The following is a 55,366-nucleotide window of genomic DNA, read 5'->3' as shown; positions in this document are numbered from 1 at the left end:
GTCCGGCAGCGTCTCGACGACGTGGTCGTCCCAAATCTTGTCGTACAGGGTGCGGGGAGCGGTCATGGCTCTGTCGGTCGAAGGAATGGCGATGGTCGGGGCCTGGAGGAGCCTGGCTCGTGGTGGCCGGTCGCGGCGCGCGAGTTAGGATCGTTCCAGATCCTTCTAGTAGTGCTCCGAGCGGCGTTTCGAAAGGGCCCAACCGGCAAGGGCGGTGCTGCCTTGCATTGCCGGAAGTGTGAAGCCTGCTCGCTGGACCGTAACCCAGCCGGGCAGTAAGTCGGCGAGGCAAGCAGGAGAGACCCCGGCCAGTGCCCGATATCGCGACTACCGATGTCCTCGTTCTCCGGCAAATGCAGCCCGAGGTCATGGAGGCGCTGGACGGTCGCTTCCGGGTTCATCGTCTTTACGAGGCCAGCGACCGGGATGCCTTCTTCGCCGAGGTCGGCCCTCACATCCTTGGCCTGGCCGTGGGCGCGCAGACGCCGGTCGATGCTGCCCTCTACGACCGCCTGCCGCGGCTCGAGATCGTCTCGAATTTCGGTGTCGGCTACGACACGATCGATGCGGAGGAGGCAGGAAGGCGCGGTATCGTCGTCACCAACACGCCCGATGTTCTGACCGATGAGGTCGCCGACCTCGCCCTTGGCCTGCTGCTCTCCACGGTGCGCCAGATCCCGCAGGCCGATCGATACCTGCGCGCGGGTAAGTGGCCCACGAAGCCCTACCCGCTCACCACGACGTTGCGCGAGCGCCGGGTCGGTATCCTAGGTCTCGGCCGGATCGGGCATGCCATCGCCCGGCGGCTCGAAGGCTTCGACGTGGCGATCCACTATCACGGCCGCTCGCGCCAGACGGAGGTCGCCTACACCTACCATGCGACGCTCCTGGAGATGGCCCAGGCCGTCGACGTGTTGATGGTCGTGGCGCCGGGCGGCCCCTCGACGGTCGGCATCGTCGACGCCGCGGTGCTCTCCGCTCTCGGGCCGGACGGGATCGTGATCAACGTCGCCCGCGGCACGGTCATCGACGAGGCCGCACTGATCGAGGCCCTGCAGTCGGGCACGATCCGGAGCGCAGGGCTCGACGTCTTCGCAAAGGAGCCGCTGGTACCGCAGGCGCTGATCGAGATCGATCACGCGGTGCTGCTGCCGCATGTCGGCTCGGCGTCGGTCCATACGCGCCGGGCGATGGGCCGGCTCGTCGTCGACAACCTGATCTCATGGTTCGACGGCCATGGACCGCTGACGCCCGTGGCAGAGACGCCCTGGAGTCCGCGGTGATCCTGCGCGGGGCGTTCGCCGCCTCCGCACTGCTCATCACGGCCGCAATGCCTCTTCAGGCGCAGGATGCCGGCGTGAGAGCGGAGGAGATGCCCGTCATTGTGGAGCAGCCGGCTGCGCCAACGCCGCCTCCCGTCATCAAGACGTTGCCGGAGACGCTGGGCGACGCTGTCGGTACCTGGGACATGTCGCTGGACGGCAGCAACCGGCGCTGCGAGCTATCGCTGTCCGGCGAAAGCGGGCCGGATGGCCGGCTGCTGCGCTTCCCCGCTGGCTGCCGCCGCGCTCTGCCGGTCCTCGCCGAGGCTGCCGGGTGGCTGTTCGCCGAGAAGGGTATCCGCATCGTCGATAAGAACGTTCGCCCATTGGTCTCGTTCGTGCCACGCGCGGACCAGCAGAGCCTTGTCGGGAAGGATGAGAAGGGTGGCAGCTACAGTCTCGTCCCGCTGCAAACGATGGCGACGCTGCCTCCACCGCCTCCGCCGATCGCAGACGACACTTCAGCCGCCGGTATCACCGACGTCGCCCCTGTTCAGGGCATTCCGGGCTCGCAGCCGGTGCTGCCATCGGGCGTGCTGACCAGGGCGCAGCAGGCGATGCACACGGATCAGGCGGCTGCCGTTCGGTCGTTCCCAGCGGACGGCTCACCCGCCGGCATCTACGCTCTCGACCGTTTCAGCGAGAAGGACGTGTGTCGGATCGCCCTGGAGTCACGACCGATCGCCGCGAAGGTCGAGCGAGAGCCGCTCAAGGAGCTCTCGCCGGCGCGTCTGCTGCCCGGCTGCCGTGACAGTGGCATCACGACCTTCGACCCGATCTCGTGGCGCTACGCCAGTGGCCATCTCACCCTGAAGGCGCGCCGCGGCCACGCGATCAACCTCGTTCGCACCACGGACGGGGCTTGGCGTCGCGATCCTGATACCGGCACGACGCTGATCTTGCGGAAGGTGGAGAACTGACGGCGAACGCTGCATCGTTACCCACCCATAATCGCATGCACGCTGTGGATGGGTGTGTGGCTCAGCGATCGCGCAGCAACAGGTATAGAGCGTGGAACGAGCCCGGCAGATAAAACAGGAGGCAGAGCAGCACGTTCAGTAGGAAGTGAAGCCCGAAGCCATTCGTCATCAAGACGGAGATCGGCGGCAGAAAGAATGCGATCAGAATCTGTATGATGGTCGACACGGCGGCTCCGTCGATTTGAACGTGCCTAGAACGCAAGCGTGAGCATTCGAGTTCCGGCGGCGATGGTTTGTAAAGGTCTGGCGATCAAGATCCGCTGAGGTTTGCCGGGTGCCGCTGCTCGATGATGGTTTCCCTCGCTCAGGATGTCGAGCACGCTGTTACCAACGGCGATCCTGCGGCACGGCGCTTGATGCTTCATCGAATGACGGAGCTGTTCGTCGACAGCGCGGAGCGGCTCGGCGACGGTCAGGTCTCGGTCTTCGAGACCGTGATCCTGAAGTTGGCCCAGAGCGTCGAGACCGCGGCCCGCGCGTCTCTGTCCGAATCCGTCGCCGATATCTCGAATGCTCCGCGCTCCGTGGTACGGGATCTCGCCTACGATGCGGATATCACAGTCGCGGGGCCGGTCCTGTCGCGGTCCGCACAGGTCGCCGAGGGCGATCTGATCCGGATCGCTGAGGAGCGAGGCCAGGACCATCTTCAGGCAATCTCGCGGCGCCGCTCCCTCTCGGAGCGGGTCACGAACGTGCTCGTATCGCGCGGTGAAGGCGAAGTTCTGCGCTCGGTCGCGCGCAATGAAGGCGCACAGTTCTCGTCTCAGGGCTTCGACACGTTGTCGACTCAGGGCTCCGCCGATCCTCTGCTGAAGGATATCCTCCTGATGCGTCGGGACATTCCAGCGATCCATAGGGATCACCTTGTCGAGACGGCGAAGACGCGGGTCTCGCGCAAGCTCGCAGAGGAGTTCGGAGGTGACGCCGCCACGCTGGCGGTGTCGCGCGCCGCCCGCGCTGTGGCTGGGGAATCAATCTCGCTTCAAGAAGCCGCCATCGCCGTCGACGGCTGGCTCGCCGGCAAAGGCGCGAAACAGCCCGAGGAAACGGATCTGGTCACCTGGCTGGCGCAGGGCCGGGTGATGGAGGCGATCGTGGGCTTGGCCCGGGCGGCGGGGATGCCGGCCGAGATGGTGCTTGGGGCCTACCAGGGCGCCCATTCGGATCCCCTGCTCTTTCTGATCCGCTCGCTGCGGTTCGGTTGGGGGACCTTCAAGGCCTTTCTGATTTCGAAGACCGGCAAAGAGCCACCGCCCGAAGAGACCCGCGGTCATTTCGAGGCCTTCCAGGCGCTCTCGGTGGCGACCGCGCAGCGCGTGGTGCGCTTCACGGCCGCCCGCGAGCAGCTACAGAAGGCCGGCTGAGCCGGCCCTAGGCTCAGGCCGCCTTCTTCAGCGCGTCGTAGAAACGGCCGCCGTTCTCGGCCATCGCGATGAGGTTGTCGGGCGGGGCGAAGCGGGGGCCGTGCTTGGCCTCAAGCGCACGTGCCAACTCGACGAAGCGGCTCGCACCCATGAAGTCGATGTAGGACAGCGCGCCGCCCGTGAAGGGGGCGAAGCCGAAGCCGAGGATCGAGCCGACATCGGCCTCGCGCGGATCGGTGATGACGCCCTCCTGCACCGTGCGGGCAGCCTCGAGCGCCTGCACGACGAGGAAACGCTGCTTCAGCTCGGCGGCGTCGATCTCGTCTGCCGCCAGTGGTTCGGCCTGCATCTCTCGCAAGGCCGGCCAAAGACGCTTCTGGCCGTTCTCCGGGTAGTCGTAGAAGCCCTTGCGGTTCTTGCGGCCGAGACGGCCCTGGTTCTCGACGAGCTCGGTGAGCAGCGCCTTCTGGATCGGGTCGACCGCCTCGGGGCCAAGCTGCGCCTCGGTCGCCTTCAGGATCTTGAGGCCGAGATCGATGCCGACCTCATCGTTGAGCGAGAGCGGGCCGACCGGCATGCCGGCCATCTTGCCGGCATTCTCGATCATGGCCGGCGGCACGCCCTCGGCGAGCATGCGGTGGCCCTCTTCGAGATAGGCGATGACGCAGCGGTTGGCGAAGAAGCCGCGCGAGTCGTTGACGAGGATCGGCGTCTTCCTGATGGCGCGCACGTAGTCGAGCGCGGTGGCGATCGCTTTGTCGCCAGTCTGCTCACCCTTGATGATTTCGACGAGCAGCATCTTCTCGACCGGCGAGAAGAAGTGGATGCCGACGAAGTCGGCTGGACGCGACGAGGCCTTGGCGAGGCCGGAGATCGGCAGGGTCGAGGTGTTCGAGGCGAAGATCGCGCCCTCTCCGATCACGGCCTCGACCTTGGCGATGACCTCGGCCTTCACCCGCGGATCCTCGAACACTGCCTCAATGACGAGGTCGCAGCCAACGAGGTCGGCATAATCGCCGCTGGCATGGATGCGCCCAAGCAGGGCGTCACGGTCGGCCGACTTGGCGCGGCCCTTGTTGACGCGATCGGTGATGAGCTTCTGGCAGTGGGCCTTGCCCTTCTCCGCCGCTTCGAGGCTCTGGTCGACGAGGACGACATCCATGCCGGCCTCGGCCGTGACATAGGCGACGCCTGCGCCCATGAAGCCGGCACCAACGATGCCCACCTTCTTGAACTGGCTCGGCGGCACGTCCTTGGGACGGCGCGCACCCTTGTTGATCTCACCCATGGAGATGAACAGGGTGCGGATCATTGCCTGCGCTTCCTTGGTGCGCAGGATGTTGGTGAAGTAGCGGCTCTCGACCTTGAGGGCGAGATCCATCGGCAACTGCAAGCCCTCGTAGACCGAGTGCAGGATTGCTTTAGCGGCCGGGTAGTTGTCGTGGGTCTCACGCCGGTAGATCGCGTTGGCCGGCGGCCAGATCATCATGCCGGCCGGCGAGTAGACCTTGCCCGAGGGGGCCTTGTATTTCGGCACATCCCAGGGTGCGACGGCCGAGCCGCCTTCCCTGATCCAGGCCTTGGCCTTCTCGACGATCTCGGCGCGGGGCGCCACGGCGTGAACGAGGCCCATGCCTTTGGCCATCGGCGCACGAATCTGCTCGCCCTTGAACAGCATCTGCAGGGCATCGCCCGTCTGCATCAGGCGCGGCACGCGCTGTGTGCCGCCACCCCCGGGGAAGAGGCCGACCTTGATCTCGGGCAGCCCGACGCGGGTCTTGTCGTCGTCGGACAGGATCCTGTGATGACAGGACAGCGCCAACTCGAATGCGCCGCCGAGGCAGAGGCCGTGGATCGCGGCGGCGAAGGGCTTGCCGCAGGTCTCGAGCCCCCGGAAGACGAGGTTCAGCCGACGCGCGCCTTCGAAGAAGTGGCGCATCGCCTCCTCTTCGCCGGTCGTCGCCTTGAGACGCTCGTACTCGGCGCCGAGGCCCTGCAGCATGGTCAGGTCGGCGCCGCCGGAGAACTGTTCCTTGCCGCTGGTGATGACGCAGCCCTTGATGGCGGCATCGCCCGCGACCGCCTGCACGATCCGCTCCAGCTCGTCCATCACCTCCATGGTGATGACGTTCATCGAGCGGCCCGGCATATCCCAGGTCGCCAGGGCGATGCCATCTGCGTCGGTCTCGAAGCGGAAATTCGTGTAGGCGCTCATCGCGGATCCTCGGGGATGGGTCGACGGCTGACGCCGGCGCTGTCGTGCGGCGGGCGCTGCACGGCCGCAGCGCCCGCGAGCGTTGTCTGCGGCCTGCTTACTTGGCCGGCATCTGCATCTGCTTCTCGTAGTTCGGCACGGCAGGCTTCTGATCGCCGGCAGCGGCCAGGGTCAGCATGTTCAGGATCTTCGTCACGGCAGCCTGCGAGATTACGTTGATCTCAGACTTCGGATCCGCGTTCATCGCCTGATACTTCTGGTAGATCGGGTCATCGTAGATGCCCTGAAGGTGCTTGAGGTCGGCGAGGCTGAACTTCTCGGCATATTGCTTCGAGATGCCCTCGAGCAGGTTCTGACGCTGCGTGTCGAACTCAGTGCGCGCCTCCTTACGAACCTTCTCGGCCTTCTCCTCAGGCATCTGGCCGACGGTCTTCTCGAGGGCGCCAGCGAAGCCCGTATCGAGGGTCTTCAGGATCGTCTTGTCGACGAGCGCCTTCGCCACGGCGACCTTGTCGGCCGTGTCGTCCGCATGTGCGGCGACCGGCATGGCGAGCGCGAGCGCGAGGCCGGCAGTTGCGAACAGTCTCATCATCTTGGTGTTTCTCCCATTTCGACGGCTGCGCCGCGGAGCGGGCGCCGGCGGGGCGCCTTTACCAGCCTTTGCCGGTCGGCCGCCACACCTGGCCCAGAGCCGCGCCGTCACACCCGCTCGATGATGGTTGCGGTGCCCATGCCGGCGCCGATGCAGAGCGTGACGAGCGCGCGCTCCTTGCCGGTGCGCTCCAACTCGTCGAGCACCGTGCCGAGGATCATCGCGCCGGTGGCGCCGAGCGGATGGCCCATGGCGATGGCGCCGCCGTTCACGTTCACGCGGGACGAGTCGAGGTCGAAGGCCTGTTGGAAGCGCAGCACCACCGAGGCGAAGGCCTCGTTGATCTCGAACAGGTCGATGTCGTCGAGGCTCATGCCGGCCCGCGCGAGCACCTTCTTGGTCACGTCCACCGGACCAGTCAGCATCAGGGCCGGATCGGAGCCGATATTGGCAAAGGCCCGGATTCTCGCGCGTGGCCTCAGCCCGGCGGCATCGCCTGCCTCTTTCGAGCCGATCAGCACCGCGGCAGCGCCGTCGACGATGCCCGACGAGTTGCCGGCATGGTGCACGTGATCGACCGTCTCGACCTCGGGATGCGCGTCGATCGCCACCGCGTCGAAGCCGCCCATCTGGCCCATCTGCACGAAGGAGGCCTTGAGGCTTGCCAGCGACTGCATGTCGGTACCGGGCCGCATGTGCTCGTCCTTCGCGAGCAGCGTGATGCCGTTGATGTCCTTCACCGGCACCACGGACTTGTCGAAGTAGCCGGCATCCCAGGACTTGCCGGAACGCTGCTGCGACTGCACGGCGTAGGCGTCGCACGCGTCGCGGGTGAATCCGTATTTGGTGGCGATCAGGTCGGCCGAGACGCCCTGCGGCATGAAGTAGGACTTCACCGCGATGGCCGGATCGACAGGCCAAGCGCCGCCCGAGGCGCCGAGACCGACGCGGCTCATCGATTCGACGCCGCCGCCGACCGTGAGGTCGTGCTGGCCGGCCATGACCTGGGCTGCCGCGAAATTGATCGCATCGAGGCCCGAGGCGCAGAACCGATTGATCTGCACACCCGGAACATGATCGCCGTAATCAGCCACGAGAGCTGCAGCGCGGGCGATGTCGCCGCCGGCCTCGCCGACCGGATCGACGCAGCCGAGCACCACGTCATCGACCTGGCGGGTGTCGAGATTGTTGCGGTCCTTGATCGCGCGCAGCGCCGTCTCGGCGAGGCGTAGGGCCGTGACCTCGTGGAGCGAGCCGTCCGGCTTGCCGCGTCCACGCGGCGTGCGGACGTGATCGTAGATATAGGCCTCGGGCATATCCGCTTCCTCGGTTCCCATCGTTCGAGCGGGCATTCCCTCTCCCCTCTGCGACAGAGGGTGGCCCTCGCATCAGCGAGGGTCGAGAGAGGGGAGCGCCGGTTCCGGAGAGGTTTTTTCCCTCTCCCGCCTCGCATCCGCGAGCCACCCTCTCCCACCCATCTCGGGCTTGCCCGAGATCGGCAAGCAGATGCCGAAATCGGGCAGGCCCGGCTCTGGGCGGGAGAAGATCATGCGCGGCTGATTGCTTAGAACGCCTCGGCCGCCAAGGCCATGGTCGTGTCCGATCCGGACTTGATTCGGGCGAGCCGCAGGGAGGTCTCCGGCAGCATCCGCTCCATGAAGAACCGGCCCGTGACGAGCTTGGCGTCCATCCGCTCGGCGTCGCCGCCCTCAGCCTTGTTCGCGACCGCCGCCTTGGCGACGCGGCCCCACATGTAGCCCAGGGCGACGAGGCCGAGGAGGTGCATGTAGTCGGTGGCGCCGGCGCCGGCGTTGTCGGGCTTGGCCATGGCGTTCTGCATCAGCCACATCGTCGCGCCCTGAAGATCGTTCAGCGCGGCCTGGAGCGGAGCGGTGAAGGTCTTGAGCTGCTCGTCCTCGTCGTAATCCTTCACGAAGGTCTGGACCTCGCTGAGGAAGCCCATCATGGCGCGGCCGCCATCCTTGGGCAGTTTGCGGCCGATCAGGTCCATGGCCTGAACGCCATTGGCGCCCTCGTAGATCATGGCGATGCGGGCATCGCGCACGAACTGCGACATGCCCCATTCCTCGATGTAGCCATGGCCGCCGAACATCTGCTGGGCTTCGACCGCGTTGGCGAAGCCCCTGTCGGTGAGGACGGCCTTCACCACAGGGGTCAGCAGCCCGAGCAGATCGTCGGCGGCCTGGCGCTCCTTGGCGTCCTGCGAGCGGTGCGCGATGTCGGATTGCAGGGCCGTCCAGAGCACCAGCGCGCGGGCGGCCTCGTTGAAGGCCCGGATGCCCATGAGCGTGCGGCGCACGTCCGGATGCACGATGATCGGGTCGGCGGATTTGCCGGGTTCCCGGGCGCCGGTCAGCGCCCGGCCCTGCAGGCGGTCCTTCGCGTAGGCGACCGCGTTCTGATAGGCCACCTCGGACTGGCTGAGACCCTGGACGCCGACAGCGAGGCGGGCCTCGTTCATCATCACGAACATGGCCGCGAGACCCTTGTTCTCGACGCCGACAAGCCAGCCTTTGGCGCCGTCGTAGTTCATGACGCAGGTGGCGTTCCCGTGAATGCCCATCTTGTGCTCGATGGAGCCGCAGGAGACGGCGTTGCGCTCGCCCAACGAGCCGTCCTCGTTCACCAGGAACTTCGGCACCACGAAGAGGGAGATGCCCTTGGTGCCGGCCGGCGCGCCCTCGATGCGGGCAATGACGAGGTGGATGATGTTGTCCGAGAGGTCGTGCTCGCCAGCCGAGATGAAGATCTTGGTGCCGGTGAGGGAGTAGGAGCCGTCGCCGTTCGGCACGGCCTTGGTCTTGAGGAGCCCGAGGTCGGTGCCGCAATGGGGCTCGGTCAGATTCATCGTGCCGGTCCAGGCACCCTCGACCATCTTCGGGATGTAGGTCTGCTTCTGTTCGTCGCTGCCGTGGGCGAGCAGCGCCGCGATCGCGCCCTGCGTCAGGCCCGGATACATGGCGAGCGCCAGGTTGCCGCTCGAGACGAACTCCGAGATCGCCGTATTGAGGACATGGGGCAGGCCTTGGCCGCCATATTCCTCCGGCACCGAGATGCCGTTCCAGCCGCCCTCGGCATGTGTATCGTAGGCCTTCTTGAAGCCCTTCGGCACCGTCACGCTGCCGTCGTCGTGGCGGGTGCAGCCTTCCTGATCGCCGGAGAGGTTCACTGGTGCGAACACGCTGCCCGCGAGCCGGCCGCCTTCGTTGAGCAGGGCTTCGATGACGTCATCCGAGGCCTCGGAGAAGCCCGGCAGGTTGTCGTAGCGGCGGATGCCGAGGACGTCGTTCAGGAGGAACGTGACGTCCTCGACCGGTGCCCGGTAGCTCGGCATTTCCTGTTCTCCCCGTGCGCGCATCAACGACGCGCTTCGATGGTTCATATGTAAACTATCCGGCCCGGCCGGGGAAGACCCTTCCGCGATCGACACGCGCAAAAACCGGAATTCCGGGTCCGCTCAAGGGGAGCGCGGCCGGAATTAACCAGGGGTTTACCAAGATTGTTAAAGGTCGCCTGGACCGTTCAGGTTTTTGCCCGCTTTGCGCGTTGCGCCTCTGGGTGAAGATCCGCCGAACGACGCCTCCGACCCTGGGTCAGACGATGAGACGTACTGCGACGCTCAGCCTCGAAGGCTTCGATCCCGACGTGATCGAGGCTGCGCGCGAGGTCGCCCAGCGCGCCGGCGTCCCCCTTGAAACCTGGATCGCATCCGTCGTCGCGCCCGAAAAAGCCGAGGCGAAACCTGCAACAACCCGGCAGCGAAACCGTGCCGCCAGAAGTGAGACCGTGGCGGCGCCTGAGGCGCAGGCTGCAAAGCGGGCAGCCGAGCCTGCGCCCGCTCCCGAGGCGAGCGCGGCTTCTGCTCCAGCGCCGGCAGCCAGTCCGTCGCCGAAACCGAAGGCTGTAAAGGCATCTGCGACCGCACGGGCCGCCACTCCCGCGGCTGCGGAGCCGGCCGCGGCCTCGATCGGCGAGATGATGCGCCGCCTCGACGCCCTCGACCGCACCCTCAAGGAGGACCGCGGCGTCCAGCGCGCGGAGGCGCCCACTGAAGCCAAGGTCGACCATATCGCCGAGCGGCTCGCCGAGATCGAGCGTCGCATGGGCGAGATGTCCGCCCAATCCGGTGGCGCTCGCCCCCTCGGGCGCCGCGGTCGTCCCATCGCCGCCGAGATGCGCGTGGCCGTGGACGAGGTCCGCCGTCGTCAGCGCGAGCTCGATGCCGACGGAGCGATGGCGCAGCCGGCCGCTACGGTCGCCGCCCCCTCACCGGTCATCGCCGAGCTTCAGGCCGAGACCGCGCGCCTGCGTGAGTCCCTGGGCAACCTCGCCACCGGCCGCGACGTCAGCGCCCTCGAACAGGCGATGCGCTCGCTCTCCGAAGACGTGCATCGCTCGCGCGATCCGGCCGAGTTCGCTGCCCCGATCGAGGCGATGCGCCGGCAGGCCGAAGCACTGGCTGAGGAATTTGCCGACAACGTCCAGGCTCGTCTCGCCGGTGAAGTCGAGCGGCTGGCACGCCGCGCTGACGGCGCTGCCTCGAGCCATGCCGACCAGAATGCGCTCGACGGCGTCCACCGCGAGCTCGACGAGATCCGCCAGATGATCGCCGGCCTTGCCGGTCCCGAGCGCATCCAGAGCCTCGCCCAAGGCCTGCAGTCGATGAGCGCTCAGATCGCCGACTTGCAGAGCCGTGTCGACGTCAACCCGGTGCGCGACCTGATCGGCCGCCTGGAGACGATCGGCGAGACCCTTCACCGCCCGGCGGCGCCGGAATCCGAGATCGCCTCGATGCACGCGCTCCTGCGCGGCATCGCCGAGAAGGTCGACCGCGTCGACTCCGGCAGCGGCAACCTCGACTCCCTGGAGAATCACGTCGTCAGCCTGGCCCAGCGCCTCGATACCCGCGCTGTCGACCCGGCCCTGGCCGGCCTCGAACGGACGATGGGCGAGCTGCTGACCCAGATCTCCGCCCTGCGCGACGATACCGCCGTCGAGGCCGCCGTCGAGCGTGCCACGCGCCGTGCCCTTTCCGAGACGATCGGCTCCGAGGGCATCGGTGCGGCTCCGGCCAAGCTCGATGCCTTCCGCGCCGACCTCGACGAGCTGCGTGCTCGCCAGATCAGTGCCGACCAGCGCATGCAGGCGACGATGGACGGCCTGAACTCGGTGCTGACCCGGCTCGCCGATCGGCTCGGCATGCCGGACACCGGCCCCATCATCCGTCAGCCGGCAAAGGACGAGAACGCCTCGCTCGGGGAGCAGCTTCGCGCTTCGACCACGCTCGGCGCCCCCAAGATCGAGACCATCCCGGTCTCTGCCCCGCGCAGCCGCGCCGCGCGCCGTGCAGAGCCGGCCTCGGAGCCGACGAGCCTCGGCGACGAGCTCCTGGAGCCCGGCGCCGGCCGGCCGATTCCCCCCCGCAGCGCTGCGTCCGAAACGTCGGCCGCCCCGGCCAGCGACATCAAGACCAGCTTCATCGCTGCCGCGCGCCGTGCCGCTCAGGCCGCCCAGGCCGATATCGCCGCGGAAGCATCGGCTGCTCCCGAGCGCCGCGAGTCCCCTCGCGCCGCGCGCATCAGCCCCTCCGCTCCGGCCGCGACGGGCATCGTCGGGCGCCTGCTCGGCGGTCTCGAAAAGCGCCGCCGTCCCCTGATCCTCGGCCTCGCCGCAGTGGTGCTCATCCTCGGAGCGCTCCAGGCTTACGAAATGGGCAGCCCTGCAAGTCAGGCAGAGCCTGCGACGCCGATGGCCGCTGCCAAGCCGGCTGCCGTCGAGCCACCAGCCAATGAGGCCGCTGCCGCTCAGGCTGCGCCGGCTCCTGCCGTTGCTCCCTCCGCTGGTCCGCTGACGACTCAGTCGATCGCCGATGCCGCTGCGGCCGCCCCGAAGGCTGACGTGACCGCCCGCATCGACGAGAGCGCGCCCTCCGCTCCGGCCCAGACCGCGATCCCGAAGGTCGCGACCATGGCCTCGCTCAGCCGCGAACTGTCCTCGGTTCCGGCCGGTCTCGCCACCCTCAAGCAGGCCGCCCTCGACGGAGACGGCGCTGCGATTTACGAGCTCGCCGCCCGCGAGGCCGATGGCCGCGGCATGCCGCGCGACCTCGCCGTCGCCGCCAAGCTCTACGAAAAGCTGGCGGAGGCGGGCTACGCTCCAGCGCAGTTCAAGCTCGGCAGCTTCTTCGAGAAGGGATCCGGCGTGATCCGCGACCTCGGCCAGGCCAAGACCTGGTACGGCCGCGCTGCCGACCGCGGCAACGTTCGCGCGATGCACAACCTCGCCGTGCTGCACGCCGAGAATCCAAGCGCCACCGGCAAGCCGGACTTTGCCACCGCCTCCAGCTGGTTCCGCCGCGCTGCCGAGTTCGGCGTCCGTGACAGCCAGTACAATCTCGCTGTGCTCTATGCCCGTGGGCTCGGCGTCGGCCAGGATCTCATCCAGTCCTATGCCTGGTTCTCCGCCGCCGCTGCGCAGGGTGACGAGGAGGCCGGCAAGAAGCGGGACGACGTCGCCGCCAAGCTCGCGCCCAAGGATCTCGCTGCGGCCAAGGCCCTCGCCTCGGCCTACAAGGCCAAGGTGGCCGACCCCTCCGCGAACGACCCGCCCCAGCCCAAGGCGGCCGCACCCGCGGCGATGTCGCTGCTCGGCGCGCCCCCACCCGGCTCGCCCACCGGCAGCCTCACCCACACGGGCTCACGCACCGGCGTCTGAGCGGGCGTGTCGCCCCCTGTGCCGAAACGCCCCGGTTGCCGGAACCACCCGCATCTGCGCGTGTAATCTCTGCAGCCGCCGGCCCGGCTTCTCAGGACCGCCATGCGGTTCACAACGCGTTGGCGGCAGGGGCATGCGATTGATGGGGAGGCAGGACCGGCCGAGCACGGCGGATCGATCGCGCCTCGAGCGGGAGATCTCATGCCGCGCTTAAACACGATGCCGATGGGCGCCTTCGTCCTCGGCGTCGCCGGGCTTGTGCCCTTCCTCGGCTTCGCCGCGCTCTCGGTCAGCGGGACGGATGGCGGGTTTGGCATGATCGGCCTGTCGCCACGCACGATCCTCTCCGCCTATGGGGCGGTGATCGCATCCTTCCTCGGCGGCATCCGTTGGGGCGCTGCCGCGGCGCGCAGCGCCGGCAATGCCGACTATCTTCTCGCGGTCGTGCCCTCTCTCCTGGCCTGGGCCGCCCTCGCCGTCCCCGCGCCCTGGGATCTGCGTATGCTCGGCGGCCTCGTCCTGCTCTGGGGCGTGATCGACCAAGACCTCAGCCGCCGCGGCCTGGCTCCGCCCTGGATGGGCAAGCTGCGGCTGATCCTGTCAGCGGTGGCAGGGGTAAGCCTGCTGGTCGCGGCGTGAGCCCCTCGGAGCAGACTGCGAAAACGTAGTTACGGTTTCCCGCCGAAAGGCCGCCTTCATCCAGCGCCTGGATCATGCTGTGCAGGCCGCGCTGCAGCGTCGGCGCGAGACCGGCAGCCGGATCGTCCGCGTCCGGCGCTGTCCCGCCGAGCGCCGGGCGTCGCCCGACCGATCGCGCCGAACGTCTAATCCTTGCCCAGCATCGCGCGGCCGATGGCGAAGACGCGCCCATCGCCTAGGAGATGCGCGGTGAAGCCCTGCGGGAACAGCGGGTCGAACGCTGCCGCACGGACGTTCAGACCTCCGGTCAACGCGCCGAAGGCGGGCATCACCAGCCGGCGCTCGTCCGTCACGAAGCAGCGCCGCCGCACGCTGCGCCCCCGCATCGTCACCTTGCCGCAGGGGTGGAGATGTCCGGCGATCTCGCCCGGCGCGGCATCGCGCGCAGGCTCGTGTCGCAGCGTGAGGCCGCCGATCGCGAGGCTCTCGCAATAGCGTCCGCCGATCCCCTCATTCACCGTCGCATCGTGATTTCCGGCGATCCAGACCCAGTCCCGCCCAGCCTGAAGGGCGGCGACCATGGCGCGGTCGCCCGGTTCCAGCCGCTCCGGTCCGCGGGCATCGTGGAAGGAATCCCCCAGCGCCACGACGCGGGTTGGATCGAGCCGCTGGATCACCTCGTGCAGGCAGGACAGGGTCTCGCGGGTGTCGTAGGGCGGCAGGAACTGGCCCGAGCGCTCGGCGAAGGACGATCCCTTCTCCAGGTGCAGGTCCGACACCACCAAGGTCCGATGCGCCTCCAGCCACAGCGCGCCGGTGCGGTCCAGGGTCAGGGTCTCGCCAGCGAGCATCAGCCCCGCCGCCTTCACGGTTTTTTCCAGTCTCAGGCCGAGCGCCAAGATCGCATCCTCATCGAAACGATGGGAGGAATCGCTCACGCCAGGGCCTCTTGGAGAAGCTCTGCTTCGGCTTCGGCCAGAATCTCGTCGGCCCCCTCCCCGTAGACCCGCTCACGCCCGATCTCGAGCATGACGGATACGGAGAGGGGCGAGACCCGTTCCAGTGCTTTGTGGGTGATTCGCCCCTTGATGCGTCTTAGCATCATGCCGAGGCGGGCCACGTCGAGGAGTCCGGTTGCCGCATCCTGCCGCGCAGCCTGCAGGAGCAGGTGGTCGGGCTGGTGCTTGCGCAGCACGTCGTAGATCAGGTCGGTGGAGATGGTGACCTGCCGGCCGGTCTTCTTCTGGCCCGGATAGCGCCGCTCGATCAGCCCGGCGATCACGGCACATTGCCGGAACGTCCGCTTCATCATCGCGGATTCGTCGAGCCAGGCTTCGAGGTCGTCACCGAGCATGTCCTCAGCGAACAGCGCCTCGGCGAAGCCGGGATCGATGGCCATGCGCTCGCCGACGTCGCGGCCGGTCCAGATTGCGATGCCGTAATCGTTGGCGGCGAAGCCGTGCGGACGCAGCCCGGCCCGCTCCAGCCGCCGCGTCAGGAGCATGCCGAGCGTCTGATGCGCGAGCCGACCCTCGAACGGGAAGGCAGTGAGATAGAAGCGGTTGCCGCGCGGAAACGTCTCGACCAGCAGGTCGCGCTCGCCTGGCAGCACCGAGTGCCGGCGCTGCTGCACCAGGTAGTTCGCGAGCTGCGGCGGCAGCCGGTCCCACTCGAACGGATCGGCGATGATCGCTCTCACCCGCGCGGCGAGAAAGGTCGAGAGCGGGAACTTGGATCCGGCATAGGAGGGAATCGCCGGGTCCTCCGCACCCTTGGCGCGGGTCACGAGGCAATCGTCCTCCGACATCCCCTCGAAGCGCAGCACCTCACCGGCGAACAGGAAGGTGTCGCCCACTGTCAGGGTCTCGCCGAACTCCTCCTCGATCTCGCCGAGCACACGTCCCGATTTCGGCACCACCGTCCCGGGCTTGCCGCGCAGGTGCCGCGTGAGCCGCACCTTGACCCGTGCCGCCTCGACGATGGTGCCGACATTCATGCGGTATTGCTGGGCGACCCGCGCATCCCGCACCCGCCAAAGCCCATCGGGGCCGCGCAGGATCTTGGCGAAGCGCTCGTAGGCGCGCAGCGCGTAGCCGCCCGTGGCGACGTAGTCGACGACCGCCTCGAACATCTCCCAGGTCAGGTACTGGTAGGGCGCGGCCGAGACGATCTCGTCGTAGAGTTCGTTCGCATCGAAGGCGTCGGCGCAGGCCATACCGAGGACGTGCTGGGCGAGCACGTCCAGCGCGCCGATGCGGGCGTCCGGCGTGTCCTGCGCCGCATCCTCGACGGCATCGAGCGCGGCCCGGCATTCCAGCATCTCGAAGCGGTTGCCCGGCACGAGATAGGCCTTCGAGGGCTCGTCCATGCGGTGGTTGGCGCGCCCGATCCGCTGCATGATCCGGCTCGCGCCCTTCGGCGCACCGATGTTCACGACGAGATCGACGTCGCCCCAGTCGATGCCGAGATCGAGCGTCGCGGTGCAGACGATGGCCCGCAGCTGCCCGGCCGCCATCGCGGCCTCGACGCGGCGGCGCTGCGCGGCGTCGAGCGAACCGTGATGGATCGCGATCGGCAGGACGTCATCGTTGAGGCGCCAGAGCTCCTGAAACGTGTACTCGGCCTGCAAGCGCGTGTTGACGAAGACCAGCACGGTGCGGTGCTCGCGGATCAGCTCGTAGATCGCCGGCATCGAGTGCCAGGCGGTGTGCCCGGCGAGCGGCAGCGTCCGATCGATGTCGAGCATGCGCAGATCGGCCTTGGCGCCGCCCTCGACGACGACAAGGTCGGCCATCGGATGTCCCCGTCCGTCCTCGCGCGCGTCAGCGGAGCATTGCGGGGCCACACCCGCCACCCCGGAGGCCCGGCTCTGGATCGCGTCGTGTTCGCTGGCAACGACGGGATTAGGCCTCTGCCCCACCAGATAACGCCGCAACTCGTCCGGCTCGCGCACCGTCGCCGAGAGCCCGATTGCCGTGGCCTCTGGGCTCAGCCGGCGCAGCCGCGCCAGCGCCAGCGAGAGCAGGTCCCCGCGCTTCGAGGTGACCAGCGCGTGCAGCTCGTCGAGCACGACGTGCCGGAGCCCGCCCAACAGCTCCGCGGCCTCGCGGTGGGCCAGCAGCAACGAGAGCTGCTCGGGTGTGGTGAGCAGGATGTCAGGCGGCCGGGCAATCTGGCGGGTACGCTTGTGCGAGGGTGTGTCGCCGGTGCGGGTCTCGACCCGGATCGGCAATCCCATCTCTTCGATCGGCGCGTCGAGGTTGCGGGCGATGTCCACCGCAAGCGCCTTGAGCGGCGAGACGTAGAGCGTGTGCAGCCCGTACTCGGTCCATTTCCGCCGCGTCTCGCTCAGCGCGACGAGCGACGGCAGGAAGCCGGCGAGCGTCTTGCCGGCGCCGGTCGGCGCCACGAGCAGCGTGGAGCGACCCGCACGGGCATTCTCCAGGAGCGCGAGCTGGTGCGTGCGCGGCTGCCATCGGCGGGAGGCGAACCAGTCGGAAAAACGCTGAGGCAGGGACAAGGCAGGCAAAGGGCCGTGACCGGGATGCGGGAGCGCCCCTGTCAGCGGCGAGACAAGGCGTCAGCCCTATCTAGGGAGTGAATGGCGGAACGGCAGGGTTGCCGCGTGGTGCAGTGCGGCAGAGGGGCCACGGCGCCCGGCCCGGCGAATTTTCGTTAACCATCCGGATACCATGCGGGCCTAGCGGCTGGTGAGCCAACGGCGCGAAAACGCGCCCTCCCCCGAGCCTCGATCATGACCCCCACCGATCTCGCCGCTGCCTGGTTGAACGCCGCCGGGGGGCATCTCGACGGCTTCGGGATGCTCGGCATGTGCCTCGGCTTCGCCGCCGGCACGATGCCGCGCCGCCTGTGGATCCTGTTGACCTCGGCGGCATGCTCGACCTGCTTTGCGCTGCACTTCCTGCATCTCGGGGCATTCACCGGCGCGGCCTTGTGCTCGATCTCCGTCCTGCAGAGCCTTGTTTCCGCGCTCTGCCTCGGCTCGCGCGCCCGGGCTGGCCTCGTCGCGCCCGTCTTCGTCGCGAGCGCTCTTGTTGCGGCCTCGCTGACGCTCGCGACCTGGAACGGCTGGCCCTCGGGATGCGCCGCGATCGGCGCCGTGTTCGCGACCTGTGCCCGGCTTCAAGCCGACGCGCATGCCATGCGGCTGCTCTTCCTCGGAGCGTCCCTGTGCTGGGCCGGGCACAACTTCCTCGTCGGCTCCGCCTTCGCCCTCACTTGCGACCTGCTGACGATCTCGGGCCTCGCCATCGCCCTGCTTCGGGCCGGGCATGCCCAGGCCGAGCCCGCCTCGGCGGAGAGCGCCGTTCCAATGGCCGAGGGCGCGCGCTGAACGCCGCGTTTCGGTCGCCGAAGATCGACGCCCCTCAGGCTAGCGCCATCAGGAACCGCTCGCTCAGCTCCTGCGCACGCTCGGTGAGTGGGCCGGGATAGCGGATGAAGACGTGGCAGCCGCCGGGATAGATCGCGGTATGGCCGCCATTGCCGGCGGCCGCCCAGCGGGCCGACATATAGAGCGTGTCGTCGAGAAGCGCGTCGGCGGTGCCCACCGAGAACAGGGCCGGCGGCAGGCCCTTCAGGTCTGCATAGAGCGGCGAGATCTCCGGCTGGCGGCGATCGACCTTCCCCGCGCAGAAGCCGTTGGCGAAGGTCTCGAGGTCGCGGGTGTTGTTGACGAGGCGCTCCTCACCCCAGGCGCGCACGCTCGGCGTCAGGCCGAGATCGAAGAATCCGCAATTGAGATTGGCGCCGCGAAAAGCGCGAGGCTGGTCGTGATGGTCGCGCAGGCGCAGCAGGGTCGAGACGGCGAGATGCGCGCCGACCGACTCGCCGCCTATGGTCAGCGAGGAGACGTTGAGGCTCGCCCTGCCCGGCCCGGCGAGCCAGAGCGCCGCTGCCTCGCAATCCTCGAGCGCGGCCGGATAGGGATGCTCGGGCGCCAGCCGGTATTCCACCGAGAGGCAGACGAAGCCGCAGGTGTCAGCGATGCGCTCGAGCCACGGGTCCTGTTGGTCGGCCCCACCGAAAACCCAGCCGCCGCCATGGATGTGCAGGTAGGCGCCTCGTGGCTTCTCGGCCGCCTTGCCCTGTGGACGGATGACGCGCAGCGCGACCGGTCCGCCGGGCCCCTCGACCGTGATCGTCTCGGCGCGCGCGCTGCGCTTGAGCCGAGGAAAGGCGATTGAGCCCTTCGACCGCAGCGCCCTCGCCTCCGCGATGGGCATCGACCACGGGTCGGGTTGGCTCGCCTGGTCCTTGCGGATCTCCTCGTTGAGACGACGTGTTTCTGGGTCGATCGTCGCCGGGTCGAACAAGGCATGATCGAGCATGGATGCTTCCCGAACGAGAATCGCGTGTCAGCCGCGCGGGCCGTCCATTTTGATACGACCCGCCCGATCCGGGTTGCATCTCGAGCGAGCTGGGGAAAGAGCGTAACGCTCTCCGGCCAGAGCGGTTTCGCTGAGCTGTGTCGCGGCGGACACGCTTGCGCCGACCAGGCGCCGTTGTGAAACGCCGATCTACGCATCACCTCTCTGGCACGACATTCTCGCCAGCGCGGCGGCAGGAGACGGGATACGAGGCATGATCGGCGATCAGGATCGACGCAGTCGCGCCACCCCTTATCGGGACCTGCCCGAAGTCGGCGACCCGCGCGCCTACGATCACGGACGGGGCTCCAGCCTACGCCGTTTCCTTGGCGGCTCGCCGGTCGCCGTCTTCATCAAGCTGCTGTTCCTCTCCGTGCTCGTCGGCGCGGCGATGGCCATGCTCGGGCTTTCGCCGGGGCAGCTGTTCTGGCGCCTCTACGATACCGGGCGTGCCTTGATCGAACTCGGCCTCGACACGTTTCACGAGTTCGGCCGCTGGATCCTTGCCGGCGCTGTCGTCGTGGTACCGCTCTGGCTGATCACGCGCTTCCTTGCGATGGGGAAATAATGCCGCTTCAGGCGGCGGTATCATGTTGGTTCGGCGGGTTCGCACGCCGTGGCGAAAGAATGATCCGAAGCCGTCAAAGCGAGGCTTGCAACCTCCGACGGAATGGTGTTTAGAGAGCGCCGTTCGGGTCCGACGGCGCTGCCACGGACCCGCTGCGAGCGGGTGTAGCTCAGGGGTAGAGCACAACCTTGCCAAGGTTGGGGTCGAGGGTTCGAATCCCTTCGCCCGCTCCAGTTTCAATTCCCATCAATGGACTTTCGGTCGAGCCGGATCGGCGTGAGGGCGTTGCGTGCTCGCCGTCACAGCCGGGAGGCCGACCATGCGCGTTATCGCTGATCTCTGCATCGTGCCGATGGGCGTCGGCCCGTCCGTGTCTCCCTATGTGAAGGAGATCAAGGCGATCATCGATGCGAGCCCGCTCAATGCCGAGATGCACGCCAACGGCACCAACATCGAGGGCGAACTCGCCGACATCTGCAAGCTGATCGAGGAATGCGAGGCGAAGCTGACCTCGCTCGGCGTCCCGCGGCTGTTCTACACAATGGTCTTCGGGTCGCGGCGCGACAAGGAGCAGACCATGGCAGACAAGCTCGCCGCCGTGTCCTGAGCATGAGCCCGGACTGCGGCGACGCAGTTCGACCGAGCCTTCGCCGAGGCCGCCGAAGGGAAAGAGCCCGGGCCATCGCGGACCGGGCTCCCATTCGTCAGCCCTTCAGGCGCTTGTTGCATTCCGAGTAGTAGCCGCCGCCCTTCTGGATCCAGTTCAGGCCGCCATTGCCGCCATTGGCCTTGTTGGCGTTGTACTGGTCCAGGCAGGTCTTCTGGCGCTGCTTGCCGGCTGACTCGCTGGCGTATTTCGGATCGATCTTGCTCGGAAAGACTGCCGAGCCTGAGGCCGCGGGAGCGGCTGGCTTCGCGGCAGGCTGGGCCTTCGCCGTCGGTTGAGCTGGCGCGGTGGCCGGGGCAGCGGCGGGCGCCGTCGTGGTGGTCGCGGCGGCAGGCTGGGCGTCGGCGCCGCACTGGGCCTTGCGGAAGTCGTTCCACTTCATGCCGCCTAGCGTGCCATCCTTCTTGGCCGCCTGGTACTTGGTGGAGCATTCGCTCGCCGAGAGGGCCGAGGCCGGTGCGGTCGCGCCGCAAGTCAAGGCGAGGACGGAAACGGCAAAGATCAGACGAGACATGGGATGAAACCTCCCTGGCGCAGCGTTTACCAGTCTTGGGAAACTACGCCGGGCATTTTGGGGTGAGAAGGGCCGGGCCGGAGTTTTCCCAACCCTAGCGGGAGTCCGGCCCGGCTCATCGCGTCAGCGTTTCTTGCCGGCCGCAGGCGGCGGCGCGGGCGGGCCGTCATCGGCGCCGGCACCGGCATTGGCCTTGATCGCAAAGGCGACGAGCGGGCTCGCGACATCGACCACCTCGGCCTTGGCCACGCCGGCCTTGGCGTCGTAGCTGCCCGTCAGCATCACGACCTTGCCCTCGTTCGCGGACAGATCGAGCGCGGCACCGCCCTCACCCGTGGTTGCGCCGACCGGCTTACCGACGGCCTCCTCGCCCTTGGGGTCGTTTGTGAACAGCAGCACCAGCTTTCCGTCCTTTACGGCACCAACGAAGCAGATCTCCTTCTCGCTCCGGCACGGGAACAGGCCGAGAGTGGGCGGCGCGCCTTGAGGCGGCGGAGGCGGTGGGGCCTTGGGGCGGCCTTGTGCCAAGGCTCCGCCGGTGAGCGCCGTGGCCAGCGCTACAGCGATGGCGGAGGGGAGAATAGGTCGCATGTCTCGCTCCTGATGAAATCGCGCCGAGACCAGGGTTCGCCAATCGGGCCATTCTTCGGCAGGACGGCAGCCAGGCGACGACACCGACAGGGCTGGACTGCGTCGGCACATCCGGCAGACGTGGCTCAGCCTCCGCTCGGGAGGACGAACGGCAGATCCGTATCGCCGACCCGCTCGCCGGCCGCGGTCAACATGGCGTGTACCTGTCCGCGGTGATGGGTCTGGTGGTTGAAGAGATGGGTGACGACGAGCCCACGGGGCGCCGTGATCTCGCGACCGGCCGCGCCGCTGAACCAGGTCAGCGCGCCGTCGAGCCACTCGGGCTCGATCCGCGCGGCCCAGGCGGCGAGGTCCGCGTCCATCCGTTCGCGGGCCTCGGCGAGTGCGGCGAACGCCTCGTGCACTGTGCCGCTCTCGGCGAGCGTCTGCGTCGGAGCCTCCCAGCCGTCGATCCGTGACATCCACATCCGGTCGGCCCAGACGAGATGGTTCAGCGTGCCATGGATCGAGCGCCAGAACGCGCCGCGCTCGGCCTTGCGCTCCGCATCGGAGAGACGCGCCGCCGCGGCGTAGATCTTCGTATTCAGGACGGCGTTGTAGGCCGCCATGGTCTGCGCGAAGTCCGGCGTGATCACCGGCACGGTACTCCCGGCGGACAGACGCGTCCGCCACCGCGAGGCGGCTGCGGCTGCGGCTGCGGGCGCGCCATCATCTGCTGACGCTGCGCGGCCTGCTGCTGCATCTGCATTTGACGCTGCTGCGCGATCTGCTGCTGTTGAGCGGCGCGCTGCTGCTGCATCTGTTGCTGCTGCATCATCTGCCGCTGCTGGGCAGCCTGCTGCTGCCGCTGGGCAGCCTGCTGTTGCATCTGCATCTGGCGCTGCTGCGCCGCCTGCTGCTGCATCATCTGCTGGCGTTGGGCGGCCTGCTGCTGCTGGACCGCCGCCCTCTGCTGGGCTGCCTGCTGCTGCTGCATCTGGCGCTGCTGGATCACCTGCTGATGAGCGGCGCCTGCTCCTCCCGGAGGCTGGCCCGGCCGCACGACTTGCGGTGCTGCGCCGTTCTGCGGCGGCTGACCCTGTGCCGGTTGGCCCGGACGGTTGGCCTGTTGCAACGGTTGCGGCCCCCCCTGCCCCGCAGGCCTCTGGCCGAAGGCCGGTCGACCGGGCGTAACGCCCGGCTGCACCTGACCGGGTTGAAGAGGCTGGCCCGGCCGGTTGGCCTGCTGCGGCTGGACCTGCCCGTTCGGGTTGGGGAGACCCGGTTGTCCGAGCCGGTTGTCGGGAACGAGTCCCTGCCCGGGCTGTCCGGGACGGTTCACCTGCTGCTGGAGCGGCTGCCCATTCTGGCCCGGGAGCGCCTGACCGAGCCCCGGACGCGCGCCTGGCGCAAGTCCCTGCTGCGGCTGCCCGGGAAGGCCAGGCTGGCCTGGGCGGGCGGCCTGCTGCGGAATGACCGGTTGGCCGTTCGGCGCGAGAGCGGGATTGCCGTTGATACCGGGCCTGACGCCGGCACGGCCTCCCGGACCGTTCATGCCTGCCGGACCGTTGCCCGGGAGCGCGGCCCGGTTCGCAACGGCGGGCGGCAGTGCGACACGCGAGATCGCGAGCCCGGCCGCTGCGCCGGCCACGGCACCGGCCCCGACGGCCAGGGCCGAGGGGCCGCGCCGCTCGCGCGAGAACTCCACATTCTGTCGGTTGATCTCGTCGATCGCCGTCACGTTGTGGATGTTCCGGTAGTAGACGTTGTACGGCGGTGCCGCGATGTTGGCCGGCGCGCTGACATAGGCTGGGATCGGCACGAAAGCCGGCGCCGGCAGGGCGTAATCGACATAGACGGGTGGTGGTGGCGCCAGGTCGACGATGTAGGCCGGCCGCGGTGGCAGGAAGAATGCGGGCGGCGGGGGCGGCGGCGCGAGTTCGTAGGCAGGGTCGTCGAAATAGACCGTCGGGCGGTCGACATAGACGACCTCGTCCGGCGGCGGCGGAGGCACGTCGTAATCGAGCATGGCGAAATGGGGCGGCGGCTCCAGCGCCACGGAGAGCTCGCGGAGGCGGCGGCGGGCATCCCAGGCGTGCGGCCCGCGCGGGTAGCGGCTGAGATACGACCAGTAGCCGTCCGGACTGTCCGCGAGAGAGCTGCGCCGCCATGTTTGCGCCTCGCGCCGCGCCGCGATCAGGACGCGCACGCGTTTGGCCAGCGCATCCCGCGGGTAGGCGGAGACGAACTCCTCGTAGCCCTGCAGCGTGTCACGCTGCAGGCAGGCAGCATAGGCGTCCTGGGGCCCGATCTCCTTCAGCGGGCGCTGGTTGAGGGCCGCGACCTTCTCGGCGTCGGCGACCGGCGGCGCATCGGCCGCGCGCTTGAAGAACTCGAAGCTGCCCTCGATCCGCGAGACACTCCACGGCACCTCACCGCCCTGCGTGGTCTCGCTGACGCGCAGGCGGACGCGGTCGAACAGCTCCGCCGGCGGCAGGCCGCCCTCGCGGATCATCTCGACCAGCGCCCGGGCATAGGCGCCGTACGGCCCCTTCTCCTGCGGGCCGACCGTCCCGGGTGCCGCGTTGAAGGCAACGAGCGAGCCGGGCTCCGCCTCGGTCAGGGCGAGACCGCCGGCGAGCGGATCGCCGGTCTTGGCGAAGGGCGAGGTGCGGGCCGCATCGAGCACCATGAAGCGCGCCTTCAGCGGGGTCGCGGCGAGTTGGCGCTTATAGTCGGACAGCCGCAGCGCCCGCACAGGCACCTCGGCGGCGGAGGCGATCTCGGCGTCGACCGGCGTGAAGTAGTTCTCCCCATTGAGCTGGAGGCCGTAGCCAGCGAGGTAGACGAAGGCGACCGTATCCGGCCCCGATTGCGCGGCCTTGTCGGTGAAGTCGCGCATCGCGCGCCGCAGCGCATCTTCGTCGAGGTCGCGGGCGCCGACGACGTCGAAGCCGGCCGCCTGCAAAGTCTGCGCGACGAGGCCGGCATCGTTGGCGGGTGTTGCCAATTCGCCGGCCTTGTAGCCGGCATTGCCGATGACGAGGGCGATCCGCTTCTCGGATCCGCCCGGCGCCGGGTCTGCCTGGGCGAGACTACCGAGGAGGCACAACGACAGGATCGTCAGAAGAGCGAGAAACCGCGACGCTGCGCGCATGAAGAGCCTCCCTCGGCTGGCTCGATAGACGAGCCGGGGCGGCACGACAGCGCTCTTCCCCTCATGAATGGAGATTGAACCGTCAATCGGGGCTATTTCGCGGTGCGTCGGCGGATGGACCGCGCCGTCAGCGAAACCGCCAGACGCTCGATCGCTTGATCTCAGCATCTTCGAGGGAGCGCGTCACCGGCACCTCGTAGGTCGCGATGGCCTCGAGCCGGTCGCGCGGCAGGTAGGAGCGGCCGGGATCGCCGATCAACACGGTCGTGCCGCGCATATGCCGCTCCTGGAGCCAGGCGCCGACGGCGCCGGCGAGGTCGCGCTCGTAGAAGATGTCTGCGGCAAGGACGCCGTCGAAGGGATCGTCGCTGCCGATGAGGTTTTCGCCCGTCGCGGTGATCCGGTCGGCGACGCCGTTGGCGGCAGCGTTGAGGGGGATGGCGGCAAGGGCGAAGGCGTCGAGGTCGCTTGCGAGCACATGAGCGGCGCCTGCCTTCACGGCGGCGATAGCGACGAGGCCGGAGCCGGAGGCGAAGTCGAGCAGGCGCTTGCCAGCGACCGTCTCGGGATGGTCGAGGATGTAGCGGGCGAGCGCCTGGCCGCCCGCCCAGGCGAAGGCCCAGAATGGCGGCGGCAGGCCGATCTCTTCGAGCTCTTCCTCGGTCTTCTGCCAGAGCTCGGTCGCCTCGTCGGCGACGTGCAGCCGGATCTCCGGCGCATGCGGCACCGGGATCAGACGCGTATTCGCACGGATGAAGGCGAGTGGGTCGCGGGATGGGGTCACGCGGAGAGCAACTCCGCGTAGATGCCGGCGACAGCATGACCGATGGCCGCCCCGGCATCGCTGCCTCTCCGGTCGAGGATGGTCACGGCGGTATCTGCCGGGTCGAGGCCGAGGGCACGGGCGTCGTCTGCGTTCTCGAACAGATAGCGCGTGTTCCGGCTCGCCAGCGGCCCGCGGAGCAGGCCTTTCACAGCGAGCCGCGATAGCCGGCCGCCTTTCCCCGAGAACTCGCCCGGCGCGAAGACGCGGTTCGCAATGCCGGCCATCGCCGCGGCCGTGCCGCCGACGAGGATGCCGCGCAGCCCGACACAATGCACGATGTCGGCCCTAAGCGCCTTCAGCATCGCCGAGACCTGCCCTGCCGCGTAGCCCGCGGTCATGGGGTTGATCCCCGATTGGCCGCCTTCCAGCGCGATCAGGCGCGCGCCGGTAGCCTCGATGGCCTCGCGGTGCGTGCCGATCCGCGTGATGACCACCACCGCCAGGCCCACCGCCACCGCAGATCGGGCCATCGGCAGGCCATGTGCGGCAAAGACGGCATCCTCGCTCGCCACGAAGGCAAGGGTTTTCGGGGAGCCCGTCGCGGCTTTAGGAGGTTGGGTCGGAGCGTCCATGGTGGCGGTCTGTAGCACGGGCACGAGACCGCGGTATGGACGGAACGCTGAGCATCAGAGCCTTAACGGACGCCGATCGCGGCTCGGTCAAGGCCCTCTGGATCACCTGCGGGCTCGTGGTGCCGTACAACGATCCGGACGCCGACATCGATCTCGCGGCAGGCCGTGAGAACTCCGACATCCTCGTCGGGACCCTGGCCGATCACGGGGTCGTTGCATCCGCCATGGTGGGACATGACGGCCACCGCGGCTGGCTCTACTACGTCGCCGTCGATCCGGCCCATCGCGATGCCGGATTCGGGCGGGTCATGGTGCGGGCAGGTGAGGACTGGCTGCGCGCGCGCGGCATCCGCAAGGCACAACTCCTGGTGCGTAAGACCAACACGGCCGTGCGCGCCTTCTACGAGCGGATCGGTTGGGCCGAGAGCCCGCGCACCGTGATGGAGCGCTGGCTTTAGCCCCCTGCACCACCGAACAGTCGCGGGCGTCGAGGGCTGGAACATGGCCGGCTGAATTTCGGTTGAGGTCTCACGCCGCGCGAGAAAACCCCCATGCCAGCCTGCGAAGCTACCGGAACCGTTGACCCGCGCGATGCCGCCCGCGAAGCGGGTCTGCGCTACGTCGACGATTCGAAACCGGGCTTCACGCGCAAGCGCAGCGGGACGGGCTTCTCGTTCCGGGATACCGACGGCAAGGTGATCCGCGACGAGGCCGTGATCGCGCGCATCAAGAAGCTCGCAATCCCGCCGGCCTATACCGACGTCTGGATCTGTCCGCACGCCAACGGCCACATTCAGGCGACGGGCCGCGATGCGAAGGGTCGCAAGCAGTATCGCTACCACCCGGATTTCCGGGAGGCGCGAGAGGTGACGAAGTTCGAGCGGATCATGGAATTCGCCGACGCGCTCCCGGGCATCCGCGCTCGGATCGACGCCGATATGGGCAAGCGCGGCCTGCCGCGCGAGAAGGTGCTCGCTACCGTGGTGCACCTGCTGGAGAACACCCTGATCCGCGTCGGCAACGACGATTATGCCCGCTCAAACAAGAGCTATGGCCTCTCGACGCTGCGCGACCGCCACGTAAAGATCGAAGGCGCGGAGCTGACTTTCCGCTTCAAGGGCAAGAGCGGCAAAGAGTGGAACCTCTCGATCCGCGATCGGCGCGTCGCTCGGATCGTAAAAGCCTGCCAGGATCTGCCAGGCCAGGAGCTGTTCCAGTATCTCGACGAAGAGGGCGTTCGCAGGGACGTCACCTCGTCGGACGTCAACGCCTATCTGCGCGAGATCACCAACCGGGACTTCACCGCGAAGGATTTTCGGACCTGGGCCGGCACGGTGCTTGCCGCGCTGGCTCTGAAGGAGTTCGAGAGCTTCGACAGCGAGGCCATGGCCAAGCGCAACGTGCGCGATGCCATCGAGGCCGTCGCCTCCCGCCTCGGCAACACGCCGACGATCTGTCGGAAATGCTACATCCACCCGCAGGTGCTTGATTGCTACCTGGAGGGGGCGCTCCTGCTGCAGGTGAAGGAGGCCGTCGAGGACGAGCTGACCGAAGACCTCAACGCCCTCAAGCCGGAGGAGGCTGCCGTACTGGGCTTGCTGCGAAAGCGACTTGAAGATGCCGCGCGGCCTCGACAGCGGGTGACAGGGGCACGCAGGCAGACCTCTCCAGCGAGGGCACAGGCCTCGAAGCGCCGTCGTGCCGCGTGAGGAGGCGGCCCAGACGCGTACGGCCGGCAAGCCTCTCCTCACATTCGCCGCGATGTCATCGGCGGGGCCTCGCCGGCGTCAGCAACGGCGAGTGGCCTTCCCTCAATGCGACGCCGCGCGTCGCGGGAGATCGGCGTCGATCACCGGATCGAGGCCGAGCTGGCGGGCGAGCATCACGAGATCCTTGAGCCGGCCAGTCTGCGTTTTGCGGCGCAGGTTGAGCCGGTGCGTCTCGACTGTACGGACCGAGAGGGAGAGGCGGCGCGCCACCTCCTTGTTCGAGAAGCCGGCGCTGAGGAAGCGCAGCACCTCGGCCTCGCGCGGCGTCAGAGCCAGGACGTCCGGAGCGGACGCGTAGCCGTTGGAGCGGGCCTCGATGGTGATCTCGGCTGCAGCGCCGGCCAGTGCGAGGATAACGCCACAGACGTCGCGTGCCGGAGTTCCGCGCCCGACGAAGGCGTCGGCGCCGGCATCGAGCAGGTTGCGAAGGTCGTCCGAACCAAGCGACTGGAAGATCACGAGGATGCGCAGCGAGGGCTGACGGTGACGCAAAGCCGCGATCCGCTCGCAGGCCGCGGCAAGAAGTGTCTCGCGCACGCAGATCAGGGCGACAACGGTGTCGAGCGCGCCCGCACCGAGATCTTCTTCGCCGATCGTGCGCAGAGCCGGGGTATGTTCCAGTGCTGCCCGAAAGTTCGGATCGAACCCAAGAGGTTCATCGACGATCAGGACTTCGACCGTGTGGCTCATACCGCACTCCCCGTTACGCGTGCCGCCGCAATACATCGCGGCCGTATCGGGGTGCTCAGAACAAGAGTCGTTCCAGCGGTCTTGTGCAGTAAAGTGGTTCAAATCCGCAATACGACGTTGGGATTTGTGCCATTCTGATCCCGCGTTGGGACAGGTTGCATGGCGAAGAGTGAATAGTTCCAACGGCAGCGAAAAGCGTTCCAGGTTATCTCAGCATGCTTTGCTGAGTGGCTGCTCCGTGCCCGAGGCGACGACGCGGTTACGGCCTGTCGTCTTCGCTGCGTAGAGCGCGATGTCAGCGCGCTTGAGCAAGCCGTCGACCGTATCGCCATCCTGCCATATGCTGACGCCGAAGCTGCAGGACAGTGTCACAGGCCCCGTCTCGGCTGGGATGCGCAGGCCGAGGATCTGACGCCGCAGGCGCTCGGCGACTATCATGGCTTCATCGAGATCCCGCTCCGGCAGGATCAGCGCGTATTCCTCGCCGCCGAACCGGCCGGCGATGCCCTTGCCGGAGATCAACCCGGCCACCGCCTTGATCACCTCGTCGCCGATATCGTGGCCGTGGGCGTCGTTGATGCGCTTGAAGTGATCGATGTCCAGCAGGACCGCAGAGAGTTTGCCGGAGGTTTCAGCCTGGGTGACAGCCTCGTGCGCGCGGCTCATGAAGGCGCGGCGGTTCATGAGGCCGGTGAGGGGATCGGTCTCGGCGAGACGGATCAAGGTCGCCTGCAGGGTGGTGAGCCGCTCGGCAGCGCGCAGGCGTGCGTGAAGCTCCTCGGCGCTCGGCGGCTTCTCGATGAAATCGTCGGCCCCGCTGTCGAGGGCTTCGGCCAGCGTGTGCGTGCAGCGCGTCGAGGACATCACGATGATCGAGAGCGGCCGGTTCGCGTCGCCGATCAGGCGCGAGGCCCAGCACAGCTCCAGCCCGCTGATCGGCTTGACCTCCAGGCTGGTGATCAAGGCCTTCACAGACGGCTGGTTGGACAGATAGTCGAGCGCCTCGGAGGAATCTGTGAAAAGTTCGACCACGTGACCGCGCGGCTCAAGAAGCCCTGCGATGAGCTTCAGGACGACGCGGCTCGAATCGACGATTGCGATGTGCATCTCAGCCTGCAGTGATCGGTCCCGCCCGGCGGCAACCGTCCAGGCAGGATGACGGCAAGAGGTTAAAGCCTCCGCTCGTGAGATGCTCAACTTGAGATGGCGGGCAAAATCCGCAGCCGCAGCCGATGATTGACCTGGCGTTGGATGGCCCTTTGCCGCCCTTAGCGGTGCGGCACGGTCACCGAGATCACGCGCACGCCGCTCCGGCTCGGTTGGGCTGAAGAGGAGCCGACGGTCCACTGCCCTTGCCCATCGCGCGACGCATGCCGCACGGCGCTGCTTCCACGCCTCGGTGCCGTGTCGCGGCTGTTGATGACCGTCAGCGTCGGCTCCCCGGCCGGCGCTTGGCGGATGCCCGTGATGGTCGGGACGCCATAGGTGCCGTAACCCCAGGCCGGCGGCACGATCTCGTTTGGACGCGGGAAGCGCGTGAGGGGAGCGCCGATATAGGCGCCACCGATTGCTTCGCCCGCGAACCCGTATCCGCCGCCATAGCCGTAATCCTCGACGACGCTGAAGCGCTCGCCTGCCGTCGCGCCTGACGCGGCATAGGACGAGGCCAACATGGCAAGGCTGAAAAGCATGGGACGCATCGGAAAGGACTCCAGGCTCGATGCGAGGTCAATCACATCCTGCCCTAGCTCGTTCCGGAATGACCTGTCGCGCCAGTGAGGCAGAATGCTGACACGGGTCGCCCTCCCGTCGAAAGGACCGTCGTGGAAGCCCCTCTTGGCTCAGCGGCAGGTCGTGACGCGACGGACAATCCAACCCTCGCCCTCGATCCAGAGCCGCTTGCGGCTCTTGTTACAGATTGCCGACGCATCGTCATCCACAGCCACCGTCTGGGCCTGGACCGCCTCGGCCATTCTGGTGGGGCCGCGCTCGACGGGGGTCGTCGCCGCTAGCGCCGCACCCGTCGTGCAGCCGAGAAGAACGGCGCCCGAGAGAGCGGCCAGTGACCGTACCAACGTGATTGTCATCCTATCCTGCCCACGCGGCTTTCCGGCGCCGCGCCCTGTTCGTTCGATTTTTGCCGGAAACGCTCGGCCACACTTCTGACCAATTCCCAGCATGGCCGTTCGGTTTCAGGAAAACCTCGCGGGCGGCTGATTATTTGTGGCGGCTTCTGGCCGCGCCTGGCTCGCGGGTCGGGCTGCACAGAGATGATGTTTCGATCTTGCGAAGCTGTCCGGAATGGGACTACTTCCCGGACGTTCTCGATCGAGGCGGATCGGGCAGTTACCCTGGGCGATTTCCTTGTTTGAAATCGTTCAAAACCAGTGATCATCGGAACAAAACTGCCGCATCAGTGAAATTCGTCGTGATCACGACTGTCGACGTGGCAGCTTCTCTCTCCAAGGGTCCCGAAGAACGATGAATGCGTCGACCTTTTTGCAAGCCTTCACCATTCTGTTCCGTGAAGGACTCGAGGCGCTCCTGGTCATCGCGGCGCTGGCGGCCTTCCTGCGCCGGGCGGGCGCCGCGGAGCGGATCGCGCCTGTCTATGCCGGCGCGGCCGCGGCGGTGCTCGCGAGCGTCGCCATGGCCTGGGTGTTCGAGACCTACTACGACGGCATGCACAGTGACTTGTTCGAGGCGGCGGTGATGCTACTGGCAGCGGCGCTGATGTTCTACATGAGCGGCTGGCTGCTGCTGCGGCAGAATCCGAGGGCTTGGCAGGCTGATCTAAACCGCCTCGCCGAGAAGGCCCTGGGTGCCGGAACGATCCTCTCGCTGGCGGCGATCGCCTTCCTCGCCGTCTTCCGAGAGGGTGCGGAGACGATGCTGTTCGTCCATGCGCTGGCCAAGGGCGCCAACGGCTTCGACGCGAGCCTGCTCGCCGGGCTCGGGGCTGCCGTGATCGCGCTGGCAGCGATGTTCGTCGCGATGCAGTGGCTCGCCCTGCGCCTGCCGCTGCGGCCGATGTTCCTCGCTACCTCTGCCTTTCTGTTCGTGATGGCGCTGAAGATGGTTGGCGCCGCGATCCAGGAATTGCAGGAACAGGCTATCGTGCCGGTCCACAACGACGGCGTGCCGGAATGGGTCAGCACGCTCGGCCTCAACGGGAGCTGGGAGGCACTCGGTGCCCAGGGCGTGATCCTGATGCTCGCCGCGATCACGGGGCTTCTGCTGCTGCGCCGCGCCGGCCGGGACGAGCCTCGACAGGCGCGGGAGGCGGTCATCTCCTGACTACTCCTCCGGCGTACCGGCCGTGACCGAGATCATCGGCAGCGTGACCGTCTCCACGACGGTCACCGTCGGTGTGTGCAGCCCCGAGAGGGTCGCGGCGCCGAGGCCGAGGGCGAGGGTCAACGCGATCAGCGACGTCTCGACCCCACGATAGAACGTGTCCATGACAAGCCTCCGGCGATTCGGATCACACCCGATCGTCGGCCGGAAGCGGTGTCGAAAGCGTAACCGCGAGGAAGCCCGGAGGTCGGTGGTCGGTGCCGACCGGTTCCGTGCCTCAGTCGTCGCGGTAGACCCGCTCGCGGCGCTCGTGGCGTTCCTGCGCTTCGAGCGACAGCGTGGCGATCGGGCGGGCGTCGAGGCGCTTAAGCGAGATCGGTTCGCCGGTCTCCTCGCAGAAGCCGTAGGAGCGGTCCTCAATCCGCGCGAGAGCCGCGTCGATCTTGCTGGTGAGCTTGCGCTGGCGGTCGCGGGCCCGCAGCTCGATCGCCCGGTCGGTCTCGGACGAGGCGCGGTCGGCCAGATCCGGATGGTTCTCGTTCTCGCTCTGCAGCGCGCTCAGCGTGCCCTGCGCCTCGCGCAGGATCTCGCTCTTCCAATTCAGCAGCTTGCGCCGGAAGTACTCGCGCTGCCGGTCATTCATGAAAGGCTCCGTGTCGGAGGGCGTGTAGCTCTCGTCGATCGTCACCTTGGTCATGCCTTGCCTCACGCCAATCTCTGTCGGCTGCCGCGACATTTGGCGAGCGTATAATCGAGGGGGGCGAGCTTCACAACGCGCCACCACGAAGCCGAGGCTATCAATCCAAAAAGAAGTGACCATGCGGCAAACACGCCACGGTCGCATCGGCGAACAAACAGCAAATTCAAATCTGATCGATCTCGTGCGAGCCGCGGATAAGATTTTTCTTGTCATCGACCGGCGGGTTGATTTGACCCATACTGTCGCCGATTGTGGTATACATGGCCGCTGCAGCCTTCATCGCTGGGAGACTCGGCAGCGCCCAGCAGCCGAAGTCGCGAGCCAAGTCCAGCGGTCTCCCATCAGAACTGAAAATAAATAAACTCACGGTTCGCGTCGTCGCCAATTTTGAGGACGATGACAGTAAACAAGATGGCGAGACCAACTGCGAGCACCCGGCTTGCCGGTAGCCGATGGACGACGACCCAGGCGCTCGGGCCGATCAGCGCGATGGCGGCCGGCACGGCGAGCCCGCGCCAGCGGAACAGGGAGCCCATCGGAGCTTGCCCGAACAGTGCCTTGTACAGGCCGAGGGCGGCCTCGAAGCTCGTGGCGCGAAACAGGACCCAGGTGAGCACGACGAAGCTCATCGTCAGAGCCCAGCCGAGCAGGGCCGGCATATGGCGTCCGGTGCGGCGCCAGAGCACGCCGGCGCAGAGGCCGAGGCCGTGGGCGGCGCCCCAGGCGACAAAGGTCAGGCCGGCGCCGTGCCAGAGGCCACCGAGCGTCATCGTGGCGAACAGGGCGGCCAATTGCAGGGCGAGCCCGCGGCGGTTTCCCCCAAGGGCGATGTAGAGGTAGTCGCGCAGGAAGCGCGACAGCGTCATGTGCCAGCGCCGCCAGAAATCGCGCAGCGAGGTGGCGCGGTAGGGAACGTCGAAGTTCTGCGGCAGGACCAGGCCGAACAGCAGGGCGATGCCGAGCGCCATGTCGGTGTAGCCGGAGAAGTCGAAGTAGATTTGCAGGGTAAAGCCGAGCGTCGCCTGCCAGGCCTCGGCCATGGTGACGACGCTTCCGGCAGCTGCCTTCTCGAAGACCGAGTTTACCTGGAAGCTGAGCGGGTCGCTCAGCAGCACCTTCTTCGAGAGGCCGACGACGAGCAGGATGAGGCCACGCCCGATGCGCTCCATGGCGTCGGGGCGTGCATAGGGGCGCTCGTCGAACTGGTGCATGATCTCGCTCCAGCGCACGAGCGGGCCGGCGAGAACCTGCGGGAAGAAGGCGATGTAGAGCGCATATTTGACCAGCCCGAAGGCCGGCGCCCGGCCGGCCCTCAGGTCGGTCAGGTACATGATGTGGTGGAAGGTGAAGAACGAGATACCGAGCGGCAGCACCCAGTCGAGATGCGGCGCCGTCACGCCAGGCAGCAGGCTCACCAGGTCCGCGAAGAAGTTCAGGTACTTGAAAAGGGCCAGGACCAGCAGATTCGCACCGATCGCGAGCGGGATCAGCCACGAGACGGGGCGCGTCAGGAAGGCGCGCATGACGAGCCAGTTCATTCCGATCGAGGCCAGCATCAGCGGCACGAAGCGGATGTCCCACCAGCCGTAGAAGACGAGCGAGAGCAGGACCAGCACTGCCAGCCGCCAGTCCGGCCGGAATCGCTCGACCAGCGCGTGGAGGCCGAATGCAAGTGGCAGGAAAGCGAGAAGAAAGACGTGGGAGTTGAAGAGCATCGCCGCTGGATCGAGCGCGCGATGCGGGGCGCGTTGCGAACGTCCCCCTCACGCCGCGCCGTTGTCGAAGATCAGCCCCGCTAGGTCAACGGACGACGATCGGCCGGACCCTCGATTTCGCGTGACCGCTCTCCTGCGGCGATGCCTGCAGGCTGTGGGCCCAACCGTTTCGTTGTTGAAGAAGCGCTTTCCGGTTCAGCCCGGATTGGCCGAGGCGGGCAGCATGTGACCGAAGATCAGCGAGATCGGTTGGAGGTCTAACGGGATCAGGTGCCGCGCAGCGCTTCGAGCTTGGCGAGTTCCACGGCCGCGCGCAGCTCGATCTCGGCGACGAGCCCGTCGAGGCGCGGATCTCCGCTGGACTCGGCGCGATCGGACAGCCGCCTGGCGATAGCCTGCAACTCATGCGTGGCCACGCGGCCGCCGAGGATCGCAGCCTTGAGCCGGTCGAGGCCATCGAGAAGGTCGTGTCCGCGCTTGACCGAGCGGCGGCGGCGCTCGTGCGGCGTGTCCTCATTGCCCTGCAGGGTCAGGATGGCGTCGAGCCCGGCGAGCATTCCGGTCTGCGTCGTGGCGCTCGTTCCGGAGCGGGCCTGCTGCGCGTTATCCGTGAGGGAAAAGGCACGCGCGGCGTCGGCCCGGCGGCCGGCAGTGGCCGGTCCAGCAGCAGTGGCGGCAAAGCGTTGCTCGACGCGCATGATCCTGGCCGATGGGGAAGACAGGAGCCGTTGCGGCTCGACCCATCCAGTCATCCGGCCGCCGTGGTTAACCGTCGGTAAACAGCCCGGCAGAAGCTGCCGAGCCGGCAGGAACGGACGCACCCGGCGAGGGCGGCGATGTCCACGATGATTTAAGAAAGTCGATCAAATTCAGTGGTTTGCGGAAACGGCGCGGATGGCATGCCCCTCGCAAGAGAGGACTCGTCATTCACCTGAGTCCACCATGACCCCGCGTCCTGTTCGGCCCTCTTCTCTCCCCCTTCTGCGTCTGCTGGCGCTGGGTCTCGCCGTTTGGCTTTCGAGCCTTGGCGCAGCCTCGGCTCTGTCGCGGGTGAAGGATCTCGCCTCGATCGAGGGCGTGCGCCAGAACCAGCTCGTCGGCTACGGCATTGTCGTCGGCCTCAACGGCACCGGAGATACGCTCAACAACATCCCCTTCACCAAGCAGTCGCTGCAGGCGATGCTGGAGCGGCTCGGCGTCAACACGCGGGGCGCCACCATGCGCACCCAGAACCTCGCGGCCGTGATGGTGACGGCGAGCCTCCCGCCCTTCGCGACGCAGGGCAATCGCATCGACGTCACGGTGTCCTCGCTGGGCGATGCCAAGTCGCTCCAGGGCGGCACTCTGCTCGTCACGCCGCTCCTTGGCGCCGACGGCGAGGTCTACGCGCTGGCACAGGGCTCGGTCGCGATCGCCGGTTTCTCGGCGGAAGGCGATGCGGCCAAGATTACCCGCGGCGTGCCGACCAACGGGCGTATCTCGAACGGGGCGAATATCGAGCGTGAGGTCGCGTTCAAGCTGAACGATGCGCGCTCCCTGCGCCTGTCGCTGCGCAATCCCGACTTCACCACCTCGAAGCGCATCGCTGCCGCGATCAACGACTTCATGGGCGCCGACACCGCCGAGCCCACCGACCCAGCCACCGTCACCCTGCAGATCCCGGCCAAGTACCACGGCAACATGATCCGCCTGGTCACCGAGGTCGAGCAGCTCAAGGTCGAGCCGGACCAGACCGCCCGCGTCATCGTCGATGAGCGCTCCGGCATTATCGTGATGGGCCGCGACGTGCGGGTCTCCACCGTGGCCATCGCCCAGGGCAATCTCACAGTGACGATCACCGAGCAGCCGCAGGTCAGCCAGCCCGGCCCGCTCTCGAACGGTCAGACCGCTGTGGTGCCGCGCACCGCCCTGAAGGTCGATACCGGCGATGGTAACAAGCTCGCGCTGGTCCGCGAAGGCGTGACCCTGCGCGAGCTCGTCGATGGGCTCAATGCGCTGGGCGTCGGCCCACGCGACCTGATCTCGATCCTTCAGGCCATCAAGACCGCCGGCGCCCTCCAGGCCGACATCGAACTCATGTGATCCAGAAGGAGAGCCTGACCATGCTTCCTCTCGCAACCTTCGCGGCCTCCGCAGCGGTCGGCGTCGGCAAGGCGTTGGCCGGCGCGATCGCCAAGACCGGCACCGACACCATGGACACGGCCAAGGCCACCGCTCAGGCCAAGGCCAAGAAGACCGCCGATGACTTCGAGTCGATGTTCCTCGAGAACAGTCTCGAGTCGATCACCCAGTCGAGTGGTACCGAGGGCCCGCTCGGCGAGAACGGCACCGGCGGCGGCGTCTGGCGCTCGATGCTCACCAAGGAATATGCCGGCTCGATCGTGAAAAGCGGCGGCGTCGGCATCTCGAGCCAGGTCTACGGCGAGATCATGAAGATGCAGGAGGCCGGCCGTGCAGGCGCCTGATCCGCGTGCCGTGCGCATCCACGACAAGACTTCCGCCGATGAGTTCCTTGCCGGACTGATGGCGACGATGCAAAGCCTCGGCGTGGTGCTCGCCAGCGAGAGCGAGGGCGTGCGCGCCGGGCGCATTCGCGAGGCGATGGTCGACGGCCCGCGAAAGGCCGAACTCGCCTCCGCCTATCTGAACGGTCTGGAGGCCGCCAAAGCCAATGCCATCGCCCTGGCGCGGTTCGCGCCAAGCGGCATCGAGACCCTGAAGGCTGCCCATCGCCGCTTCACGGTAATTGTCGAGACCAACCAGACGGTGCTGGCCACGGCACGGACCGTCTCGGAGGGGCTGATCCGCACGCTGGCCGACGAACTCGGCAGGTCCGGAACGCCGACCGTATACGGCCGGCCCTCGACACCGCCCTCCCCTTACGGACGTAGCGCTGGGCGCGCGCCGCTCCTGCTCTCGCGCAGCCTGTAGTCCCTCAGCGGCGACCGGCGTCGATCCGCACGAAGGAGCGCATCGGGCCGGCACCCGTATCGGTGCGGGTGTCGATGGCGAAACGACCGTTGGTCGTACCAGCGCTGTAGGTGCGCGCGTCCGTGCCGACATCCGCTCCTGCGACGACCCGGCCCGAGACGCGGATGCAGGTGCTGGTGCCTGGGATGCGAGCGAAGCCCGGTCCCTGCTCCGGACATTTCTGCATTGCCCCCTCCGACGGCAGCGGCGCCCGCTCGAAGGCGGCGGCCGGCGTGGCAGCGAGAAGCAGGGCGAGCGGGCAGAGGCGGAGCATGGCGCGGGTTCCGGCGAAGACCGAGCGTGCCCCAAGCCCTAAACTCTGAGGCCGCCGACGCCTAGCGCCGCGAGGCCACAGGTCGCGGGTCATGAAAAAAGCCTCCGGGATGCTCTCCCGGAGGCTCGTTGCGTTGCTCAGGCGGGTGGCGTCAGTGGGCGACCACCGCGGCACCGTCTTCCTGGCCCGGCTTCTTCACCGGAGGGATCGGCTCGTCCCACTCGATCGCCTCGGGCTGGCGCACGAGGGCGTGGATCAGGACCTGATCCATGCGGGCGACGGGGATGATGTCGAGCCCGTTCTTGACGCTGTCCGGCACCTCGGCGAGGTCCTTGGCGTTCTCTTCCGGGATCATCACCGTCTTGATGCCGCCGCGCAGAGCGGCGAGCAGCTTCTCCTTGAGGCCGCCGATCGGCAGGACGCGGCCACGCAGGGTGACCTCGCCTGTCATCGCCACGTCGCGACGGACCGGGATGCCGGTGAGCGTCGAGATGATCGCGGTGGCCATGGCGATGCCGGCCGACGGACCGTCCTTCGGGGTTGCCCCTTCCGGAACGTGGACGTGGATGTCCCGGCGCTCGAAGAGCGGCGGCTCGATGCCGAAGTCGAGGGCCCGCGAGCGGACGTAGCTCGCCGCCGCCGAGATCGACTCCTTCATCACGTCCCGCAGGTTGCCCGTGACCGTCATCTTGCCCTTGCCGGGCATCATGACGCCCTCGATCGTCAGCAACTCGCCGCCGACCTCGGTCCAGGCCAGACCCGTAACCACGCCGACCTGATCGTCCGCGTCGATCTCACCGTAGCGGAACTTCGGCGGGCCGAGGAATTCCGGCAGGGTCTCGGGGGTACCCACGACGGTCTTCACCTTCGAGATCAGGATGTCCTTCACCGCCTTGCGGGCGAGGTTGGAGATCTCGCGCTCCAGGTTACGGACGCCCGCCTCCCGCGTGTAGCGGCGGATGAGCATCATCAGGCCGTCGTCGGTGATCGACCATTCCTTCTCGTCCAGGCCGTGCTTCTTGAGCGCGTTCGGGATGAGGTGGCGACGGGCGATCTCAGCCTTCTCCTCCTCGGTATAGCCGGCGATCCGGATGATCTCCATGCGGTCCATCAGCGGGCCGGGGATGTTCAGCGTGTTCGCGGTGGTCACGAACATCACGTTCGAGAGGTCGTAATCGACCTCCAGATAGTGATCGTTGAACGTGGCGTTCTGCTCAGGGTCGAGAACCTCCAGCAGGGCCGCCGACGGATCGCCGCGGAAATCCATGCCCATCTTGTCGATCTCGTCGAGCAGGATGAGCGGGTTCGAGGTCTTGGCCTTGCGCATCGACTGCACGACCTTGCCCGGCATCGAGCCGATATAGGTCCTGCGGTGGCCGCGGATCTCGGCCTCGTCACGCACGCCGCCGAGCGACATGCGCACGAACTCGCGGCCCGTGGCCCGCGCGATCGACTTGCCGAGCGAGGTCTTGCCGACGCCCGGAGGGCCGACGAGGCACAGGATCGGTCCGGTCAGCTTGTTCGCGCGCTGCTGCACGGCGAGGTACTCGACGATCCGGTCCTTCACCTTGTCGAGGCCGAAATGATCCTCGTCGAGCAGGGTCTGCGCGGCGACGAGATCCTTCTTGATCTTCGAGCGCTTGTTCCACGGGATGCCGAGCATCCAGTCGAGGTAGTTGCGCACGACGGTCGCCTCGGCGGACATCGGCGACATCTGGCGCAGCTTCTTCAGCTCGGCCGTCGCCTTCTCGCGGGCTTCCTTCGAGAGCTTGGTCTTCTCGATCTTCTCCTCGAGCTCGGCCAACTCGTCGCGGCCGTCCTCGTCGCCCAGCTCCTTCTGGATCGCCTTCATCTGCTCGTTGAGGTAGTACTCGCGCTGGGTCTTCTCCATCTGCCGCTTGACGCGGGTCCGGATGCGCTTCTCCACCTGGAGCACGGAGATCTCGCTCTCCATCAGCGACAGCACACGCTCGAGGCGTGCGGCGACCGTCGGGATCTCGAGGATCGCCTGCTTGTCGGCGATCTTGACCGCGAGATGCGAGCCGACCGTGTCGGCGAGCTTCGAGGGCTCGTCGATCTGCGTGACGGCGGCGACGACCTCGGGCGAGATCTTCTTGTTGAGCTTCACGTAGTTCTCGAACTCGGAGATCACCGAGCGTGCGAGAGCCTCCGCCTCGACGTGGTCGCCGAGATCATCGGACAGCGTCTCGGCCGTCGCCTCGTAATACTCGTCCGAGCGGACGAACTCCTCGATCTTGGCGCGGCCGGCGCCCTCGACGAGCACCTTCACAGTGCCGTCGGGCAGCTTGAGGAGCTGCAGCACGCTGGCGAGCGTGCCGATCTTGTAGATCTGGTCGGTGGACGGATCGTCGTCGCCGGCATTGATCTGCGTGGCGAGCAGGATGTGACGGTCCGCCTTCACGGCCTCTTCGAGGGCGCGGATCGACTTTTCGCGGCCGACGAAGAGCGGCACGATCATATGCGGGAACACGACGATGTCGCGCAGGGGCAGGACGGCATAGGAGCCCGTCGAGCCCGGGACGACCGGCTGGCGCGATTTCGACTGGGTCATGGGGTTGGCTTCCCTTGTGCTCTGACGCCGGGCAGGACCTCCTCGTTGACGAGCAAGCATCCTGCCAGGGCCGACCGGGCCGCGTTTGGTCGGATAACGGATCGAACGTTTGCGGCTGGTGGCGCGGCACCGCACCTCGGGAGGTGAGCATGCGGCCACTGCGCTGGTGATCAGGTGGCGCTCGCCGACACGGCTTTCAAGTTTCGTGACGGTGAAATGAGTGGACCGCGCCGATCGAACGGCGCGGTCCCACAATCGAATCAGGCGCTGACGCTGGCCGGGGCTTCCTTGTTACGGTCGCCGTGAATGTAGAGCGGCCGCGACTTGCCCTCGACGACCTCGGGGCCGATCACCACCTGCTCGACCGAGTCGAGGCCCGGCAGGTCGTACATCGTCTCCAGCAGGATCGTCTCCAGGATGGAGCGCAGGCCGCGGGCGCCGGTCTTCCGCTCGATCGCCTTGCGGGCGACCATGGACAGGGCCTCTTCCTGGAAGGTCAGCTCGACGTTCTCCATCTCGAAGAGACGGGCGTATTGCTTCACCAGGGCGTTCTTCGGCTCCTGCAGGATCCGCTTGAGGGCGCTCTCGTCGAGATCCTCCAGCGTCGCCAGGACCGGCAGACGGCCGACGAATTCGGGGATCAGGCCGAACTTGAGCAGATCCTCCGGCTCCACCGAGCGGAAGATCTCGCCGGTGCGGCGGTCGTCGGGCGCCTGTACGCTCGCGCCGAAGCCGATCGAGGTACCCTTGCCGCGCTGGGAGATGATCCGCTCCAGCCCCGCGAAGGCGCCGCCGCAGATGAACAGGATGTTCGTGGTGTCGACCTGCAGGAACTCCTGCTGCGGGTGCTTGCGCCCGCCCTGCGGAGGCACGGAGGCGACGGTGCCCTCCATGATCTTCAGGAGCGCCTGCTGCACGCCCTCGCCCGAGACGTCGCGGGTGATCGAGGGATTGTCCGACTTGCGGGAGATCTTGTCGATCTCGTCGATGTAGACGATGCCGCGCTGTGCCCGCTCGACGTTGTAGTCGGAGGCCTGGAGCAGCTTCAGGATGATGTTCTCGACGTCCTCGCCGACATAGCCGGCTTCGGTCAGCGTCGTCGCATCCGCCATGGTGAACGGCACGTCGAGGATGCGGGCGAGCGTCTGCGCGAGCAGCGTCTTGCCCGAGCCCGTCGGCCCGATCAGCATGATGTTGGACTTCGCCAGCTCGACGTCGGAGTGCTTCGTCGCGTGGGCGAGGCGCTTGTAGTGGTTGTGCACCGCGACCGAGAGGACCTTCTTCGCGTAGTCCTGGCCGATGACGTAATCATCGAGGACGCGACGGATTTCCTTCGGGGTCGGCACGCCGTCCCGCGACTTCACGAGCGAGGATTTCGACTCCTCGCGGATGATGTCCATGCACAGTTCGACGCACTCGTCGCAGATGAACACCGTCGGGCCCGCAATGAGCTTGCGGACTTCGTGCTGGCTCTTGCCGCAGAACGAGCAGTACAGCGTGCTCTTGGAGTCGTTGCCGCCAGTCTTGCTCATATCGGTCTCCGCTCCGCGAGCGCGGCGCCGGCAAGGGACACACGCGCATCGCTCAGAATTACAGGCATCCGCCTAAAGAAACAGTCACCTCAGGGCACGCACCGGGGGTCGGGTGGGGCACGAACCCCGATGCAATCATGCTGCCGACTTCGGATCAACCTGTCCAACGCTCAGATCTGTCGCCAAAAAGACGCATCGCAGATCGATCCTCCGTCGACGGAAACGCCCTACGCCGCTACCGGCTCCGGCCGCTTGTGCAGGATGTCGTCGATCAGGCCGAACTCCTTGGCCGCATCGGCGGTCATGAAGTTGTCGCGCTCGAGCGCCTGATGGATGGTCTCGTAGTCGCGGCCGGTATGCTTCACGTAGATCTCGTTGAGGCGCTTCTTCAGGGCCTCGATCTCGCGGGCATGGATCAGGATGTCGGTGGCCTGACCCTGGAATCCGCCGGACGGCTGGTGGACCATGATCCGGGCGTTCGGCAGGGCGAAGCGGTGGCCAGCCTCGCCCGCGCAGAGCAGGAGCGAGCCCATCGAGGCCGCCTGGCCCGTGCAGAGGGTCGTCACCGGGCAGCGGATGAACTGCATAGTGTCGTAGATCGAGAGGCCCGAGGTCACCACGCCGCCAGGCGAGTTGATGTAGAAGGAAATTTCCTTCTTCGGGTTCTCGGCTTCGAGGAACAGCAGCTGCGCGACGATCAGCGAAGCGCCGTAATCCTCGACCGGGCCGGTGAGGAAGATGATGCGCTCGCGCAGAAGGCGCGAATAGATGTCGAAGGCGCGTTCGCCGCGGCTCGACTGCTCGACCACCATCGGGACGAGGTTGTTCTGGAAGTAGTCGACCGGATCTCTCATTCTCACGCCCTCAAGGTCAGGGACCGGCCGGGGCGAATCACCCCAGAGCCGGTGTTACAAGCCAACTACGGCGGTTGTTAACACCGCCTGATCGGACCCGCTTACCCTGAACCTCGGGTGCGGGCCTCAGCCGGCGGCCTTCTCGGCCGCCGCCTCGTTTGTCTCTGCAGGTGCGGCCTCTTCGTCGTCGTCGGCGAAGAGCGCCTCCTTGGAGACAGGCTCTTCGACGAGCTTGACCTGTGCGAGGACGTGGTCGACGACCTTTTCCTCGAACAGCGGCGCGCGAAGCTCGGCGAGCGCCTGCGGGTTGTTCCGGTAGAAGTCGTAGACCGCCTTCTCCTGGCCTGGGAACTGACGCACCCGGGCGAAGAGGGCCTGATTGACCTCGTCGTCGGAGACCTTGATATCGGCGGTCTCACCGACCTGCGCAAGCACCAGGCCGAGACGCACGCGCCGTTCGGCGATCTTGCGGTACTCCTCCTGAGCCTTCTCTTCGGTGGTACCCTCGTCCTCGAAGGTCTTCTCGCGGTTCTTCAGGTCCTGCTCGACCTGGGCCCACACGCTCGCGAATTCCTGCGCGACGAGGCTCGGGGGCAGCTCGAAGGCGTACTTGCCGTCGAGCGCGTCGAGCAGCGCCTTCTTGGTCTTGCGGCGCGAGGCCGCGTCGTAGTCGGTGCCGATGGCCTTGCTGACGGCTTCCTTGAGCTTGTCGAGGTCTTCCATGCCGAAGCGCCTGGCGAGCTCGTCGTCGATCTTCACCTCGCCCGGCGCCTGGACGCCTTTGACGGTGACGTCGAACTCGGCGGCCTTCCCGGCGAGCTGGGCCGCCTGGTAGTCCTCAGGGAAGCTCACCTTGACGACGCGGCTGTCACCGGCCTTGGCGCCGACGAGTTGGTCCTCGAAGCCGGGAATGAAGGTGTTCGAGCCAAGCTCCAGGTCGACGTCCTCGCCCTTGCCGCCCTCGAACTCGACACCATCGATCTTGCCGACGAAGTCGATCGTAACCTTGTCGCCGGTCTCGGCAGCGGCACCCTCGTCCTTGGCCCTGAAGTCGCGGTTCTGCTTGGCCATGCGATCCAGCGCCTCCTGCACCTCCTCGTCGGAGGGCTTGAGGACCGGCTTGGTCAGCGTGACGTCGGAGAGGTCGACGAGCTCGAAAGTCGGCAGCACCTCGAGCTTCACCTTGAAGGCGAGGTCGCCCTTGGCCTCGAGGGCCTTCTCGACGATGTTCTTTTCCTCGTCCTTCGGGAACTCGATCTGCGGCTCGAGCGCCAGCTTGAGGCTGTTGTCGGCGACGATCTTCTGGTTGGCCTCGTTGACGGCGTTCTGCAGCACGTCGGCCATCACGGACTTGCCGTAGACCTTGCGCAGATGCGCCACCGGCACCTTGCCGGGACGGAAGCCCTTGAGCTGCGCCTTGCCCTTGATGTTCGACAGCTCGGAATTCAGGCGATCCTCGAGCTCGCTTGCGGGAAGGAGTACCTGAAACTCGCGCTTCAGCCCCTCGGAAGTCGTCTCGGTCACCTGCATCGTCGTCTCGTCCGATTCTCTAACGTCTTACTGCAATGGCTTCGTCCGCCGTGGGCGAACCCCCGGCGGTGCGGCGGACCGATCCAAGGTGGAGGTCCAACTCGACGCGGCATCATGATGCGCTGTCGCAGGCCCCTCGGCGGTCACGGCAGCTGGACTGGTGCGGGCGGAGGGGCTCGAACCCCCACGTCTTGCGACACTGGAACCTAAATCCAGCGCGTCTACCAGTTCCGCCACGCCCGCGGACACCTGCGAGGAGGCACATGTCCGACCGCACAGGGCCGGCTCTATAACACGCGCGTTCCAGGCCGCAGCAAAAAACTTCGCACGCTCGGACCGCGTGTTGGCGATGGGCCTCGGCCACCGCTAAGTAGCCTCCTGTGCTCCGGCCGGAGCGCGCTGTCTCCTCCAACAATCCGGGTGCCATGCCGCCACGCAAAGCCACGACAGGACCGTCGCGACGTGCGCTGCTCGGAGGGGCCGCTGCCCTCGCCTGGCTGCCGCGGTCGTCCGTTGCGCAGACCGCGCCGGCTGCCGGGCCGGCCGAGACCACCTGGACCGCTGCGCCGGGTCAGTCGCGCCTGAAGCCGGAGCCGGCCAAGGAGACCCCGATCTGGAGCTTCGACGGGAAGTCGGCACCGCCGGTGCTGCGGATCCGCAAGGGCGAGGCCGTGCGGCTGAAGCTCGACAACAAGACTGACAAGCCGCTCGCGCTGCACTGGCACGGCGTGCGTAACAAGAACGCCATGGACGGCGTCGGCGGCGTGACGCAGCCGCCGATCGCGCCGGGCGCGAGCTTCACCTACGAGTTCACGCCTCCAGATGCCGGTACTTCGGTGATCCGGCCGCTCATCGTCGGCGGATCGAGCGAGCCGTCGGGCCGGGGCCTTGCCGGGATGCTCGTCGTCGAGGAGCCAACGCCGCCGCCCACCGACCGCGACCTGAGCTTCCTGCTCCAGGATTTGCGGCTGGACGACGAAGGGCAGCCGCTCGCCTTCGGTCAGGTTTCCTTCGCCGCCGCCTCGGGCCGGCTCGGCAACCTCGTCAGCGTCAACGGCCGGCCGACTCCGGAAGCCGTCGAGGTGCCGCCGGGCAGCCGCTTGCGTCTGCGGCTCGCCAATGCCTGCAATGCACGCTCGACCCGCATCCGCTTCGACGGCGCGAAGGCCTATGTCGTGGCCGTGGACGGCCAGCCGACGGATCTGTTCGAGCCCCTTCGCGCCACCCTGCCCTTCGCGCCGGGTACCCGCTATGACCTGCTGCTCGACATGCCGACCGAGGCAGGCGCCGCGGTCACGATCAACGCGCTGATCGGACAGGGCCTGGCGCTGGCCACCATCAAGACGAAGGGCGAGCCGTTGCAGCGGCGTAGCGCGCTCCCGCCGATCGCGCTCATCGGCAACAACAGCCTGCTGCCGGCCGAGGTGAAGCTGCAAAACGCCTTCCGTCGCGATCTAGTCCTCACGGGCGGGGCACGGATCGACAAGGACAAGCCCGGCACCGAGCCGGTCTTCACCGGCGATCCCACCCGGATCTGGCAGATCAACGGTGTGAGCGGCGCTGCCGGTGCGGCGCCGGCCTTCTCGGTGAAGCGCGGTCAGGTCGTGGTGCTGGCGATCCGCAACGACACGGCGTTCCTGCAGACGCTCCACGTGCACGGCCACGCCTTCCGCCTGCTCCACCCGCTCGACGACGGCTGGGAGCCCTACTGGCTCGACACCTTCCAGCTCCTCGACGGCAAGACCGCCCGCATCGCCTTCCTCGCCGACAATCCGGGACGCTGGCTGATCAGCTCCACGGTGCTGGAGCGGTTCGATACCGGGATGTGGACGAGCTTCGAGGTCGTTTAGGCCTCAAGCAGCGCGTCAAGCACCTCCGGCATCATTTCCGGGATGTCCTCGGCGATCAGTCCCGGCCCATGGCGCAAGCCCGCATCGCCATGCAGCCAGACGCCGGCGCAGGCGGCCGCGAATGGCGGCATGCCCTGGGCGAGCAGCCCGGCGATCAGGCCGCCGAGCACGTCGCCCGAGCCCGCGGTGCCGAGATAGGGCGAGCCGTGGTCGTTGATCGCCGCCCGCCCGTCGGGCGCGGCGATGACGGTATCCGCGCCTTTCAGAACGACGATGCTGCCGACGATGGCCGCCGCCTGCCTGGCGCGTTCGAGCTTGCTCAGGCCATCAGTCACGGCTGCGGTGTCGGCAAAGAGCCGCGCGAATTCGCCCTCGTGCGGGGTCAGCACGGCCTCCGAGCCGCCCTGGCTGATGTGGCCGGCCAGCAGGGGGGCCTGGCCCTTGAAGCTCGTCAGCGCATCGGCGTCGAGCACGAGCTTGCGGCCGGCGGAGGCCGCAACGGCGACGAGGTCACGGGTGGCCTCGCCGATGCCGAGGCCTGGGCCGATCAGCGCTGTGTCGAGCCGCTCGTCGGTCAGCAGGTCGTCGAGATCGTCGGGGCTGTCGCAGGCGCGCAGCATGATCGCGGTGAGATGGGCGGCGTTCTCGGCCAGGGCGCCGCTCGGCGACACCACCGTCACGAGCCCTGCCCCGATCCGCAGTGCCCCGCGTGCGGCAAGACGCGCCGCGCCCGTCTTCGTGGCCGGCCCCGACAGGACCAGCGCATGGCCGCGCGTGTATTTGTGCCCCTGGGCTCCGGGACGTGGAAACGCATCGCCCCAGAGTTCGGCGCCGTTGCGGAAGGCAGGCGCGCCGGCGGCGTCGAGGCCGGCCGCCAGTGCCTCGGCGCCCGTGCCGATATCGGCGACGTGCAGGCCGCCGCAGAGCGAGCGACCCGGCTGAAGCAGGTGGCCGGGTTTCAACGCCACGAAGGTTACGGTCTCCGTCGCCGTGATTGCCGCGCCGCGGATGGCCCCGCTGTCGCCATCCAGGCCGCTCGGGACGTCGACGGCGAGCACGGGCGTGCCGGATGCATTAACGGCCTCGATGAGCTCGCTCGCCTCGCCCGTAATGTCCCGTGACAGGCCTGCCCCGAACAGCGCGTCGACGATCAGGTCGAAGCCGGACACGTCGCCCGCCGGGAGCGCCGGTTCCACCGCGCCCGCCCAACCCGCGGCGGCAAGCGCGGCATCGCCGGACAGCGTGCCCCGGTCTCCCATCAGGCGCAGGACGACGTGATAGCCGCCCTCGGCGAGGAGACGACCCGCGACGAAGCCGTCGCCGCCATTGTTGCCAGGGCCGCACAGGATCAGCACGCGCCCGCCGGATGGCGCCATGGCCCGGGCGCGCTCCGCCACCGCGCAGCCGGCCGCCTGCATCAGCCTGTAGCCGGCGGTGCCGCCCCGGATTGCCGTCTCGTCGACCCGACGCATCGCGGCGACCGTCAGCAGGCGGTTCGTGGTCATCGAAGCTTTTCCATCCCTGCATGCGCATCGTCCATGCGATGCCTGAGAAGTGAGCGATTTAGGGCAAATTGCTCAAATATTGTGCCGTTCCTGATCAAGGCTTACGCAGGTTGCGGCGGCTTCACGGCAAAACGCCGTGGCGATCCTCTGGAGGCGGTGCTAGGACTCATCAACTCCACATTTGCGCAGCCCAGGCGCCCATCGAATGAAGAAGATCGAAGCGATCATCAAGCCGTTCAAGCTGGATGAGGTGAAGGAGGCCCTGCAGGACGTTGGGCTGCAGGGCATAACCGTGATTGAGGCTAAGGGGTTTGGCCGCCAGAAGGGCCATACCGAGCTCTATCGCGGCGCCGAGTACGTGGTCGACTTCCTGCCCAAGGTGAAGCTCGAGATCGTGCTCGCGGATTCGCAGGTCGAGGCCGCCGTCGAGGCCATCCGTAAGTCCGCCCAGACTGGCCGCATCGGCGATGGGAAGATCTTCGTCTCCGGGATCGAGGATGCGATCCGCATCCGCACGGGTGAGACGGGCTCGGACGCGATCTGAGATGAGTGCGAAGGCGGCCGCTTCACGCCTCGCCTTCCGCGCCCTTCACGCCCAGGGTTGCTTCGCGCTTCCCAATCCGTGGGACATCGGCAGCCTCAGGCAGCTGGAGAAGCTCGGATTTGCGGCCGTCGCCTCGACGAGCGCAGGCTTCGCCTGGAGCGCCGGGTACGACGATCTCACCCTCCCCCGCGACGCCGTCCTCGGCCACCTGCGTGCGCTCTGTGCCGCGACCAGCCTGCCCGTGAACGCGGATTTCGAGGCCGGCTTCGCCGATGATCCGGACGGCGTGGCGGCCAATGTTGCTCTGGCGCTGGAGACGGGCATCGCCGGCCTGTCGATCGAGGATCGAAAGGGCGACAGGCTCTACGACAGGACGCTCTCCGTGGAGCGGATCGCAGCCGCGCGCGCGGCGATCGACGGGATCACCGCGAGACGATCCTGGTCGGCCGCAGCGAGGGCTTCCTGATCGGCCAGAAGGACCTTGCTCCGACCATCGACCGGATCGTCGCCTATGCAGCGGCGGGGGCCGATTGCCTCTATGCGCCGGGCATCTCCGATCCTGGGGCGATCCGCGAGATCGTCCAGGCTGTCGCACCGAAGCCCGTCAACGTCCTGCTGATGTCGCCCTCCATGCGCGTGGCGGACCTCGCCGAACTCGGCGTGCGGCGCGTCAGCACCGGCAGTCGTCTCGCTTTCGCGGCCTGGGCCGGCTTCGACGCGGCGGCACGCATGCTGCAGGAGGACGGCGCCCTGCCGAGCGCGAGCTTCAACAGCGCCTGAGCGCCCTCCCCCTACACCTGACCGCGAGCCGAATCCTGCCCCACCTCAACGACGTCGTGAGCGAGATCGCCGAGGAGATGCGGCGTCGGCCGGATCGCGGCGAGGTCGCCACCTACATCCCGGAACTCGCCCGAGCCGACCGCCAAGCCTTCGGTCTCGCGGTGATCGATGCCGACGGCAACCTCGCGGCGGCAGGCGACAGCGAGACGCCCTTCTCCGTCCAGAGCATCACCAAGGTGTTCACCCTGACGCTCGCGCTCGGCAAGATCGGTGACCGGCTCTGGCAGCGGGTGGGCCGCGAACCCTCCGGCAACCCTTTCAACTCTATCGTCCAGCTGGAACTGGAGAAGGGCGTGCCGCGCAACCCCTTCATCAATGCCGGCGCCATCGCGGTCACGGATGCCATTCTGTCGGGCCACGAACCCCGCGAGGCGCTCGGCGAGATCCTGCGCTTCCTGCAGTTCCTGGCCGAGGACTCGACGATCACCATCGACGAGAGGGTTGCGGCGTCGGAGAAGCGCACGGGTTTCCGCAACGTCGCGCTCGCCAATTTCATGAAGTCCTACGGGGTGTTGGATAACCCGGTCGACTACACGCTCGGCGTCTATTTCCACCACTGCGCCGTCGCGATGTCGTGCCGGCAACTCGCCATGGCCGGCCGCTTTCTCGCCCATAGCGGACGCAACCCCTCGACGGGCCTGCTGGTGATCTCGCCGGAGCGCGCGCGTCGCATCAACGCGATCATGCTGACCTGCGGCCATTACGACGGCTCGGGCGATTTCGCCTACCGGGTCGGCTTGCCCGGCAAGAGCGGGGTCGGCGGCGGCATCCTCGCTATCGCCCCCGGCACGGCCTCGATCGCCGTCTGGTCGCCCGGGCTCGATGCGGCCGGAAACTCGCATCTTGGACGCCTTGCCCTGGAGCGGCTGACCAAGCGCATGGGCTGGTCGATCTTCGGCGAGTGATCCGCCGCGTCCCACCTACACGCCTGGGGCGAGGGAATGCACGCGAGGGTTGAGCGACCGTCCTGGGACGCAGTCATTGGCGGTCGCGCGACGGCAAGGCGAGAAACGAAAAACGGCGCGGATCCGGAGATCCGCGCCGCGTTTCACATCATGCTGGCGAAGGCGTCAGGCCGCGGCGGATTGCTCGTCGGCGGCTTCGACCGAAGCGATGGTCTTCAGGACCTGCGAGGCGATCTCGTAGGGGTTGCCCTGCGAGTTCGGGCGACGGTCCTCAAGGTAGCCCTTGTAGCCGTTCTTCACGAACGAGTGCGGCACGCGGATCGAGGCGCCGCGGTCAGCCACGCCGTAGGAGAACTTGTTCCACGGCGCCGTCTCGTGCTTGCCGGTCAGGCGCATGTGGTTGTCCGGACCGTAGACGGCGATGTGGGCGTCGAGGTTCTTCTCGAAGGCCGCCATCAGCGCCTCGAAATACGCCTTGCCGCCGACGGAGCGCATGTGCTCGGTCGAGAAGTTGCAGTGCATGCCCGAGCCGTTCCAGTCGGTGTCGCCGAGCGGCTTGCAGTGATACTCGATGTCGATGTCGTACTTCTCGCAGAGGCGCTGCAGCAGGTAGCGCGCCATCCACATCTCGTCGGCAGCCTTCTTGGAGCCCTTGCCGAAGATCTGGAATTCCCACTGGCCCTTCGCGACTTCCGAGTTGATGCCCTCGTGGTTGATGCCGGCGGCGAGGCAGAGGTCAAGATGCTCCTCGACGATCTGGCGGGCGACCGGACCGACATTCGAGGCGCCGACGCCGCAATAATACGGGCCCTGCGGAGCCGGGTAGCCCTCGGCCGGGAAGCCGAGCGGGCGGCCGTTCTTGTAGAAGAAGTACTCCTGCTCGAAGCCGAACCAGGCGCCCTCGTCATCGAGGATGGTGGCGCGCTTGTTCGAGACATGCGGGGTGACGCCGTCGGGCATCATGACTTCGCAGAGCACGAGCACGCCGTTGGTGCGGGCCGGATCGGGGAAGTGGCGGATCGGCTTCAACATGCAGTCGGACGAGCCGCCCTCAGCCTGCTTGGTCGACGAGCCGTCGAAGCCCCACATCGGGAGCTGCTCCAGCGTCGGGAAGGCTTCGAATTCCTTGATTTGCGTCTTGCCGCGCAGGTTCGGCACCGGCTCGTACCCGTCGAGCCAGATGTATTCGAGCTTGAACTTGGTCATCCCTGTAATCTCTCGTTCGCCGACATGTGCGCGATTGACGGACGCCCGAACTGCGCCGGGTCGTTTTGGGCCGGAACCGCGCTTGCATGTCCCGTGCCAACCGGCCCTGCTTGAAGGCTGCCGTGACTGGCGCGCGATCGGGCATCGGATGCCCGAAGAAAGCGCGGCCGTATAGCCGTTCACGCGTCGCGAGAACGAATTGCCCATGAATTGCCTGAAAAAGCGGCAAAATCCCTCATGCGCCCGTCTGGCAACAGATGCGATCGGGAGATATCAGTGCGCCCGGCCAACGTGCGCGACGGGAGGGCGCACGACACTCCGGTCGGTCGGGCAAACGCCCGGCGATAGCAGATCGTCAAAGCCACGTTGCCGTGAGCATGCTCGGCGAGATCGGCCATCGGCCGCAATCCCGGACGCTCCGTCGAACGCGGCGATTACGCTCCCCTGCCTACGCTCCCTTCCCGAGGAGAACGCCGACGATGAAGAACGCAGCCGAAGTCCTGAAGGCGATCAAGGACAACGACGTCCGATACGTCGACCTCCGTTTCACCGATCCCCGGGGCAAGTGGCAGCACGTCACCTTTGACGTCTCCCTCGTCGACGAGGATCTCTTCTCTGAAGGCACGATGTTCGACGGCTCCTCGATCGCCGGCTGGAAGGCGATCAACGAGTCCGACATGCTGCTGATGCCCGATCCGGTCACGGCCTGCATGGATCCGTTCTTCTCGGCCTCGACCATGTCGATCGTCTGCGACGTGCTCGAGCCCTCGACCGGCGCGCCCTATTCCCGCGACCCCCGTTCGACCGCCAAGCTCGCCGAGGCCTATCTGAAGTCGACCGGCATCGGCGACACCATCTATGTCGGTCCCGAGGCTGAGTTCTTCGTGTTTGACGACGTGAAGTTCGGTGCCGACCCCTACCGCACCGGCTTCGAACTCGACTCGACCGAGCTGCCGACCAACGGCTTCACCGATTACGAGGGCGGCAACCTCGGCCACCGCGTCCAGACCAAGGGTGGCTACTTCCCGGTGCCCCCGCAGGATTCGGCGCAGGACATGCGCGGCGAGATGCTGGCGGCCATGCAGTCCATGGGCGTGAAGGTCGAGAAGCACCACCACGAGGTGGCCTCCGCCCAGCACGAACTCGGCATGAAGTTCGACACGCTGACGCTGCTCGCCGACCACATGCAGATCTACAAATACGCAATCCACAACGTCGCGCAGAGCTACGGCAAGTCGGCGACCTTCATGCCGAAGCCGGTCTACGGCGATAACGGCTCGGGCATGCACGTGCACCAGTCGATCTGGAAGGACGGCAAGCCGCTCTTCGCGGGCAACAAGTACGCCGATCTCAGCCAGGAATGCCTCTGGTACATCGGCGGCATCATCAAGCACGCCAAGGCGCTCAACGCCTTCACCAACCCGTCCACCAACTCCTACAAGCGTCTGGTGCCGGGCTACGAGGCTCCCGTGCTGCTCGCCTACTCGGCGCGCAACCGCTCGGCCTCCTGCCGCATCCCGTGGACGACGAACCCGAAGGCCAAGCGCGTCGAGGTCCGCTTCCCCGACCCGATGGCAAACCCCTACCTCGCCTTCTCGGCCCTGCTGATGGCCGGCCTCGACGGCATCGTGAACAAGATCGATCCGGGCCCGGCCATGGATAAGGATCTCTACGACCTGCCGCCGAAGGAACTGAAGAAGATCCCGACGGTGTGCGGCTCTCTGCGCGAGGCGCTGCAGAGCCTCGACAAGGACCGCGCCTTCCTCAAGCAGGGCGGCGTGTTCTCGGACGACCAGATCGACTCGTTCATCGAGCTGAAGATGACCGAGGTGCTGCGCTACGAGATGACCCCGCACCCGATCGAGTTCGTGCAGTACTACTCGCTCTGAGCGATATCGGATCGAGCAGAACGAATGGGGCCGGAGCGATCCGGCCCCTTTTTCATTTCCGGTTCCGGCCCGCGTCGAAACCTCGTGTGTGGTCTTCACCGCGTCGCTCCGGCAGCATCTGCAAACTTTAGATTATTTGATACCAAAGATATCATTCATCATTACAACTATACGCGCAGATAATCCGTAATATTGTTAAATTCGATCTAGGTTTATATCTGGTACCGAAATGTTAGGACTTGTCTGTTTCTGATGACCGCCCCGGCAGTTTTTCAAGACCGGCGCAGCGCACATGACTCGATCGTTCCTCCCGTCGCGGTTGTTCTCGGTCCCGCACTCCGATGCGGCGCTGGCGGCAGCGCAGGTTCGGGCGCTCTCGCGGCAGGTGCCAGTGCTCCTGCTGACGCTGTCCGTGAACGCCCTGGCTCTGGCCTATACGCATCACGGGATCGCGCCGGACTGGCTCACCCTGCCGCCGATCTTCGTCATGCTCGCCATCGCCTTGATGCGGGCCGTGGTTTGGATGAGAACCCTGCGCAGGCCGGTCGAGGGCGAGGCCGCGTTCAGGCGACTGCGCGGGACAAACCTCTCCGCAGCGGTGTTCGGAACCGGCTTCTCGATCTGGGCGGTGCTTCTCACCCGCTACGGCGACGTCGCCACCCAGATGCAGGTGCTGTTCTTTCTGACCATCACCATGCTCATCTGCCTGACCTGTCTGCTGCACCTGAGTTCGGCGGCAGCGACGGTCGGCGTCGTCGCCGTCCCCGTAACCCTGTACTTCGTCAGCAGCGGCGAGGTCCTGCTCATCGTGGTGGCCCTGAACTTCGCCGGGGTCATCAGCGTGATGATCTTCCTGCAGATGATGGGCTACCGGGATTTCGTTCGGCTGACCTCGCTGATCGCCGAGAACCGCGATCTTGCGCATACCGACCCGCTCACGGGCCTGCCGAACCGGCGCTCTTTCTTCAGCAAGCTCGAGCAGACCATCGCCGAGGCGGGCCCGGCGGGCACCAGCTTCGCCGTCGGCCTGATCGACCTCGACGGCTTCAAGCCGGTGAACGACAGTTTCGGCCATGGGGCCGGCGACGAGGTGCTGATCGAGGTTGGCGAGCGCCTCGACGCCATCATGTCCGGTATCGGCTGGGTGGCACGGCTCGGCGGCGACGAGTTCGGGGTGGTCGTCGAAGGAGAGCATGACCTCGACGTGATCGGCCGCCGGATCTGCGCCTCGCTGCGCCAGCCCTACGCGCTGCGCGAGGTCACCGCGCAGATCGGCGCATCGGTGGGTTTCGCCCGCTTCCCCTGCGCTGCCGCGACGGCCGCGATGCTGGTCGAGCGGGCCGACCATGCCCTCTATCACGCCAAGGACTGCCACCGCGGCACCGCGATCTGCTTCGCGCCCGAACACGAGGCGCAGCTGCGCAGCCACGCGGTGATCGAGCAGGCGCTACGCAGCGCCGACCTCGAGACCGAGTTCAGCCTCGTCTACCAGCCGATCGTGGATGTGGCGGAAGACCGCGTCGATGCCTACGAAGCGCTGGCCCGCTGGACGAGCCCGACGATCGGAACGGTATCGCCGGGCGACTTCATCGTCGTGGCCGAGCGCAGCGGCCTCATCCTCGACGTGACGCGCGCGCTCCTGCGCAGGGCCCTGGCCGACATGGCAACCTGGCCCGCGGAGGTGCGCCTCTCCTTCAACCTGTCCGCCCACGACATCGCCTCGAGCGCCTGCCGGGCCGACATCATGGAGATCGTGCGCCAGAGCGGCATTGCACCGGGCCGGATCATCTTCGAGCTGACCGAGACCGGGCTGATGCGCGATCTCGTCGATGGGCGCGATGCGCTGACAGAGCTGAAGGCGCTTGGCGTCGGCCTCGCGCTCGATGATTTCGGCACGGGCTATTCGAGCCTGAGCTACGTGCACAAGCTGCCGATCACCAAGCTCAAGATCGACCGCAGCTTCGTGACGAACATCTGCGAGGACACGGCCTCCCTCAACGTCATCCGCGCGATCATCGACCTCTGCCGCAATCTCGGCTTCGACTGCGTGGTCGAGGGCGTCGAGACGGTCGAGCAGATGCTGTTGCTGCGCTCGGCCGGCTGCCGCTTCATGCAGGGCTATCTCCTGCAGAAGCCGTTGCCTCGCGATGAGATCGAGGCACTGGGGGGGAGCCGGCTTCCGGTCGCTTCGAAGCCGGTGAGGCAGCTTCAGCCGGCCATCGCCTGACGGGTGGCTCCGTCTCGGCCCGGCCGTCCCGGACGCCGGCCGACGCAACCAGACCCCGATCCTGCGTGACGGCGCGCGGGAACCGGGCGAGGATGGAGGGGTTGATCCGTCCTGCCTCGGAGGCCGCATGCCCCTCGTCGTTCCCGTCATCCTCGGTTCGGTGCGATCCGATAGGCTGGGCATCCGCGCCGCGCGGTTCCTGACGGCGCGGCTTGCGGCGCGGGGGCACGAGGCGCCGCTCGTCGACCCGGCCGAGCTGAACCTCCCGCTGCTCGACCGGATGTACAAGGAGCATCCCAAGGGGCAGGCGCCGAAGGTGCTCGAAGACCTCGCCACGCTGCTACGCCGTGCCGACGCCTTCGTGGTGGTCTCGGGCGAGTACAATC

At 67.2% G+C, this 55,366-nt stretch carries 54 protein-coding genes and 2 tRNA genes (2 of these 56 only partly in view); 23 read left to right on the top strand and 33 right to left on the bottom strand.

Annotation, left to right across the window (positions count from 1 at the left end; all coding sequences use genetic code 11):
• Positions 1–66, bottom strand: the 5' end (the start) of a protein-coding gene (gene leuC, locus MGN01_RS11235) for a 3-isopropylmalate dehydratase large subunit (protein ID WP_147046702.1). 1,350 nt of this gene lie to the left of the window's left edge; 66 of the gene's 1,416 nt are visible here — the first part of the coding sequence; its start codon is at positions 64–66; its stop codon lies beyond the left edge, outside the window.
• 254 nt (positions 67–320) lie between these two features.
• Between leuC and MGN01_RS11230 the strand changes: the two genes are divergently transcribed.
• Together MGN01_RS11230 and MGN01_RS11225 are read left to right on the top strand one after the other, a co-directional pair.
• Complete coding sequence (locus MGN01_RS11230) at positions 321–1,283, top strand: 2-hydroxyacid dehydrogenase (protein ID WP_373319224.1); 963 nt, start codon at positions 321–323, stop codon at positions 1,281–1,283.
• Positions 1,280–2,242 (top strand): AprI/Inh family metalloprotease inhibitor, encoded by a 963-nt coding sequence (locus MGN01_RS11225; RefSeq protein WP_238258527.1) that lies wholly within the window; start codon positions 1,280–1,282, stop codon positions 2,240–2,242. Before MGN01_RS11230 ends, MGN01_RS11225 begins: the two co-directional genes overlap by 4 nt.
• Positions 2,243–2,303: 61 nt before the next feature.
• Here MGN01_RS11225 and MGN01_RS11220 read toward each other — a convergent pair whose 3' ends face one another.
• Positions 2,304–2,468 (bottom strand): YqaE/Pmp3 family membrane protein, encoded by a 165-nt coding sequence (locus MGN01_RS11220; protein WP_147046699.1) that lies wholly within the window; start codon positions 2,466–2,468, stop codon positions 2,304–2,306.
• A gap of 202 nt (positions 2,469–2,670) precedes the next feature.
• Here MGN01_RS11220 and MGN01_RS11215 point away from each other — a divergent pair, with 202 nt between their 5' ends.
• A complete protein-coding gene (locus MGN01_RS11215; protein ID WP_170245943.1) occupies positions 2,671–3,666 on the top strand; it encodes a DUF2336 domain-containing protein in 996 nt (331 codons plus the stop codon).
• Positions 3,667–3,679: 13 nt separating this feature from the next.
• Here MGN01_RS11215 and MGN01_RS11210 read toward each other — a convergent pair whose 3' ends face one another.
• The 4 genes from MGN01_RS11210 to MGN01_RS11195 all read right to left on the bottom strand — a co-directional run bounded on the left by MGN01_RS11210 (position 3,680) and on the right by MGN01_RS11195 (position 9,828).
• Positions 3,680–5,881 carry a 3-hydroxyacyl-CoA dehydrogenase NAD-binding domain-containing protein gene (locus MGN01_RS11210; RefSeq protein WP_147046697.1) on the bottom strand — a complete coding sequence of 734 codons (2,202 nt, stop codon included), beginning with the start codon at positions 5,879–5,881 and terminating at the stop codon, positions 3,680–3,682.
• Between the two features lie 97 nt (positions 5,882–5,978).
• Positions 5,979–6,473 (bottom strand): DUF2059 domain-containing protein, encoded by a 495-nt coding sequence (locus MGN01_RS11205; RefSeq protein WP_147046696.1) that lies wholly within the window; start codon positions 6,471–6,473, stop codon positions 5,979–5,981.
• A gap of 107 nt (positions 6,474–6,580) precedes the next feature.
• Complete coding sequence (locus MGN01_RS11200; RefSeq protein WP_147046695.1) at positions 6,581–7,789, bottom strand: acetyl-CoA C-acetyltransferase; 1,209 nt, start codon at positions 7,787–7,789, stop codon at positions 6,581–6,583.
• A gap of 248 nt (positions 7,790–8,037) precedes the next feature.
• Complete coding sequence (locus tag MGN01_RS11195; RefSeq protein ID WP_147046694.1) at positions 8,038–9,828, bottom strand: acyl-CoA dehydrogenase C-terminal domain-containing protein; 1,791 nt, start codon at positions 9,826–9,828, stop codon at positions 8,038–8,040.
• Positions 9,829–10,094: 266 nt separating this feature from the next.
• Here MGN01_RS11195 and MGN01_RS11190 point away from each other — a divergent pair, with 266 nt between their 5' ends.
• Positions 10,095–13,208: a tetratricopeptide repeat protein gene (locus tag MGN01_RS11190; protein WP_147046693.1), complete on the top strand. Its 3,114-nt coding sequence runs from the start codon at positions 10,095–10,097 to the stop codon at positions 13,206–13,208.
• A 201-nt stretch (positions 13,209–13,409) separates the two neighbouring features.
• A complete protein-coding gene (locus tag MGN01_RS11185) occupies positions 13,410–13,847 on the top strand; it encodes a DUF3429 domain-containing protein (RefSeq protein WP_147046692.1) in 438 nt (145 codons plus the stop codon).
• Between the two features lie 185 nt (positions 13,848–14,032).
• Here MGN01_RS11185 and pdeM read toward each other — a convergent pair whose 3' ends face one another.
• Positions 14,033–14,746 (bottom strand): ligase-associated DNA damage response endonuclease PdeM, encoded by a 714-nt coding sequence (gene pdeM / locus MGN01_RS11180; protein ID WP_147046774.1) that lies wholly within the window; start codon positions 14,744–14,746, stop codon positions 14,033–14,035.
• Positions 14,747–14,781: 35 nt separating this feature from the next.
• Positions 14,782–17,376: a ligase-associated DNA damage response DEXH box helicase gene (locus MGN01_RS11175; RefSeq protein WP_147046691.1), complete on the bottom strand. Its 2,595-nt coding sequence runs from the start codon at positions 17,374–17,376 to the stop codon at positions 14,782–14,784.
• Between the two features lie 225 nt (positions 17,377–17,601).
• Between MGN01_RS11175 and MGN01_RS11170 the strand changes: the two genes are divergently transcribed.
• Positions 17,602–18,201, top strand: coding sequence for a YgjV family protein (locus tag MGN01_RS11170; protein WP_147046690.1), 600 nt, complete (start codon positions 17,602–17,604; stop codon positions 18,199–18,201).
• Between the two features lie 34 nt (positions 18,202–18,235).
• Here MGN01_RS11170 and MGN01_RS11165 read toward each other — a convergent pair whose 3' ends face one another.
• On the bottom strand, positions 18,236–19,198 hold the full coding sequence (locus MGN01_RS11165) for an alpha/beta hydrolase (RefSeq protein WP_147046689.1): 963 nt from the start codon (positions 19,196–19,198) through the stop codon (positions 18,236–18,238).
• Positions 19,199–19,451: 253 nt separating this feature from the next.
• Between MGN01_RS11165 and MGN01_RS11160 the strand changes: the two genes are divergently transcribed.
• From MGN01_RS11160 to MGN01_RS11150, 3 genes are all read left to right on the top strand, one after another.
• A complete protein-coding gene (locus MGN01_RS11160) occupies positions 19,452–19,805 on the top strand; it encodes a DUF6460 domain-containing protein (protein WP_147046688.1) in 354 nt (117 codons plus the stop codon).
• A gap of 158 nt (positions 19,806–19,963) precedes the next feature.
• A tRNA-Gly gene (locus MGN01_RS11155) sits at positions 19,964–20,038 on the top strand.
• A gap of 86 nt (positions 20,039–20,124) precedes the next feature.
• Complete coding sequence (locus MGN01_RS11150; RefSeq protein WP_147046687.1) at positions 20,125–20,412, top strand: MTH1187 family thiamine-binding protein; 288 nt, start codon at positions 20,125–20,127, stop codon at positions 20,410–20,412.
• A gap of 97 nt (positions 20,413–20,509) precedes the next feature.
• Here the strand turns inward: MGN01_RS11150 and MGN01_RS11145 are convergent, their stop codons facing one another.
• From MGN01_RS11145 to MGN01_RS11120, 6 genes are all read right to left on the bottom strand, one after another.
• Complete coding sequence (locus MGN01_RS11145; RefSeq protein WP_147046686.1) at positions 20,510–20,986, bottom strand: hypothetical protein; 477 nt, start codon at positions 20,984–20,986, stop codon at positions 20,510–20,512.
• Positions 20,987–21,109: 123 nt separating this feature from the next.
• On the bottom strand, positions 21,110–21,577 hold the full coding sequence (locus tag MGN01_RS11140; protein ID WP_147046685.1) for a hypothetical protein: 468 nt from the start codon (positions 21,575–21,577) through the stop codon (positions 21,110–21,112).
• Between the two features lie 125 nt (positions 21,578–21,702).
• The gene (locus MGN01_RS11135; RefSeq protein ID WP_147046684.1) at positions 21,703–22,212 is read right to left on the bottom strand and encodes a DinB family protein; all 510 of its coding nucleotides are present in this window, start codon (positions 22,210–22,212) and stop codon (positions 21,703–21,705) included.
• Positions 22,209–24,713 carry a caspase family protein gene (locus MGN01_RS11130; protein WP_147046683.1) on the bottom strand — a complete coding sequence of 835 codons (2,505 nt, stop codon included), beginning with the start codon at positions 24,711–24,713 and terminating at the stop codon, positions 22,209–22,211. The genes MGN01_RS11135 and MGN01_RS11130 overlap by 4 nt, the downstream gene beginning before the upstream one ends.
• A 127-nt stretch (positions 24,714–24,840) precedes the next feature.
• Positions 24,841–25,497 (bottom strand): class I SAM-dependent methyltransferase, encoded by a 657-nt coding sequence (locus MGN01_RS11125; RefSeq protein ID WP_147046682.1) that lies wholly within the window; start codon positions 25,495–25,497, stop codon positions 24,841–24,843.
• A complete protein-coding gene (locus MGN01_RS11120) occupies positions 25,494–26,111 on the bottom strand; it encodes a glycosyltransferase family protein (RefSeq protein WP_147046681.1) in 618 nt (205 codons plus the stop codon). Before MGN01_RS11120 ends, MGN01_RS11125 begins: the two co-directional genes overlap by 4 nt.
• Positions 26,112–26,146: 35 nt before the next feature.
• On the opposite strand from MGN01_RS11120, the gene MGN01_RS11115 reads away from it, so the two are divergent.
• Positions 26,147–26,569, top strand: a complete 423-nt coding sequence (locus tag MGN01_RS11115; protein WP_147046680.1) for a GNAT family acetyltransferase — start codon at positions 26,147–26,149, stop codon at positions 26,567–26,569.
• Positions 26,570–26,662: 93 nt separating this feature from the next.
• Positions 26,663–27,820, top strand: coding sequence for a DNA topoisomerase IB (locus MGN01_RS11110; RefSeq protein WP_147046679.1), 1,158 nt, complete (start codon positions 26,663–26,665; stop codon positions 27,818–27,820).
• Positions 27,821–27,922: 102 nt separating this feature from the next.
• Here MGN01_RS11110 and MGN01_RS11105 read toward each other — a convergent pair whose 3' ends face one another.
• From MGN01_RS11105 to MGN01_RS11090, 4 genes are all read right to left on the bottom strand, one after another.
• A complete protein-coding gene (locus MGN01_RS11105; RefSeq protein ID WP_174804577.1) occupies positions 27,923–28,570 on the bottom strand; it encodes a LuxR C-terminal-related transcriptional regulator in 648 nt (215 codons plus the stop codon).
• Positions 28,571–28,780: 210 nt separating this feature from the next.
• Positions 28,781–29,677 (bottom strand): GGDEF domain-containing response regulator, encoded by an 897-nt coding sequence (locus MGN01_RS11100; RefSeq protein ID WP_147046677.1) that lies wholly within the window; start codon positions 29,675–29,677, stop codon positions 28,781–28,783.
• A gap of 161 nt (positions 29,678–29,838) precedes the next feature.
• Positions 29,839–30,270, bottom strand: a complete 432-nt coding sequence (locus MGN01_RS11095; RefSeq protein ID WP_147046676.1) for a hypothetical protein — start codon at positions 30,268–30,270, stop codon at positions 29,839–29,841.
• A 141-nt stretch (positions 30,271–30,411) separates the two neighbouring features.
• Complete coding sequence (locus MGN01_RS11090; RefSeq protein WP_147046675.1) at positions 30,412–30,657, bottom strand: hypothetical protein; 246 nt, start codon at positions 30,655–30,657, stop codon at positions 30,412–30,414.
• A 394-nt stretch (positions 30,658–31,051) separates the two neighbouring features.
• On the opposite strand from MGN01_RS11090, the gene MGN01_RS11085 reads away from it, so the two are divergent.
• A complete protein-coding gene (locus tag MGN01_RS11085) occupies positions 31,052–31,867 on the top strand; it encodes an FTR1 family protein (RefSeq protein WP_147046674.1) in 816 nt (271 codons plus the stop codon).
• Here MGN01_RS11085 and MGN01_RS23545 read toward each other — a convergent pair whose 3' ends face one another.
• From MGN01_RS23545 to MGN01_RS11070, 5 genes are all read right to left on the bottom strand, one after another.
• Positions 31,868–32,032 (bottom strand): hypothetical protein, encoded by a 165-nt coding sequence (locus MGN01_RS23545; protein WP_170245941.1) that lies wholly within the window; start codon positions 32,030–32,032, stop codon positions 31,868–31,870.
• Between the two features lie 112 nt (positions 32,033–32,144).
• Complete coding sequence (gene dksA, locus MGN01_RS11080; protein WP_147046673.1) at positions 32,145–32,564, bottom strand: RNA polymerase-binding protein DksA; 420 nt, start codon at positions 32,562–32,564, stop codon at positions 32,145–32,147.
• A gap of 166 nt (positions 32,565–32,730) precedes the next feature.
• Positions 32,731–32,892 carry a hypothetical protein gene (locus MGN01_RS23540; RefSeq protein ID WP_170245939.1) on the bottom strand — a complete coding sequence of 54 codons (162 nt, stop codon included), beginning with the start codon at positions 32,890–32,892 and terminating at the stop codon, positions 32,731–32,733.
• Positions 32,893–32,908: 16 nt separating this feature from the next.
• The gene (locus MGN01_RS11075; protein WP_147046672.1) at positions 32,909–34,282 is read right to left on the bottom strand and encodes an MBOAT family O-acyltransferase; all 1,374 of its coding nucleotides are present in this window, start codon (positions 34,280–34,282) and stop codon (positions 32,909–32,911) included.
• A gap of 266 nt (positions 34,283–34,548) precedes the next feature.
• Complete coding sequence (locus tag MGN01_RS11070) at positions 34,549–34,980, bottom strand: flagellar assembly protein FliX (protein ID WP_147046671.1); 432 nt, start codon at positions 34,978–34,980, stop codon at positions 34,549–34,551.
• A gap of 244 nt (positions 34,981–35,224) precedes the next feature.
• On the opposite strand from MGN01_RS11070, the gene MGN01_RS11065 reads away from it, so the two are divergent.
• The 3 genes from MGN01_RS11065 to MGN01_RS11055 are packed head-to-tail and all read left to right on the top strand — an operon-like array spanning position 35,225 to position 37,213.
• A complete protein-coding gene (locus MGN01_RS11065; RefSeq protein WP_147046670.1) occupies positions 35,225–36,364 on the top strand; it encodes a flagellar basal body P-ring protein FlgI in 1,140 nt (379 codons plus the stop codon).
• A gap of 20 nt (positions 36,365–36,384) precedes the next feature.
• Entirely contained in the window at positions 36,385–36,747 is a 363-nt protein-coding gene (locus MGN01_RS11060) for a rod-binding protein (protein WP_147046669.1), read from the top strand.
• Positions 36,734–37,213 carry a hypothetical protein gene (locus tag MGN01_RS11055; protein WP_147046668.1) on the top strand — a complete coding sequence of 160 codons (480 nt, stop codon included), beginning with the start codon at positions 36,734–36,736 and terminating at the stop codon, positions 37,211–37,213. The genes MGN01_RS11060 and MGN01_RS11055 overlap by 14 nt, the downstream gene beginning before the upstream one ends.
• A gap of 4 nt (positions 37,214–37,217) precedes the next feature.
• Here the strand turns inward: MGN01_RS11055 and MGN01_RS11050 are convergent, their stop codons facing one another.
• The 6 genes from MGN01_RS11050 to MGN01_RS11025 form a co-directional block, all read right to left on the bottom strand.
• Positions 37,218–37,526, bottom strand: a complete 309-nt coding sequence (locus tag MGN01_RS11050; RefSeq protein WP_147046667.1) for a porin — start codon at positions 37,524–37,526, stop codon at positions 37,218–37,220.
• Positions 37,527–37,677: 151 nt separating this feature from the next.
• Positions 37,678–40,098: an endopeptidase La gene (gene lon, locus MGN01_RS11045; RefSeq protein ID WP_147046666.1), complete on the bottom strand. Its 2,421-nt coding sequence runs from the start codon at positions 40,096–40,098 to the stop codon at positions 37,678–37,680.
• Positions 40,099–40,358: 260 nt separating this feature from the next.
• Positions 40,359–41,630, bottom strand: a complete 1,272-nt coding sequence (gene clpX / locus MGN01_RS11040; RefSeq protein ID WP_147046665.1) for an ATP-dependent Clp protease ATP-binding subunit ClpX — start codon at positions 41,628–41,630, stop codon at positions 40,359–40,361.
• Positions 41,631–41,857: 227 nt separating this feature from the next.
• Entirely contained in the window at positions 41,858–42,484 is a 627-nt protein-coding gene (locus tag MGN01_RS11035; RefSeq protein WP_147046664.1) for an ATP-dependent Clp protease proteolytic subunit, read from the bottom strand.
• 126 nt (positions 42,485–42,610) lie between these two features.
• Positions 42,611–44,014 carry a trigger factor gene (gene tig, locus MGN01_RS11030; protein WP_147046663.1) on the bottom strand — a complete coding sequence of 468 codons (1,404 nt, stop codon included), beginning with the start codon at positions 44,012–44,014 and terminating at the stop codon, positions 42,611–42,613.
• 158 nt (positions 44,015–44,172) lie between these two features.
• Positions 44,173–44,257: transfer RNA gene (locus tag MGN01_RS11025), tRNA-Leu, on the bottom strand.
• A 182-nt stretch (positions 44,258–44,439) separates the two neighbouring features.
• Between MGN01_RS11025 and MGN01_RS11020 the strand changes: the two genes are divergently transcribed.
• Positions 44,440–45,864, top strand: a complete 1,425-nt coding sequence (locus MGN01_RS11020; protein ID WP_147046662.1) for a multicopper oxidase family protein — start codon at positions 44,440–44,442, stop codon at positions 45,862–45,864.
• Here the strand turns inward: MGN01_RS11020 and MGN01_RS11015 are convergent.
• Complete coding sequence (locus MGN01_RS11015; protein WP_147046661.1) at positions 45,861–47,369, bottom strand: NAD(P)H-hydrate dehydratase; 1,509 nt, start codon at positions 47,367–47,369, stop codon at positions 45,861–45,863. The two genes, MGN01_RS11020 and MGN01_RS11015, sit on opposite strands and share 4 nt — an antisense overlap.
• 205 nt (positions 47,370–47,574) lie before the next feature.
• Between MGN01_RS11015 and MGN01_RS11010 the strand changes: the two genes are divergently transcribed.
• The 4 genes from MGN01_RS11010 to MGN01_RS11000 are packed head-to-tail and all read left to right on the top strand — an operon-like array spanning position 47,575 to position 49,658.
• On the top strand, positions 47,575–47,913 hold the full coding sequence (locus tag MGN01_RS11010; RefSeq protein ID WP_147046660.1) for a P-II family nitrogen regulator: 339 nt from the start codon (positions 47,575–47,577) through the stop codon (positions 47,911–47,913).
• A 1-nt stretch (position 47,914) separates the two neighbouring features.
• Positions 47,915–48,379 (top strand): isocitrate lyase/phosphoenolpyruvate mutase family protein, encoded by a 465-nt coding sequence (locus tag MGN01_RS24510; protein WP_306437176.1) that lies wholly within the window; start codon positions 47,915–47,917, stop codon positions 48,377–48,379.
• Positions 48,349–48,693: an isocitrate lyase/phosphoenolpyruvate mutase family protein gene (locus MGN01_RS24505; protein ID WP_306437177.1), complete on the top strand. Its 345-nt coding sequence runs from the start codon at positions 48,349–48,351 to the stop codon at positions 48,691–48,693. The genes MGN01_RS24510 and MGN01_RS24505 overlap by 31 nt, the downstream gene beginning before the upstream one ends.
• A gap of 35 nt (positions 48,694–48,728) precedes the next feature.
• Entirely contained in the window at positions 48,729–49,658 is a 930-nt protein-coding gene (locus MGN01_RS11000; protein ID WP_147046773.1) for a glutaminase, read from the top strand.
• A gap of 165 nt (positions 49,659–49,823) precedes the next feature.
• On the opposite strand, the gene MGN01_RS10995 is transcribed toward MGN01_RS11000, so the two are convergent.
• Positions 49,824–50,864, bottom strand: coding sequence for a glutamine synthetase beta-grasp domain-containing protein (locus MGN01_RS10995; RefSeq protein WP_147046659.1), 1,041 nt, complete (start codon positions 50,862–50,864; stop codon positions 49,824–49,826).
• Positions 50,865–51,043: 179 nt separating this feature from the next.
• Positions 51,044–51,262, bottom strand: coding sequence for a hypothetical protein (locus tag MGN01_RS10990; RefSeq protein WP_147046658.1), 219 nt, complete (start codon positions 51,260–51,262; stop codon positions 51,044–51,046).
• Positions 51,263–51,343: 81 nt separating this feature from the next.
• On the opposite strand from MGN01_RS10990, the gene glnA reads away from it, so the two are divergent.
• The 3 genes from glnA to MGN01_RS10975 form a co-directional block, all read left to right on the top strand.
• A complete protein-coding gene (gene glnA, locus MGN01_RS10985) occupies positions 51,344–52,753 on the top strand; it encodes a type I glutamate--ammonia ligase (protein WP_147046657.1) in 1,410 nt (469 codons plus the stop codon).
• 292 nt (positions 52,754–53,045) lie between these two features.
• On the top strand, positions 53,046–54,980 hold the full coding sequence (locus MGN01_RS10980) for a putative bifunctional diguanylate cyclase/phosphodiesterase (RefSeq protein WP_147046656.1): 1,935 nt from the start codon (positions 53,046–53,048) through the stop codon (positions 54,978–54,980).
• A 127-nt stretch (positions 54,981–55,107) separates the two neighbouring features.
• Positions 55,108–55,366, top strand: partial view of an NADPH-dependent FMN reductase gene (locus MGN01_RS10975; RefSeq protein WP_147046655.1) — the 5' end (the start) only. It continues 320 nt past the right edge of the window; 259 of the gene's 579 nt are visible here — the first part of the coding sequence; the start codon lies at positions 55,108–55,110; its stop codon lies beyond the right edge, outside the window.

It is taken from the genome of Methylobacterium gnaphalii (assembly GCF_007992215.1).
Taxonomy (GTDB): Bacteria; Pseudomonadota; Alphaproteobacteria; order Rhizobiales; family Beijerinckiaceae; genus Methylobacterium; species Methylobacterium gnaphalii.
The sequence above is the reverse complement of the archived record's forward strand: the minus strand, read 5'-3'. Positions and strand labels throughout refer to the sequence as shown.

What these genes read in the sequence shown, in the direction of transcription:
- MGN01_RS11215 (WP_170245943.1), top strand. Translation starts at nt 2,671, where the DNA reads ATGACGGAGCTGTTCGTCGACAGCGCGGAGCGGCTCGGCGACGGTCAG.
- MGN01_RS11210 (WP_147046697.1), bottom strand. Translation starts at nt 5,881, where the DNA reads ATGAGCGCCTACACGAATTTCCGCTTCGAGACCGACGCAGATGGCATC.
- MGN01_RS11205 (WP_147046696.1), bottom strand. Translation starts at nt 6,473, where the DNA reads ATGATGAGACTGTTCGCAACTGCCGGCCTCGCGCTCGCGCTCGCCATG.
- MGN01_RS11200 (WP_147046695.1), bottom strand. Translation starts at nt 7,789, where the DNA reads ATGCCCGAGGCCTATATCTACGATCACGTCCGCACGCCGCGTGGACGC.
- MGN01_RS11195 (WP_147046694.1), bottom strand. Translation starts at nt 9,828, where the DNA reads ATGCCGAGCTACCGGGCACCGGTCGAGGACGTCACGTTCCTCCTGAAC.
- MGN01_RS11190 (WP_147046693.1), top strand. Translation starts at nt 10,095, where the DNA reads ATGAGACGTACTGCGACGCTCAGCCTCGAAGGCTTCGATCCCGACGTG.
- MGN01_RS11185 (WP_147046692.1), top strand. Translation starts at nt 13,410, where the DNA reads ATGCCGCGCTTAAACACGATGCCGATGGGCGCCTTCGTCCTCGGCGTC.
- MGN01_RS11170 (WP_147046690.1), top strand. Translation starts at nt 17,602, where the DNA reads ATGACCCCCACCGATCTCGCCGCTGCCTGGTTGAACGCCGCCGGGGGG.
- MGN01_RS11165 (WP_147046689.1), bottom strand. Translation starts at nt 19,198, where the DNA reads ATGCTCGATCATGCCTTGTTCGACCCGGCGACGATCGACCCAGAAACA.
- MGN01_RS11160 (WP_147046688.1), top strand. Translation starts at nt 19,452, where the DNA reads ATGATCGGCGATCAGGATCGACGCAGTCGCGCCACCCCTTATCGGGAC.
- MGN01_RS11150 (WP_147046687.1), top strand. Translation starts at nt 20,125, where the DNA reads ATGCGCGTTATCGCTGATCTCTGCATCGTGCCGATGGGCGTCGGCCCG.
- MGN01_RS11145 (WP_147046686.1), bottom strand. Translation starts at nt 20,986, where the DNA reads ATGTCTCGTCTGATCTTTGCCGTTTCCGTCCTCGCCTTGACTTGCGGC.
- MGN01_RS11140 (WP_147046685.1), bottom strand. Translation starts at nt 21,577, where the DNA reads ATGCGACCTATTCTCCCCTCCGCCATCGCTGTAGCGCTGGCCACGGCG.
- MGN01_RS11130 (WP_147046683.1), bottom strand. Translation starts at nt 24,713, where the DNA reads ATGCGCGCAGCGTCGCGGTTTCTCGCTCTTCTGACGATCCTGTCGTTG.
- MGN01_RS11120 (WP_147046681.1), bottom strand. Translation starts at nt 26,111, where the DNA reads ATGGACGCTCCGACCCAACCTCCTAAAGCCGCGACGGGCTCCCCGAAA.
- MGN01_RS11115 (WP_147046680.1), top strand. Translation starts at nt 26,147, where the DNA reads ATGGACGGAACGCTGAGCATCAGAGCCTTAACGGACGCCGATCGCGGC.
- MGN01_RS11110 (WP_147046679.1), top strand. Translation starts at nt 26,663, where the DNA reads ATGCCAGCCTGCGAAGCTACCGGAACCGTTGACCCGCGCGATGCCGCC.
- MGN01_RS11105 (WP_174804577.1), bottom strand. Translation starts at nt 28,570, where the DNA reads ATGAGCCACACGGTCGAAGTCCTGATCGTCGATGAACCTCTTGGGTTC.
- MGN01_RS11100 (WP_147046677.1), bottom strand. Translation starts at nt 29,677, where the DNA reads ATGCACATCGCAATCGTCGATTCGAGCCGCGTCGTCCTGAAGCTCATC.
- MGN01_RS11095 (WP_147046676.1), bottom strand. Translation starts at nt 30,270, where the DNA reads ATGCGTCCCATGCTTTTCAGCCTTGCCATGTTGGCCTCGTCCTATGCC.
- MGN01_RS11090 (WP_147046675.1), bottom strand. Translation starts at nt 30,657, where the DNA reads ATGACAATCACGTTGGTACGGTCACTGGCCGCTCTCTCGGGCGCCGTT.
- MGN01_RS11085 (WP_147046674.1), top strand. Translation starts at nt 31,052, where the DNA reads ATGAATGCGTCGACCTTTTTGCAAGCCTTCACCATTCTGTTCCGTGAA.
- MGN01_RS23545 (WP_170245941.1), bottom strand. Translation starts at nt 32,032, where the DNA reads ATGGACACGTTCTATCGTGGGGTCGAGACGTCGCTGATCGCGTTGACC.
- dksA (WP_147046673.1), bottom strand. Translation starts at nt 32,564, where the DNA reads ATGACCAAGGTGACGATCGACGAGAGCTACACGCCCTCCGACACGGAG.
- MGN01_RS11075 (WP_147046672.1), bottom strand. Translation starts at nt 34,282, where the DNA reads ATGCTCTTCAACTCCCACGTCTTTCTTCTCGCTTTCCTGCCACTTGCA.
- MGN01_RS11070 (WP_147046671.1), bottom strand. Translation starts at nt 34,980, where the DNA reads ATGCGCGTCGAGCAACGCTTTGCCGCCACTGCTGCTGGACCGGCCACT.
- MGN01_RS11065 (WP_147046670.1), top strand. Translation starts at nt 35,225, where the DNA reads ATGACCCCGCGTCCTGTTCGGCCCTCTTCTCTCCCCCTTCTGCGTCTG.
- MGN01_RS11060 (WP_147046669.1), top strand. Translation starts at nt 36,385, where the DNA reads ATGCTTCCTCTCGCAACCTTCGCGGCCTCCGCAGCGGTCGGCGTCGGC.
- MGN01_RS11050 (WP_147046667.1), bottom strand. Translation starts at nt 37,526, where the DNA reads ATGCTCCGCCTCTGCCCGCTCGCCCTGCTTCTCGCTGCCACGCCGGCC.
- lon (WP_147046666.1), bottom strand. Translation starts at nt 40,098, where the DNA reads ATGACCCAGTCGAAATCGCGCCAGCCGGTCGTCCCGGGCTCGACGGGC.
- clpX (WP_147046665.1), bottom strand. Translation starts at nt 41,630, where the DNA reads ATGAGCAAGACTGGCGGCAACGACTCCAAGAGCACGCTGTACTGCTCG.
- MGN01_RS11035 (WP_147046664.1), bottom strand. Translation starts at nt 42,484, where the DNA reads ATGAGAGATCCGGTCGACTACTTCCAGAACAACCTCGTCCCGATGGTG.
- tig (WP_147046663.1), bottom strand. Translation starts at nt 44,014, where the DNA reads ATGCAGGTGACCGAGACGACTTCCGAGGGGCTGAAGCGCGAGTTTCAG.
- MGN01_RS11020 (WP_147046662.1), top strand. Translation starts at nt 44,440, where the DNA reads ATGCCGCCACGCAAAGCCACGACAGGACCGTCGCGACGTGCGCTGCTC.
- MGN01_RS11015 (WP_147046661.1), bottom strand. Translation starts at nt 47,369, where the DNA reads ATGACCACGAACCGCCTGCTGACGGTCGCCGCGATGCGTCGGGTCGAC.
- MGN01_RS11010 (WP_147046660.1), top strand. Translation starts at nt 47,575, where the DNA reads ATGAAGAAGATCGAAGCGATCATCAAGCCGTTCAAGCTGGATGAGGTG.
- MGN01_RS24510 (WP_306437176.1), top strand. Translation starts at nt 47,915, where the DNA reads ATGAGTGCGAAGGCGGCCGCTTCACGCCTCGCCTTCCGCGCCCTTCAC.
- MGN01_RS10995 (WP_147046659.1), bottom strand. Translation starts at nt 50,864, where the DNA reads ATGACCAAGTTCAAGCTCGAATACATCTGGCTCGACGGGTACGAGCCG.
- MGN01_RS10990 (WP_147046658.1), bottom strand. Translation starts at nt 51,262, where the DNA reads ATGGCCGATCTCGCCGAGCATGCTCACGGCAACGTGGCTTTGACGATC.
- glnA (WP_147046657.1), top strand. Translation starts at nt 51,344, where the DNA reads ATGAAGAACGCAGCCGAAGTCCTGAAGGCGATCAAGGACAACGACGTC.
- MGN01_RS10980 (WP_147046656.1), top strand. Translation starts at nt 53,046, where the DNA reads ATGACTCGATCGTTCCTCCCGTCGCGGTTGTTCTCGGTCCCGCACTCC.